The following is a 57,671-nucleotide window of genomic DNA, read 5'->3' on the forward strand; positions in this document are numbered from 1 at the left end:
ACCTCCGCTGACTTCCCCGGAACTCTCTGGGGCGGATTCTCGGAATACATGTATCTGCCGTGGAACGCGGTGCTCCACAAGATCCCGGAAACCATCACCGCGGAAGAGGCCGGCTTGGTCATGCCGCTATCCAACGGCATCGAATGGGCGCTCCTGACCGCCGGCGTCGGCTATAACGACACCGTACTGATCCAGGGGCCCGGCCAGCAGGGCCTTGCCCAGCTTGTTGCCGCGAGAACCGCCGGCGCTGCCCAGGTGATCGTCTCCGGCACCACGCGTGACAAAGCCCGTTTCGAGCTGGCCAAGGAACTCGGCGCCGATGAGGTAATCGACGTTCTCACCGAGGACCCGCGCGAGAAGATCATGGATCTGACCAACGGCCGGGGCCTGGACTTTGTGCTCGACTGCACCTCCCGCGCCGGTACTGCTCCGGTGCTGCTCGGCGTCGACGTCCTCAAACGCCGCGAGGGCACCCTGCTCATCCAGGGCGAGCTGGCGGCGTTCCCGGATTTCCCGGTCAAGCAGGTCACCGAGAAGGCAATCACCATCAAATCGGCCCGTGGCCACTCCTTCAAGGCCTGCGAACTTGCGGTGGCTCAGCTTGCCTCCCACCGCTACCCGTTGGAGAAGCTCGCCACGCACCGCTACGGCATCGACCAGGTGGACCACGCCATCCGCGTGCTCGCCGGCGAAACCGATGAGGATGCCATCCACGTCTCGATGATGCCCGAACTGATCGGTCAGCCCGGCGGAGCGGTGCACTGATGGCCGGCCTTGTTGTGACTAACCCGCCTCGCGCCGAACGGGACATTGTGGACGCCTTCGCCAGCTACGGCGTCGCCACTGTTCATGAGGCCCAGGGTCGCGAGGGCCTGCTCGGCTCGCACATCAACCCTGTGCAGGCGGGAGCCCGGATCGCCGGCAGCGCCGTCACCGTCACGGTCGCCCCGGGCGATAACACCACCATCGGCGTGGCGGTGGAGCAGTGCGCCGACGGCGATGTGCTGGTTGTTGCGCCCACCGCGCCATGCGATATGGGCTACTTCGGCGACCTCCTTGCCACCTCGCTCAAAGCACGCGGCGTGCGCGGACTCGTCATCGAAGCAGGGGTACGGGATGTGGCTGATCTTCAGGAAATGGGCTTCCCGGTATGGTCCAAAGCCGTCTCGGCCGAAGGCACCGGCAAGGGAACCCTTGGCGATATCAACGTCCCCATCTCGATCGCCGGTCGACTTGTTAACCCCGGTGACGTGGTGATCGCCGACGACGACGGCGTCGTCGTCGTGCCTCGCCACAAGGCAGCCGACGTACTCGCCGCCTCGAAGGCGCGCGACGAGAAGGAAGCAAAGGCACGTGCGCGGTACCAGACTGGCGAGATCGCCTTGGACGTCAACAACATGCGTCCGTTGATTGAAAAGGCTGGCATCCGTTACGTCTCTTACGAGGACTGGACTCAGGAGGCTCAGAAGTGATCATCGACATCCACGGCCACTACACAACGGAGCCTGCGCAGCTGTTCGCCTTCCGTAAGGCCCAGCTCGCCGGGGAGAACGTCATGCTTGCGGCGATCAGCGACGACGAGCTTCGCGAAAGTGTGGAGCCGAACCAGCTGCGTGTGCTGCGGGAGCGCGGTGGGGACCTCATGGCCTTCTCCCCGCGGGCTTCGGGCATGGAACATCACGTCCCGGAAGCCGGGATCGCGAACGGCTGGGCGCAGGCCTCCAATGACCTGGTGCATCGTGTGAGCGAGTTGTACCCGGAGCACTTCGCGCCGGTGGCTCAGCTGCCACAGACGCCGGAGGGCAACCATACTGGGGTCATTGCCGAGCTGCGACGCACTGTTACCGAGCTTGGCTTCGTGGGCGCGAACCTCAACCCCGATCCTTCAGGGACCTGGGCGGGAAAGCCACTGACGGACGAGTCCTGGTTTGACCTTTACGAGGTCATCCAGGAACTCGACATCCCCGTCATGATCCACGTTTCAACGGCGTGCAATCCGAACTTCCATACGCTCGGGGCGCACTATCTGAACGCGGACACAAGCGTCTTCATGCAGCTGCTGCAGTCGGACCTCTTCCAGCGCTTCCCGGGACTGCGTTTCGTGATCCCGCACGGCGGCGGCGCGATCCCGTACCACTGGGGCCGTTACCGGGGCCTGTCCATGCGCAACGGCTGGCAGGACCCCTCCGAGCTCCTGAAGAACGTCTTCTTCGACACCGCTGTATACCACCAGCCCGGCATCGACCTGCTGACCCGCGTTGTCCCGTCCCGCAACATCCTCTTCGCTTCCGAGATGCTCGGTGCCGTGCGTGGCGCGGACCCGGAGACCGGCGTTGAGTGGGACAACACCCTGGTCTACATCAAGAGTGCCGGTCTGTCTGACGAAAATGAACGCCGGATCCTTTTAGAGAACGCCATTGAGGTCTATCCGGGATTGGCCACGCGCGTTCCCGCAGCTTCCTGAGCCGAGAATCCCGGCAATAACGACGGGCCCTTCACCTCCGCGGAGGTAAAGGGCCCGTCGTTTGCTGACTGCCGCACAGACTGCCGGGTGGATCAGACTGCCGGGGCCGCCACGAGGTCCTTGAGCGGTATGTTCGTGTCTCCGGCGAGCTCAGCGGGAATGGTGCCGCCGGTGCCGAGGAGTTTACGCACCGCCATGTAGTCACGGGGGGCGTTGATGGAGTCGATCGCGATCAGACGTCCGACAGCGTAGTAGAGAACCGAGAACTGCTCCGTGTCCGGCTCGCCACGAACCACCACTTCGTCGTATCCGGTGGAGAGGCCGGCAATCTGGAGCTTGAGGTCCGCCTGGTCTGACCAGAACCACGGCACGGCGGCCGGGCCCTGCGGGCGTCCAACGACCGTTGCTGCGGCGATCTGCGCCTGAGCAATCGCATTCTGGACCGACTCAATGCGGTGGCGGCCCTCACCGGTCAGCGGGTGGGGGAGCGTGGCGCAGTCGCCAGCGGCCACGATGTTCGGGTTGCTCGTGCGTGCGAGCGTGTCCACGACGATTCCGCGATCAATCTCGAGGCCGAGCTTCGCGGCGAGATCGGTGTGTGCCACAAGCCCGATGCCCACGAGGACGATGTCGGCTGGCAGCACCGTGCCGTCGGCGAGGCGTATGCCGGTCACGGTGTTCTGCTCGTTACCCTCGATCGCGTCGACACCGGTGGACAGGAGCACCTTGGTGCCGCGGCGCTGGTGCGCTGCCAGATAGAACGCCGAGACCTCCGGGGCCACGGCTCGGCCCAGAAGCCGATCGGCGACGTCGACGACGGTCACGTCCTTCCCAGCGGCCGTCGCGGCCGCCGCTGCCTCCAGCCCGATGAACCCGCCTCCTATGACGACGACATTGGACGCCGCCTCCAGGCGGCTGCGCAGATCATCAGCGTGCGCAATATCGCGCAGCACGCAGACGCCGTCGAGATCGGCGCCGCGAATAGGGAGCCGGCGCGGCGTGCCACCGACGGCGAGTGCGAGTCGTGCGAAGGGGAGCTTCTCTCCGGTGCTGGTGACGGCGGCACCGCTGCCCGAGCCGGGGGCGTCAAGCTCGATGTTCTCGATGTGGGTGGAGAGGCGTAATTCGATCTGGTTCTCGGCGTACCAGTCCGATGAGCGGAAGCCGAGGGACTGGACCGTTGTCTTGCCAGCCAAGTAGGCCTTGGAGAGTGGCGGGCGTTGGTACGGGGCGATGTCTTCGTTGCCGACCAGGATGATGGGATCGGTGTCACCGAATTCGCGCAGCGACGTTGCAATCTGCAAGCCGGCCTGGCTGGCGCCGATGATGAGGGTTCCGGGAGCGGAGATGGTCATGTGGTCCTCCTTGGTTAGTCCATTATACCTTATCGTCGCAGGGTCCCCTCTGGCGAGAGTCGAGTGCATCAATGTGCAGACTTTAGGAACGTTAGGGGCCCGGGGCCAGTGATTGAATTCAAGGCTGCGGCGAGGCGTTTGTCTGAGAATGCAGGGTTGAGAAGTTCTGTGTGTTCGCACTCGCGCGAGCCCTTGCTTGCGGCGAGTTCCGGGAATTTAATCCAGACGTGACAGGCTACAACGGCACTTACGATCTTCAGAAAAAGAACGCCCGCCTGGTGGTCTTCTCAAGAGCAGGGGGCAGGGCCTTCTACCAATACGACTTCGGCGACACCTGCCTACACGGATTTGACCTGGTTAGCCGGCGCCGTTGGCCGGCCGATCCTCCAATACTGTTCCACAATGGGCGCCCGACGCTGCCCGCTGGAAGATATGGGGGGATGCGTAGACGTGCCGGCCGAGGCCACCGGCACTGACATGGACCCCGTCTGGAGGTGATCTTCCCGGCCCCGCCTCACGGCACCCACCAGCAGCGCGTATCGCGCCTGGGCCCCTGGTAATACCCGGTGCGGTGACTTTCCCGGCTCACCGTTAAGTTTCCAGGGAAGATTCTTTGTCCGACGCCGTCTTAGGGGGTGGGTGTGCGAACGCGCTCGGCAGTCCGGCTGAGGTGCTCAGTCATGACCGTCCGTGCGGCTTCCACGTCGCGAGCTTCGATGGCCTCGGCAAGCCTGCGGTGCTCTGCAACGCCCTGCTCGCCCATGGGCGCGGAAATGTGCGATTCCTCGAGCGACATTCGCATGGGACCGTTGAAGCTCTGCATCAGCATCTCGATCGCTGGGTTATGGGTGCACTGTGCGATCCGGGTGTGGAACGCAGCCGAGTGCTCCACATTGTACTGACCCGCCTTAACAGCCTGCTCGGCCTCCTCGACCATCGCAAAAAGAGCCGCGATGTCCTCATTCGTGGCTCGCTCAACCGCCAGGGGCAGGGTGCCAAGCTCGACTATGAAGCGCGCTTCGGTGACGTTGTGTGCCGTGACAGGCGCGAGCGAAATGAGGTCGGCCAGACCCACGCCGAGTCGCTCGGCTGTAGGGCTGGTGAGGAAGGCGCCGCCATGAGAGCCGACGCGGATGGTGAGCAGCCCGTTAGTCTCAAGCACCCGAAATGCCTCGCGGACAGTCACACGACTGACGTTAAAACGCTGGCACAACTCGCGTTCACTGGGCAGTCGATCGCCCGGCTGCAACTTACCCCCACGAATGAGAACTTTGATCTGGTCGACTATGACCTGGGAAGCCCGGTCAACGCTGACGGGGAGGAACATGTCCGAGGTGTTGGTGGCCATGGTCCCCCTGTCGGACCGTCAATCAGACGGTTTGGCGTTTGGCGATGCGATCAGAACAAAAATGTCAGCCTCCCGCGATTACGGCGAGATAAAAAGCTTTAGTGCAATGATACAACATTGGCATAATGGACAGACTCTTCCCTCGCCAGCCGGGCAGCAGTTTTCCACCGCGCGCCGAAACTTATCAATCGGACGACATCGGGCGCCCGATCCGCTTCCTTCCTTACCGCTGGCCGGTGCGGTTGCCGTGCCCAGCTTCGAGGAGGTGGCCTCGGCAACTTAACTCGGGTCCGAGGCCGCTCCCAGGTTTCGCAAAACCGTTACCGCACTCTGGTGGAGCTGGGGATCTCACAATATCCCTATGTCCTCCCGGGACTCGCTCTGGCAGAGGCCTCAGCTACCGAAAACATGCTGGTAGCCAACGCAGTCGTGATCGCCGGGATTTTAGTGATCCCGTCACTGTGGTGCTCTACACAACCTTTCAATGTAACCAATTCGCCAAGCACTACTAAGCAGCGCACAAAATTTTCCGCCACCCGTCTCATATCCCTCATGTTTAACCACAGGACCGATGCGCGCATCTAAGAGCTGCTGGCTGCTTGCCGTCACTGGTACAGTTCGATCGCGGTGCAATGGCGATCCGACCACATGGCTGGCCGCTTCTCTGTTCAGGTTCCGGTTGGACTACATCCCAACCTGACGTCGGCGAGCCTAGTGTCTTGACGTTTTTCTGGAAATGCCTGGAACTCTATCTGACGGGTCGATGGTGGGAGGCGCTGGCGGTTGGACAGTGGATCGGGTACGTACGGTTCAGCACAGTTGACCCCCAAGCCGGCGAGATCAGTTTGGGGGCAACTTAGATGTGCCGGATACCCACGTAGACGGGATAGCACCGTAGTTGTCCGGTTTCTCATTGAACCGGCAGACTGCAGGATTATTCTCGGCTCATCTGAATCGGGGACTCCCGCGGTCCGTGAGGGTCGATGGTGGGACCGCCCGCCGTCGTCCGCTGTTCTTGTGTTACTTCGTCAGTGCCCCCTCCAGCCAGGACCTCAGCGCGGGGGCGGGAGCTGCACCGGCCTGCCTCGCGACGATATTGCCGTCGACGATGACCATCAACGTGGGCACTGCCTGAATGGCGAATCTGGCGGAGAGCTGCGGTGAGTGGTCGACGTCGACCTTTACGAGTTTGATCTGTCCCGCGCGTTCGTGTGCCAACTCGTCCAGCACGGGGCTGACCATCCGGCAGGGTCCGCACCACACAGCCCAAAAGTCCACCAGTACCGGAACGCCGGACCGTTCGGCGATCTCGCCGAAGTCGTCGTCGCCCGCTTCAACCACCCAGGGCAGCTGCCGGTGGCAACTGCCGCAGCGGGGCCGGCCGTCGGCGACGGCCGGAACGCGGTTGGATTTGCCGCAATGGGGACATTTGATGATGGCCTTATTCATGCGGTTCCGGCCCGTTCCAGTTCCATCGTGCTGTAGTCAACCACTAGTTCCCCTCCGGATGCGGTCACCGTGACCACTCCCCCCTCCGCGATGCTGCCGCGCAGCAGGGCCCGGCCCACCTGGGTTTCCACCACATGGGAAATATAGCGGCGCAGGGGCCGGGCTCCGTAGACCGGATCGAAGCCGCGTTCGGCTATCAGAAGGCGCGCCTCCTCGGTCAGGTGCAGCTCTATTTGCTGCTCGGCCAGCCGCTGCCGGAGCTGCTGGAACTGCAGATCGACGATGCGTTCGATTTGCGGGAGTCCCAGGGGCGCGAACAGGACCGTATCGTCCACGCGGTTGAGGAACTCGGGGCGGAAGTGTGCCCGGAGCTCACCCATCACCATGCCGCGCGCCTCCTCGGTGATCGCCCCGCCTTCGGCCGAACCCTCCAGAAGGTACTGGGAGCCGATATTGGAGGTCATGATGATGACGGTGTTGCGGAAATCGACGGTGCGGCCCTGGGAGTCCGTAATCCTTCCGTCGTCGAGTACCTGCAGCAAGGTGTTGAAAATGTCCGGATGGGCCTTTTCCACCTCATCGAACAGCACCACCGAGTAGGGCTTCCGGCGTACCGCTTCGGTGAGCTGTCCTCCTTCGTCGTAGCCGATGTAGCCAGGAGGCGCCCCCAGCAGGCGGCTCACGGTGTGGCGCTCCTGGTACTCACTCATGTCCAGCCGGATCATTGCGTTCTCGCTGTCGAAGAGCGCCGCGGCCAGAGCCTTTGCAAGCTCGGTCTTTCCGACGCCGGTCGGGCCGAGGAAGATGAAGGAGCCGATGGGCCGGCGGGGATCCCGGATACCGGAGCGGGCGCGGATGATGGCGTCCGTCACCGCGCTAATCGCTTCTTCCTGCCCCACGACGCGGGCGCGGAGGATTTCATCCAGGTGCAGGACTTTTTCGCGTTCGCCCTGCTTCAGCCGTGCGACGGGTATGCCGGTCCAGGCGGCGACGATGTCGGCGATCTCGTCATCCGTCACCACCTCGCGGAGCAGGCGTTTTTCACCTTGTTTCGCGGTCAGCCGTTCCTCCTCGGCGGCCAGCCGCCGTTCGAGGTCGGCAAGTCTGCCGTAGCGTAGCTCCGCGGCCCGGTTGAGGTCGTAGTTCCGCTCGGCTTCCTCAGCGTCTTGCCGCACCCGCTCCAGTTCGCTGCGGATTTCCTGCAGCTTGTGGATCGCCTGGCGCTCGGCTTCCCATTGGGCCCTCTTCGCGTCGGCCTCGGCGCGCAGGTCCGCCAATTCGCGCCTCAGCTCCTCGAGCCGGGTCTTGCTGGCCGGATCGGTCTCCTTGGAGAGTGCTGCCTCTTCTATTTCGAGCCGCGTGACCTTCCGGGTGAGCTCATCCAGTTCCGCCGGCATCGAATCAATTTCCGTCCGCAGCCGGGCGCACGCCTCATCCACGAGGTCAATGGCCTTGTCCGGGAGGAACCGGTCGGTGATGTACCGGTGGGAAAGGGTGGCCGCAGCCACCAGAGCACTGTCTTGGATCCGCACACCGTGGAACACCTCCAGCCGCTCCCGCAGCCCGCGAAGAATGGAAATGGCGTCCTCGACGTCAGGTTCCTCAACGAGGACCGGCTGAAAGCGGCGTTCCAATGCCGCGTCCGACTCGATGTGTTTACGGTATTCGTTGAGTGTGGTGGCCCCGATCATGTGAAGCTCCCCGCGGGCCAGCATTGGCTTGAGCATGTTCCCGGCGTCCATTGATCCCTCGGCCGCGCCGGCCCCCACGACGGTGTGCAGCTCGTCGACGAAGAGCAGAATCCTTCCCTCCGCAGCAAGCACTTCGGCGAGCACTGCCTTTAGCCGCTCCTCAAACTCGCCGCGGTACTTGGCACCGGCCACGAGGGCGCTCATGTCGAGCGAGAAGATGGTCTTGCTCTTCAGCCCTTCCGGCACGTCCTGCCGGACGATCCGCTGGGCGAGTCCCTCTACGATGGCGGTCTTGCCGACTCCAGGCTCACCGATGAGCACCGGGTTGTTTTTGGTCTTGCGGGAAAGTATCTGGACGACCCGCCGGATTTCCGCGTCCCGGCCGATGACCGGATCCAGCTTTCCGGTGCGGGCGTCCGCCACGAGATCGCGGCCGTATTTCTCCAGCGCCTCGTAAGTCTGTTCCGGTGTTGCCGAGGTGACTCGCTGATTTCCCCGTACTTGGGTCAGGACCGAGAGGAATGCCTCGCGGGTGATCCGGTGATCAGCCAGCACCCTTCCGGCCGCAGCGGACCTTCCTTCCTCCGCCAAGGCAACCAGCAGGTGCTCCACCGAGACATACTCGTCTTTGAGTCGCTTGGCTTCACGTTCGGCTGTGTCCAAGAGTGCGCCCAGCCTGCGGCTCACATACACCTGGCCCGGTGCCGCTCCCGGGCCCGTGACCTTTGGCTTGCGCCTCAGCTCGGCCTCGACGGCAGCCCTCAGCTCATCCACATCCACCTGCATGCCCACGAGCAGGCGAGGGACAAGACCATTTTCCTGCTCCAGCAGGGCCAGCAGCAGGTGTTCGCCGTCAGTCTCAGTGTGCCCATTGCGTTGGGCTATCCGTTGAGCCTCGGCCAGGGCCTCCTGCGACTTTTGTGTCAAACTCTCCATGTTCATCGCGAAGTAGTCCTTTCCACGTGCGTGATTTCAACCAAACGTCGTTCCAGCGTGTCCACCCGCGCCAGCAAGTCGAGTACCAGCGGGATTGCCGCGTAGTTCAGCGACAGCTCCGAATGGAGTCTCATGACGCGAGCTATGAGTTCCGGGGCCCGAGGGCTGAACCAGGGTCCGCCCGAGGCGTCGCCCAGCGGCCGGATCAGATCCAGATCTACGAACCGCATGACGACGTCGGGGTGGACGCCGCTGCTGCGTGCCACCGCCTCGAGATTCAGGCGCCACGGATAGGCGAGCGGATATTCTCGGCTCATACAAGCCCCTCCCTCGGGTGAAAGTCGGACACGGCGGCAAGCTGCTCGTATAGCTTGCGCACCTCACCGCTCAGCCGCGGGGGCACCATGACGCGGATCTCCGCGTAGAGATTCCCCGGCTGGCCCTTCGGGTCGGGCACGCCCTGGCCGCGAAGCCGAAGTCTGCGCCCGCTGGAAGACCCTTCGGGAACGGTGATGGTGACCGGTCCCGCAGGCGCGTTGACCTTGATCTTGGCCCCGAGAGCGGCTTCCGACGGCGTGACGGGAAGGTCGAAATGGATGTCCCTGCCCTTGAGCCGGTATCTGGCGTCCGGCTGGATGCGTACGGTCAGGAACAGATCCCCCGGCGGACCCCCGTCGCGGCCCCCGGCACCCTCCCCCGCGAGGCGGATGCGCTGGCCGTCCAGCACACCCGCGGGCACGTCGACGTCATAGTTCCGGGTTTCGCCACCCGGCTGGGCCAGACGGACCGTGCGCCGTCCGCCACGGATCGCTTCTTCGAGGGTCAGCCGAAGCTCGGCTTCGTGGTCCGCCCCCTGGTCCGGGCCTGCACCCTGCTGACGGAACCAGCCACCGAGCAGATCCTCCCAATCGAGGTCGCCACCCATATTGACGTCAACGTTGCCGTACCCGCCGCGTCCCGGCCGCGGACCTGGCCGAGGGCCGCCAGCCCCCCGTCGCGGAGTGCCTCCAGCCGGACCCGCTCCGCTGCCGGCGTACTGCCGGTAATCGGCGCCGAAACGGTCATAGCGGGCCTTCGTTTCGGCATCCGAAAGAGTGCTGTAGGCCTCGCCGATCTCCTTGAACTTGTCACCGGCGTCCGGATCGCGATTAACGTCCGGATGATACTTTCGCGCCAGCTTGCGGTAGGCGCGCTGGATCTCGTCGGCGTCCGCCGTCCGGGAGACGCCGAGAACGGAATATGGGTCCTTAGCCACGGTCAGCGTTCACCGCCCGGCTCACAACGACGGCGGCTGGCCTGAGGACGGTGTCCGTGCCGCCGTAGCCCGGGCGCAGTACGGTCAGGACAGTCCCGGGGGGAGTCCCGTCCGTTTCCGACACACTGACCACCTCGTGAATCCGCGGGTCGAAGGGGACGTTCTCGGCGTCGATCCGAGGGTAGCCCAGGCGGGCCAGGGTATCGATGGCCTGGGATCGTATAGCGGCTATGCCATCGACGAGCGGGTCCCCGGCAGACGGGGCGTGAGCCAGGGCCAGTTCCAGATTGTCCAGCACGGGCAGCCACGCCAAAGAGACCGCTGCGCGCTCCTGTGCCCTTAGCTGTGCGCCATCCCGGGCGGCGCGCTTTCGAACGTTATCTGCGTCAGCCAGCGCACGGCGCCACAGATCCTCCATTTTGGCCAGCGCTTCCGCCTGTGCCGCCGCGTCGGTTTCCCTTTCATCGGGTGCGGCGGCCTCTGCCTCGTCGCTCCCTGGATGGGCCTGTCCAGCCGGCCCTGCCTGGTCGCTCATGGCCGTTCCTAGCCACGATCGAATTCTGCATCGACGATGTCATCGTCATCTGCATCGTTGGACGCTCCGGGCTGAGATGCGGATCCCCGGCCCGCGCCTGCAGTGGCCGCGGAGGCAGCCGAGGCACTCAGCGCCGACTGCAGCTGCTGAAGCTCGGAAATCAGTTCCCTCGCGGCGCCAACGTCCGCCTGGTTGCTGACGGCGTCCCGCGCCTGGCCAACCAGCAGTTCCGCTCGGGCCTTGTCGTGCATTTGCACTGCGCTGCCAAGCTCATTAACGGCCCGCTCAACGCGGTAGGCCACCGCATCGAGTTCGTTGAGAGTGTCGATCCGCTCCCGGTTCTGCAGGTCTTCGCTTCTGTGAGACTCAGCCTCGGCGATCATGCGCTCGACTTCCTTGGCGTCGAGGTTGGAGCCTTCGCTGATGGTGATGCCCTGTTCCTTGCCCGTGTCCTTGTCGCGGGCGGTGACATTCAGAATGCCGTTGGCGTCGACGTCGAACGTGACCTCGATCTGCGGTTCTCCGCGGGGCGCTGGCCGGATATCGGTCAGCTGGAACCGGCCCAGCACCCGATTATCCGTCGCGAGTTCCCGCTCCCCCTGCAAGACCACCACGTCCACGGCGGGCTGGTTATCGTCGGCGGTGGAGAACACCTCGCTGCGTCTGGCGGGGATGGTCGTGTTGCGCTCGATGATCTTTGTCATGACACCGCCGCGGGTCTCGACACCTAGGGAAAGCGGCACAACGTCCAGTAGCAGGACGTCCGAGACCTCTCCTTTAAGCACGCCGGCCTGGATCGCCGCACCGATAGCGACGACTTCGTCCGGATTGACGCTCATGTTGGGATCTTTGCCGCCGGTCAGACGCCGGACGAGGTTCTGTACCGCGGGAATACGGGTAGAACCGCCAACCAAAATCACTTCATCGATGTCGTTGGCTGTAACCTTGGCGTCCGTCATCGCCTGCTTGACCGGATCCATGGTGCGTTCCACCAGGTCATGGGTGATGTCTTCAAAAACGGAGCGCCGAACGGTGGTCGTCAGATGCTTGGGGCCCGTGGCGTCGGCAGTGATGAAGGGAAGGTTGACCTGGGTCTGGGTCACAGAACTCAGCTCGACCTTCGCCTTCTCGGCCGCCTCAAACAGGCGTTGCAACGCCTGGGCGTCCGACCGGAGGTCGATGCCCTCCTGCTTCTGGAAGTCGTCGGCCAGGTAATCGACAAGGCGGCGGTCAAAATCGTCTCCGCCGAGGTGCGTGTCACCCGCCGTGGAGCGGACCTCCACGACGCCATCCCCTACGTCCAGCAGGCTCACGTCAAAGGTTCCGCCGCCAAGGTCGAAAACCAAAACCGTCTCATGCTGACGTTTGTCGATGCCGTAGGCCAGGGCCGCTGCAGTCGGTTCGTTGATGATACGCAGGACTTCCAGCCCCGCAATCCTGCCCGCGTCCTTGGTCGCGGTGCGCTGCGCGTCGTTAAAGTACGCGGGAACCGTAATGACGGCCTCCGTCACCTTTTCGCCCAGCTGCTTCGCGGCGTCGTCCACTAGCTTACGGAGAACAAGCGCGCTCACCTCTTCGGGTGCTACTTTTTTGCCCTGAACCTGAAAACGCGCCACGCCGTTGTCGTCCGCTACGACGTCGAAACTCACGGCCTTGGCTTCATCCGTGATCTCGTCATAGTGTCGGCCGATAAACCGCTTGGCCGACGTGATGGTTCCCTTGGGGTTCAGAATCGCCTGCCGCCGGGCCAGCTGCCCCACAAGCCGTTCGCCGCTGTCCGTGTATGCCACCACCGACGGTGTGGTCCGGGCGCCTTCTGCGTTGGGGATAACGCGGGCTTCCCCGCCTTCCCAGACGGCGATCACCGAGTTTGTTGTTCCAAGATCAATTCCTACTGCTTTGGCCATGACTCGCTCCGGTCCTAGAGGGCGCGACCCTGTCCTGTGGCGGCGTCCGCCCCGAGATTGCACCGCATGATTCCACGCCCCGTCCTGCTGGGCCGCGAGGCTCAAAGGGCTTTGTCATGGGGCCTTATAGGGTTGAGTCTGCCCGTGGAGGGGAACGACGGCATGACCCTCCAAGGTCCAAATATGCTCCAGGGAATTGACCTATCAGGATAGGGTCCACAGGCGTATTCTCGAAGACGCTGGGATTATTCGGGGATCCGCCGGCACACATCTCGCCCACGAACGAGTCCCTCAACTGTGCTCAGAGACCGCAGGTCAACTAAATGTTCGATCGACTAAGGGCCGAAGAGATTCTCGGCAAGGCCGTACACTCTGTTTCTGTACTGGAATTCTGCCATGTAGCGGCCTGCTATCTTGTGGTGGACGGTCACCTGCTTCCGAGCCCGAACCGGGCGCCGACGGCCCAGGACCACGATGTCCGCCAGCTCCAAGGCAGGGATGCCGCACTCCCCACCACAGGCCCGGGATGGCGATACGCGCTCTCCACCTTTGGCGACAGCGGAGAGCTGAACGGATGCCTTGTCCTGAATGCCGGCACCGCTCCGAGTCCGGCCCAGATGATCGAGCTACGCGCAATGGCCGGAAAAGCTGTCCCCGGACCCGCTGACGAAACGGCAGGAGCGCACCAGCAGAAGCACATGGCCCTGCTCTCCAATGCCCGTGACGTGGACGATCGCCTGCGTATCCTCTCGGCAACGGTACTGCAGCTCGAAACCCGAACGTCGATTCAGAACTCCCTGGATGGCACTCTCACCGCCCCCTCGGACAAATGACGTCGCGGGAGTCACTTTTGGCGGAAGTGCTGTCAGTGCTGACGGACCGCCCGGTCTGCATTGAGGACGGGTTCGGCAATATCCGCGCCGCGGCCGGTAGCAAATCCGGGCGTCCGTACCCTCGGCCCAGCGCGGCCGACAGGTCGCGGACGGCGCAGCTCTGGCTCGCCTCCGGCTTGCCGGTCCAAGAACCCCGAAGGCTCGTGGCGTTGGTCCTGCCGGACAGGGACGTGCTCGGGGCAATGTGCTTGCTCGAGAACGGCAGGCCCTACACGGCCGACGACGTCTTCGCCTTGGAGTATGGAACGCGGCTCTTGCAGGTCGAGTTGTCGCACCGCCGCAGCATCGCCCAACTGGAACTGAAACTGGGGCGCGACCTGGTGTATGAACTGGTGTCCGGAATGGATGAAGAGACCGCAGCCGTACGTGCCGAGGCATTGGGATATGATATCACGGGTCCGCAGCACGTCATCGTCGCTCAATGGCAACCGCCAAGAACGGACGATACGGTCGTAGTCGCCCTGCGCAGGACGCTGCGGGAACTCCAGACCCCTGCGCTCGTCTCCCGCCGTCCGGACATAACACTTGCCGTGGCTACGGGAGACCCGCTCGATACAGAGCTCTTTACTGTTGCGGCAAGGACTCTGCGCAGCGCCACCGGAGCCGTGGGCATCGGCGGCCCAAGCCGCGATGTCACCCAGCTCCCACGCTCTTACGCGCAGGCCCTGCGTGCGCTGCACATCCGGGTGCAGTCCATCGACCCCTACGGGCTCACGCGCTACGACCAACTGGGGATCTACCGCATCCTGGACATGCCCGGCAGCGAAACTGACCTCTCCGGCTACGTCGAGGAGTGGCTAGGTGCACTACAGACTAACGACGCCCGCCGAGGATCCGATCTGGTGCACACCTTGGCGCAGTATCTGGATCATGGCGGCAACTACGACGACACGGCCGACAGCCTCGCCATTCACCGGAGCACGCTCCGATACCGGCTGAAGTCCATCCGGCAGATCACCGGATTTGACCTCGCTGACCCCGAGACCCGCCTTAACCTGCACGTTGCCACGCGGGTCTGGCGCCTCCGATCCGCACGGCCGCGTTGACAGCTCAGATCAAGGTGAAGCGGAAGCGCGCACCAGCTGCCTGCGATTGGACCTGAGAGAGTCAAGTACGGGCGGTTTTTAGGCGTCCCGGGGCCATGCGGGCGCGGTGGCGCCGGAGGAGACTCATCTCAAAGTGATATATGTCGCCGTAGTCAGCCACAGAAGGTTGCGGGAATCCAATGAGTATGAGCAGAACAGCGGCCGCCGCGGGCAAGGCCCCGCTCCCGGCGCCAGGACGCAGGAGGGCGTGGACCGCCATTCTCGGCGCGGGGTTACTCATATTCGGGTCAGCGTGCACAGGGTCGCCTCCGGCTCCGGCATCACAATCCGCAAGTGCTGGGGATTCCAGGTCCACAGGGGACCTTTCAGCCGTTCCTGGGATCGTCAGAGAAGTCGAGCCCTCTGTGGTCACGATCCAGACATCAGGTGGCATCGGCAGCGGAGTGGTCTACCGCAGCGACGGCACCATCGTCACGGACGCCCACGTTGTGGAGGACCAGCAAAAGAAGCCGTTCAAGAGCGTTCGGATCCACTTCGCGGACGGATCTCAGGCGCTGGCCACCGTCGTCGGCGTTGACAACCCAACCGATGTGGCAGTGGTGAAGGCTGACCGGGACAACCTTCCGGCCGCCAAGTTCTCGACGACGCTTCCCGAAGTTGGACAGCTGGCGGTTGTTATTGGCAGTCCGCTGGGGCTGGAGCAGACCGTCACGGCGGGCATCGTTTCCGCACTTCACCGGAACATGCCACCGTCAGAGGGATCGCCGCAGGGGCTTATCGACCTTATCCAAACGGACGCGCCCATCTCCCCGGGCAATTCCGGCGGAGCCGTGGTCAACAGCAGCTCGGAGATCATCGGGCTCTCAGAAGCGTATCTGCCGCCCAGCTCGGGCGCCGTGTCGATCGGGTTCGTAACTCCCGCGGCGACCGTGATCGACGTAGCGGACCAGATACTGAAGAGCGGAGTGGCCGCGCACGCGGTCCTTGGGATTATGCCGACCGACATCTCTCCTGAGGTCGCAAGCCGCTTTGGCCTGCCCATAACGTCAGGCGCGCTGGTCATCGAAGTTGCCCAAGGAGGACCGGCAGCCAAAGCGGGGCTGCAACCAGGAGACATCATCACCCAGTTCGACGGGCAGAAGATCACCAGTGTGACCGACCTCCTGGCCGCAATCCGCAAGAAAGAGCCCGGGCAGCAGTCCGACGTCGAGTTCCAGCGCGGGCAAGACACAAAATCATCGAAAGTCACGCTGGGGAGCACTGCAAAGGAATAGACCCTGTTCGAAGTCCCCGGGCCAGCAAGTTTACGAATGAACCAATTCCAGAAACAGAGGTCTGGCTATGTCTGACACACCGGCACAACAATTGTTTAAGGGATCAGGAACTGCGCTAATTATCCGGGGCGTTGCGGCCGTTCTGTTCGGCATTTTAGTTGTCGTTTGGCCCGGCGTGTCCGTACTCGCACTAGTGATCCTCTTCGGAATCTACGCTGTCTTTGACGGCGTCACCAACATCGTTCACTACGTCACGCGCAAGAGGCGCCGGTCCGTCTGGCAACTGGTAGGCGGCATCATCTCCGTGCTCGCGGGTCTCGTCGCGTTCGTCTGGCCGGGCATCACCGCCCTTTCGCTCGCGCTCGTAATAGGCGTGTGGGCGGTTATTCTCGGTATCTCCCAGATGGCTCTCGCCTTTGAAGTCAAAAGGACCGTCGGGCTTTGGTGGCTCTGGCTGATCACAGGCATCGTCACCACTCTTTTCGGCCTCTTCCTAGTCACCTTTCCCGGCCCAGGCATCCTGAGCCTCCTGGGTCTGCTCTCGTCCTTCGCAATTCTCTTCGGAATACTTCTGATCACCTCCGGAGTCGGACTGCGCAGGCTGGGCGAAAGCCCCGATACAAGGCTCTCGATGGGCTAAGAGCCTGCCAACCGAGGGCAAGGCCTTCGGGTTGCATGAAAGAGCTGATCCGCCATCTGCCTGTGCCCGTTTCCACGGCCGGACCGACATAGGAGCCAACATGATTCCTGGAATTCGTGATCCGCATCTGGCGCGGATTCGTCCGGTTCGGGTGCGCACACGGCAGGGCTGCGAGGAATGCCTGTCGTTGGGCACTGCCTGGGTTCATTTGCGTTTGTGTCTTACCTGCGGCCATGTCGGGTGTTGTGACTCCTCACCCATGCGGCACGCCCGGGCTCACGCCACCGAGTTGCATCCAACGTTCGTTCCCTGGAACCCGGCGAGGATTGGCGCTGGTGCTATCCCCATGAGACATTCGTCTAGGATTCTGGCGGGCGGGACCAACTGATGGAACCTTTCGCACGCTCGACGCTGGCCGAAACGCCGGATGCCTCCGGCGCCTATCCACGGCTCGGCCAGGCCGAGATCGAATTGTTAGGCCGTGCCGGCACCAGACGGGCCACTCTGGCCGGTGAAATCCTCATACACGAGGGAAACTTCGACACTGACTTCTTCGTCATACTCCAAGGCACCGTACTGGTCGTGGAGGGGCTGCACGCCGCCGGTGGCAGACAGCCTGCTGAGCCGGGCCCCGGGACGCGGATTCTCGAAGTTCACGGTCCCGGACGGTTCCTCGGGGAATTGGGCCTGGTCGATGGGCAACCGGCCTTTGTCAGCACTGTGGCCGCCGAGGCGGGTGAAGTGCTCCAGATCAGCGGGGACGACCTGCGCCGTGTGGTTCTGACGGACGCCGCGGTGGGCGAGACCATCCTGCGGGCATATCTGCAGCGCCGAATCCTGCTGATCAGCGCGGGCGCGGGCATCCGCATCATTGGATCCCGCTTCAGCCGTGACACGCTTCGCCTCTTGGAATTTGCAGCCGCCAACCGCCTGCCTCACCGGCTGGTCGATCTGGAGGACGACGAGCAGACACAGGCTATCCTGAACCGCGCCGGGATCCCCGCAAGTGACCTGCCCGCAGTGGCGCTAAACGCCTCACAGGTCCTCAGAAACCCCTCCAACACAGATCTGGCCCTCGCCATGGGCCTGCGGGTGGTGAAAGAGCATTCTGCCTCGTACGATCTCATCGTGATCGGGGCCGGCCCGGCCGGCTTGGCGGCCGCCGTCTACGCGGCGTCGGACGGGTTGTCGGTCGTCCTCAAAGAAGCCCTCGCGATAGGTGGGCAGGCCGCCACCTCCCCGCGGATCGAGAACTTCCTGGGCTTTCCCGCCGGAATCTCCGGTGGGGAACTCACTGAAAGAGCGATCATTCAAGCCCGAAAGTTCAGAGTCCAGATCAACGTCGCCTGCCGGGCAAACACCATCGCGTTGAGGGACGGCGAATTCCGCGCCGAGTTCAACGAGAGCGGTCCCGCCGTGTCACGGGCAGCGCTGCTCGCCACCGGGGTCCGGTACCGCCGCCTGCCCGTACCCCGGCTGGAGGAATTCGAGGGGACCAGCGTCTTCTACGCTGCCACTGTCCATGAGGCCAGGCTCTGCGGTCTGCAACCGGTGGCCGTCGTCGGAGGTGGAAACTCCGCGGCACAGGCCGCGCTTTTCCTGGCCGGAACGGGAGCACCGGTGCGGCTGGTGGTGCGGGGGGCAGACCTTCGCGCGGACATGTCGGGGTACCTCGCGGAACGGATCGAAGAGCACCCCGGCATACAGGTGCTGCTGGCGGCCAAAATCGTGGGCGTAGACGGTTCAGGTGCCCTTGAACGGATCGTCATCGATCTGGCAGCCACGGGTGAACAACGCACCTTCGATTCCCGGTACCTCTTCATTTTCATAGGGGCCAAGCCGCACACAGAATGGCTGCAGGGTACGCTCGCCCTGGATGACCACGGCTTCGTTCTCACCGGGGCTGATCTCGAGGAGCTTCCTCCTGAGTTCAGCCATCTGGACCGCAGCCGGCTGCCCCTGGAAACCAGCATCCCCGGCATGTTCGCGGCCGGTGATGTCCGGCATGGATCAGTGAAACGCGTAACGGCTGCCGCCGGTGAAGGCTCAACGGCAGTGGCAATGATCCACGAGCACCTGCGCTTCCTTCGGCATGGACCGGCCAGTGGGCGTTAAGGGCGGGCTGATGGTGCCAACCGGCTACTCCTTGGACCTCGACGGCACAGCACTCTACTTGTCCATTTCACTGTTGATCCTCGCCCAGGCATACGAACGCCCCCCTGACCTGGGTCAGCAGTTGGCAGCCTTGGGCGGGCAGGGCCGGCGTTCCCGGCTCCGACAGGTTGGAGCACACCCGAATCTGACAAATTGGGGCCCGCATAGTCTTCTTCTGCGCGCTGAACCCTTGACGCGTCTGTGAGAAAGCTAGTTCTGCATTTTAGGCTGGGTGCGAGGGCCTGAGGAGCCGGGCGGGCACGCTCGCGTCCATCGCACTATTGAACTCCAGGTTTTCGTTTTCGACGATCAGCCTCATGCCATTCGTTCCTGTTGTGCACGAGATGTTCCATCTACCGCCCAGGTCTGCACGAAATGGCCTCTTGGCCGTCTTCTCCGAACGTGGTCGGCCGTAGGATTTCCTGCGAGGCTGATTTTCCGAGCCTCGGAGAGAGAGAAACGGGAGTCACTGCGCGTAGCCCGGTCATTTGGAGTGCGGCCTAATGGGTGTTCTGAATTCACGTTCCACTTATAACAACTGCTGGTCCATGTCGGCCCTTTGCGGGTGGCGGTCCCGGTTGCGGAGAGCCAGCGAAGGCTACGCAGAGCTGTTGAAACCTCACTTCGGCGTCCGGATCCAATTGAAAGAGCCGTATGTCCAGGACCCAAGGCCCACAGAGAGAAGGAACGGCACAGTGATTACGACCACCGAGACCGGCCGTATTTATCGCGTCACGGGAGACACGCCGCGGTTGGTCACCGGTGACCTGAACGCGGCGGTCGAATTAGCCCAACAACACGCCATGGGTGAGGGCAAGCACGGTGTCCTCGTCACGCGGCATGGGCCCTCGTCCTTCACCGTGGCCGTGAGCGGCGATGTTCCCTATGGAATCACTGAGGAACGCGACCACTCCTGACACATCTCTCGACAGCACTGACCCCCTGATCGCGGAGGAAAACGATGGTGCGGAAAGCCGACGAGGTCCGATTGGCCGTCTGGATCGCGGTACCCCCTCTCTGGCTGACTCAGCCCGCTCGTGGGCATGTGCTCGCAGGGAAGTCGAGAGTGTGAACCCATGATTGCTGAATCTGAACCGATCCCGGAGGGAAGCAGCGTTCGCCTGCCCAGTGATGGCCGAGACATGGGTGCGGCGTTTCCCCCATGGTGGGCACCTAAGCTAAGTTCCGTACAACGCACAATGACACTTTCTGTTGCAGAGATGCGCCACATTGAATCTCGGTTTTCATACAGCCGGAAGGTCCCAAATCCATGCAAGACCCGCCGCACGCCAGCGTGGATGCTGGCCCTCAGGGTGCGTCACTTGACCGGATCAGACGCTACAGTGTTCCCGCCGGGCTGAACCCCGAGGAAAAATTCGAACACTGGCGCACCTGGTACGGCAGCGCCATCGCCACTCCCGTCCGGTTGGAAAAAACCGAAAGGCTAATACGACCGGGTTTCAATCCAACCGCCTTAAGCCTGGACGGTCCCGGGTTCAGCCTGGTTGATGTCACCAACGAACCGGCCGCGTGCTACTGGAAGGGGGATACGTCCTCCGGGCACTGGCTGGTGCATTTCAGAAGCTCGTGCGCTAAATTCAGCTTCTCGGGACGCTCCGAAGAAGTTTCTCCTGGCACAGTCAGGTTTCTTGATCTTTCTTCCCCCGGCAACTTCCATGCGCCAACCGGCCTAAGCGCTGTGCGGATCCAACTCGATCGGTCCCTGCTGGGTTTAGACGACAAGTCCGTGAAACGGCTGGAGGGATTGGGCGACATCAGCGAGCATTCTCTGGTGCGCGGGTTGATCCTTCCTGTCTTGTCCGGCTGGCAGCGGACGGGCATGGACCAGGAGATGCCCCGTCTCCAGCCGGTCATCCGGTCCATGATGACGGCCCTGGCCAGCTCGCTGCTCGAAGCGCCCGCCGAGGACGGCGACCTGCAACCGGCCCGGATCGCGGCGGTCAAGAAGTTCATACGCAAGAACTTCCGGAACCAGGCCCTTGATGTGGACGAGGTGGTGGCCTACTCGTTCCTTTCACGCCGTGCCCTTTACTACCTCTTCGAAAAAGAAGTGTTTCAAGTCAGCGGATACATCCGCGCGCTGAGAACCCTGGAGGCCCTCGAGCTCCTCACCGACTCAGGCCACTGGAAACGATCCCCGGCGGACATAGCGGACGCCAGCGGGTTCACAAGCCTGCGAGCCATGCGGCGTGCTGTCAGGGACGCAACCGGCTCCTCCCTGAGGGACGTGCAGGAGAACCCGGAAGTGCTGCGGATTCGAGCCGCTGAACTAAGAAAACGGATGGGGATCTAGAACGGAGGCGTAGCATCCGGCACGGCAAAATGTTCACCGCCCGTGTGCTCTGCTAAGCGCTTCTCCGTCCCTTTGTGTCCCGCGTCTGGCACGAATGCCCGACCGCCACTCGCCAGAGGGGCCTCCACCCTGTCCGGTTCTCCGAAGCGCCAGGGCGCTGCCGGCGGAGCGTCCTTCTGAGTGGTTCACTGCGTCTTCCGGGGGGATTGCTCGATCGACCTGGTCGCGTGCCTTGGATCGCGCGTTGCATTTGACCGGGCGGGGCCCATCCACGCCTCTCTTCAAAATTGGGCGACGGAGGAACCTGCCTGGGCCGAGCGTTGGCTGAACGGTCGTCTCTGTGCACGAAATGGCTCACATGTCGTCAAAAACTGCACGAAAGGACAACCATCACCGGAAGGACACCCTTAGGATTTTCTATGAAACAAATCTTTAGAGTCACGAAGCTAGAGACCGAAGAGTTGCAGTTACTTCCAGGCTTCATCGGGGATCCGGACGATGCGTCGGAATTTACGGGCTTTGCCTAAAGCCACTGCCTGTTCCCCTCGAACCAATCTGCGGGGAGCACGGCCTCGGATACGGAGATGCATGAATGACCTCGCAGAGACTACTGGATTCCGCCAGCTGGTGACCGGTCCCCCTATGGGTCTTGGCAACACCTCGCGTTAATTCAGGAGAGACGAAATGAGAGCACTGAACCCCGGGCAGGCTCGGCAGGACTCTGTTCGAAGTCTCCACTCCCCCATCTTTGACTATAAAGTGGTCGTCCTCGGCGTGATGTACCCGAACGTCTTCTCACGTCAGCCCTCCAATCCCGCCATCGAGGAAGCAACTTACCTCCTTCATGACCTAACCTTCGTTAGGCAGCACACAGCCGTCATCTTTTATGACCCGTTCTCCCCGGACGGAAGCGACGAGCTAAAACAATATCGCCCGTCAGGAGGAAATGGGAGGGACGAAGAGGAACATAGGTGCCGAAAGGCACCAAAGGGTGGGCAAGGGATTCGTAGGGAAGCCATCCAAGCTGTCGTGAGCGATCTGGCCCGTCTTTCGGCAAGAACCCAGGATCACGAAAACGGATGACGCGAGTGGTCGAGGAGCCCTATCACCTCACCGTGATTGCCTCTTCCGCTGCCCGCTACGGCGAGAATGTCTACTGTCTCCACTTTGGGCGCCAAGTTGGACTACACCCCAGCCTGACAAACGGGCCCCGCATCTCTTGACTTTCTTTCTGGAGGGGCCTAGAACTCAACCTGACAGGACGAGGGCGGGAGGCGCCGGTGACTGGACAGCGGATCGGGTAGGTGCGCGTGAGCACGCTGGACCAGAACGAGAAACGCCAACTCGAAGGCCAGGTCCTGGACCGGGTCTTCACGGACAGGGCCTCCGGCAGGGACACCACCCGGCCAGAACTGACGGAACTGCTAGGGTTCGCCCGCGACGGAGACACCGTGGTTGTGCACAGCATGGACCGGCTCGCCCGCAACCTCGATGACTTACGTGCCCTCGTCCAGGGTCTTACCCGCAAAGGCGTGCGGGTGGATTTTGTCAAAGAGGGCCTGGTCTTCACCGGCGAGGACTCCCCCATGGCCAACCTCATGCTCTCCGTCATGGGCGCCTTCGCGGAATTCGAACGCTCCCTCATCAGGGAACGCCAGAGGGAAGGCATCGCACTGGCCAAGCAGCGCGGCATCTACAAAGGGCGGAAAAAGACCCTCACGCCAGACCGGGCGGCCGAACTTGTCCAGCGCGCCGGCATGGTGTTCCGAAGGCACTCCTTGCCCGTGACTACGGCATCAGCAGGGAGACCGTCTACCAGTACCTGCGCCAAGCTAGGGTGAACGACTCCCCTACCGGCGCCGCCGTTAAGCCCCGGCCGAAGCGTCGATAGCTTGACGGAAGGTCCATTATCGTCACTCAAAATTGTTGAAAAAGCAGCGGCTTCGGGCTTCCGTGACCAGTGCACGTGGGCCGATACGGAGGAGTCGTTGGAGGTTACGAACCAGTCGTTGAGGTAGTCGGAGTTCCGCCCCCCGTGGTCCGGCGCATGTCGGGGGCCTGCGGTGTTTTCGGGGAGCGCAGCATACTTTCAGGCTGAGCTGGCACGATAGCTCCATGAATTCCGGAAAGCCCCTGCCTCGACGCTCCCTGTTGCTGGGTACGGCTGCCACCACGGTCGGCGGCGCGCTGGGGCTGTGCGCCTGCTCCGTTTCACCCTCGGGTGGCACCGCCGTCCCGCTGGCTCCCGGCGCTTCAGCGCCACCCGGTCGTCCTTTCCGGATCGGGAAGCTCAGCGAGATCAACGTAGGTGACACCGCCACCGGGAAAGCCAATGGAAGGACCGTCGTTGTCTTCAGACCTGAAGACCGCAAGGTCGTGGCCTATGACGCAACGTGCACGCACGCCGGCTGCCCCGTGGCGCCTGCCGGTACGAACTTCGAATGTCCCTGTCACGGCTCCACTTTCCGCGGTTCAGACGGCAGCGTCATCACCGGGCCGGCGCGCCGCCCTCTCATGCCTCTAACCGCCGCCATCGACGAAGACTGGATCACCGTCGTCGCCTGACAATTTGGATGAAATGGCACGTGGCGCCTCGCTTGGACTGTCGGTCTGCTCTTTGAGACACCAAGCCCAGATGCACCTGAGAGCGCCGGCGGGCTCGGTCGGGCCTGCCGCACGGCCTACAGGACGGTCTGGCCTGGGAGGTCCCCGCATTGCGCCGTGGCATGAGCAAACAAGCTGTCCACGGCAATACCGAAGCGACAATCCACCGTCCACGCTTCGGAACTCAGCCTTCTGGCTGAGGCCCAAACTTCCATGGCCAATCCACTCCCCCGCCCCGGTTGACGGAATCTCCCCTATCGGCGTTGAAACTACATAAGTAGAAGTAGCTGCGAGAACCTCCGCGTTAAGGAACCTGGCTCATGTCTCCGTGGGCGGGCGGGCGTGCTGCAGTGACTGCCTTTGCGGCCGGAACTTAGACGTCTTCCAAGCGTCGAACTTGAATCTGCCGATGGTTCGGCGATTGATTGACCTAAAATGCGGGTGTAAGTCTGCGAGTTGTGGAACGATGAGTAAATGAGTACAAGTCCCGAGACGTCTTCCGCGCTTCGAAATCAGTCCCGAGCCGTCGAGGCGAAGCTGGCGGAACGCGTCGAGAATGAGGTGCCCGCGGAAGAAATGCAGCGGGTGAACTTTGAGGTTTCCAGGAGCAAACGCGTCAAGCTCAAGATCCTTGCCGCCAAGCGGGGGCAGAGCGTTAAGGAGTTTCTGACGGAGTACATCGACTCCTTCCCGGACGAATAAAACTCATGGCGGATTGAGCACCAATGGAACGTAGCGAAGGAGCAACTATGGCAACAAACCCGACGATTTTCGTCAATGTGGATGAAGAGTATCCAGTCTTTAGGATGGTCGAGAAACAGGAATCTTACCCGGCCGCAATAGCAATCGAAGCGGACCAGGCAACGGTGGAGCGGTGGCAGACAGTCATCGACGCCTACGAGGACGTGCGAGCCGAGATTGCTGCGAAGATCACAGCCGCCACCGGCACGACTTATCCAGAGCTCCTCTAACTAAGGAGCCTTTGGGGTCGTTGATCGCTCTCAGGTTGACGAAAGATCGGTTATCGGCGTTATTGAGCACGGCTGTCGCTGGCCACAAGATCTTCCGTCAAGTAATCCCCGCTCCCCCTGCGTGATGCCGGCTTTAGGCAAAACGTAAACCTGTGAATCATTGATTCAGAATTTGGAACGGGTTGGAGGTGGAATGGCCTCCTTGGACCCGCCTAATAGTTTCCGGCGTCAGCGTTTGCGATACAGGCAGGTCTGCCAGTGACTCCTGCTGCATTCCGAGGTCCGCGTAGACAGCATGAAGGCCCGCTACCACGGCCCCCACAGCGCCGGAAAAGTCACCAAGGGCTGCGGGCAGCAGCCTCGGGGACATCCGCAGGTTGTGTTCAAGGGCGCTCTCATATCGGCCAAGGCTCGACGTCAGTGATTTGGCGATGCCTCCCCCGAGCACAATGATGTTCGGCTCGCAAGAGACCGTTATGGCCGTCAATGCAATCAGGAGAGCATGATCGAAGTGTGCACGCAGGGTTTCAATCCCGCCCTTGTCCTTCTCAACGAAAAGTTCCGCGGGACTCAGCAGCGCAACACCTGCTTCAGCAGCCCTCCGCAGTATTCCCGGCCCCGTAAGCATGTGTTCGAGTTTTGTACCCAGCGGACCCACTGGGAGTTGGCCAAATTCTCCTACAAGGCCCCTATCTCCCTGGAGAACCTTCCCATCGATGGCGATCCCTGCACCGAGCCCTGTTCCGAGGGTCAGCATCGCAGCGGTCGGCGATGTCCGTGCGGCCCCGAATCTTTGCTCGCCGAGGAGGGCCAGGTTTGCGTCATTGTCTATCATGACGACCTTCTGGACCGCTGCCTCAAACCTTTGCAGAAAGCGGCGGTCTTCCACCTGCGTCAGGTGGTGGGCGTTGGAGACAGATCTGTCGATGCGGCTGACCGCTCCTGGGAGACCCAGGCAGACGGCGCCTACGAGCCGCCAGTTACTGCCAGCAGCCGAGCGCACCTCCGCCGCCAACCATTCTGCGAGATCCGGGGCGTTCAGGGCCGAGGGGGTGGGCACGTCAAGCGCCAGGATCGGGTTGGCCAGAAGATCGGCAACAATGATGCGGGTGTTCGAGGCACCTAGGTCTATGCCGAGGACGTACGACCGGCCCGCGACGACGTCCAGAAGCACGGCTCGGCGGCCCCTGTTTTCGGACACGATTTCCGAGCCTTCGACCAGAAGTCCTTCTTCAATCAGGGAGTCGACGGCCCGCGTGACAGTTGCCGTGGAAATGCCGGTGGCTTCAGCGATCTGTTTTCTGCTCGCTGGGGCCAGCCGGAAGACCTCGGCCAGCACGGTGCCACGATTCATCATTCTCGTGCTTTGAACCATCGAGATCCTCGTAGTTTTGGAATCAGCATGAAGTAAAAGATACCCGAGATCACTCCGTTTCCACCACTCCAAGCACAACTTCCAAACATTTTTCCGCCACAGCTCTTGACTTTGATTGCACTCTGAAATCAAAATGGATGAACACGTCAAGGGCGACTCCGTCCAGAGGTCCGGACTCCAGCGACTGGGTGCCATGGCATCGTCCCCTGACAAGCAGCTCAAGGAAGGTCAAGGACCCGATGGAAACACTCACACTCACAGGACGGCGCCAGATGCGGTGGCTCGTCGCCGGCGCAATGGCGCTGGCACTCTCACTAACCGGCTGCTCCGGCCCCGGGGCAGCACCCGGGGCCGGAGCTCCGGCCACACAGGCAACTGAGCCCAGCCTCGCATTCGTTGGCCCCAACGGCGAAAAGCCAGGCAAGCTCGCTGACCTCGTGCTGACCGCAGACGAAAAGGCCAAAGTCAACAGCGGCAATTACACGGCCGCGTTCGTTTGGCACACGTCCTCGGAGTTTGTTTCCGCAGTTGAAAAGGGCGCCCGTGAGCAGTTCAAGGACCTGGGGATCAAAGTCGTTGCGAGCACGCAGGCCGGCTTCGACGCTGCCACCCAGGCCAACAACCTTCAGACAGTGCTGGCATTGAACCCTGACATCATCGTCACCATCGCAGTGGACCCGGTTTCGGCGGAAGCGACATTCAAGCCGGCAGTCGAGAAGGGGATCAAGCTCGTCATCATGACCACGCCCCCCGCGCACTACAAGGCAGGGCAGCAGTTCGTGTCCATCGTGACGGAATCGCTTACTGAAGCCGGCAAGCTGAACGCCACAATCCTCGGAGACGCACTCGGCGGCCAAGGCGACATCGGCTACATGTACCACGATGCCGACTTCTGGTTCACCAACCAGCGCGACAAGGCTTTCAAGGCTTGGACGTCCTACCTCTACCCCAACGAGAAGATCGTCGCCGAGGAGGGCTTCACTGACGAATCAAAGACCCAGGAGATCGCCGCGGCGATGATAGCGCGCCACCCGGACCTGAAGGGCATCTACGTCCCGTGGGCAACTGCCGCCCAAGGTGTGCTCGCCGCCCTTCGCGACGCCGGCCGATCCGATGTCAAGGTAGTGACCAACGACCTCGACGCCACCCTTGCAGCCGACATGGCGCGCGACGGCAACGCGGCCGGCCTCGTGGGCAACAGCTCCATCTCTATTGGCAAGGGACTGGCCACCGCCTCCGCCTACGGCGTGCTGAATAAGCAGGCGCCCGCGCTCGTGGCTGCGACTCCGACGGGGATCACCAAGGACAACCTGGCCCAGGGCTGGAAGGACGATTACGGCACCGAACCGCCGTCGAGCGTCACGGGGAAGTGACCCGGCACTGATCCCGGGCCCGGCGGAAAAGCGCTGGGCCGGAATCAGAAAAGTTGTAGACCCCGTTGGCCAATGACGCGCCACATGCCCTCATCACTAAGGCCCAACCTACGGGCACCTCTATAAAGGAACCTCCCATGGCACAATTTGTGCAGACCGTACTCGGTCCGGTCGACCCGGCCAGACTTGGAAAAATCCTCCACCACGAACACCTCACATCCCTGGTTCCCGGACCATGGCTGTCAGGTGGACGTCCGGAGACGCTCGCTGATCCGCACCGGCTGGTGGTTTCGCCAACCGACCCCGCCTATGCAGACGACCAGGTGCGCCAAGCCGTCGGCGCCCTTAGCGGGCTCAAGGACTTGGGCTTCGACACGGTTGTGGACCTCAGCCCCTACAGCGTCGTCGGCCGCTCGGCGCTGGGCGAAAACCTGAACATCCTGCAGCGCGTCTCGGAGCAGTCCAGGGTGCACATCGTGGCGGGAAGCTCCGTCTACCTGGAGCCTTACAGCCCGGCCTGGACCGCCGAGGCGTCCCTCGAGCAGATGACGGAGCGGTTCACCCTGGACGTCTCCACGGGGATCGGTTCCACGTCGATCAAAGCCGGCATCCTGGGTGAACAGGCCACGGGCCTGAACGAAATCACAGCCCACGAAGAGAAGTGTCTTCGTGCTGCCGCGCGTGCGCACCAAGCCACAGGAGTGTCCCTGGTGACGCACACTACACACGGGACAATGGCCCTTGAGCAGATCCAGATACTGAACGAGGAGGGGGCCGACCTCAGCCGTGTAGTCATCGGGCACATGGACATCCAGCCCGATCTCGAGTACCTGCTCAAGGTCCTGGACACCGGAGTCAACATTGCCTTCGACACCATCGGCAAGGAATTCTGGGACTTCGTCCTGGAGCCCGGCCCCGCCCAGCCGGCCGAAGGCGAGTACTCCAAAAGGGCCTACTACCGCTCCGACGCGAGCAGGGCAGCACACCTGGCCGACCTGGCCCACCGGGGCTACGCAGGGCAAATTCTGCTCTCCCAGGATCTCACCGGCGCCGAGGTCTACCTCAACCCCAGAACCCACGGAGAGTGGGGTTACAACTACCTTGGCGCGGCCTTCATCCCGATGGCAGCCGAACTGGGCCTGTCACAGGCCCATGCCGATCTGATGCTGCGGGACAATCCACTCCGGCTCCTGACGCAGGAGGCACCATGAGGACCGGCTCAAATCATGCCGTCAAAGATGCGACCTACGTGGTGGGCGTTGATCTCGGAGGAACAAAGATCCGGGCCGGAATTGCCAGCGAAACCGGGACCATCCTGGCTGACCGGAAGGTGCCCACCAACGCCGGAGGAGTCAACATTATTGAACAGATTGTCGGCCTCGTCAGTGAGTTGTGCGCAGTCGTCGGCGCAGGCACCGATCAGGTCGCGGCGACCGGCATCGGTGGTGCTGGAGTTCCAGACAGCTCCGGGGAGAACTTCGACCAGGCTCCCAACCTCTCGGGACTGCGGGACGTGCCTTTTGCGCAGGACCTCATGCAGAGGCTCGGGCATCCCGTGATCATCGAAAATGACGTCAATGTCGCCGCTCTCGGAGAATTGCACTACGGCCTCGGACTCGGCCACTCTGACTTCGTCTTCGTCTCCGTCGGCACCGGGATCGGCATGGGCATCGTGGCGGACGGCCGGCTCATACGCGGTGCCAGTGGGGCGGCAGGGGAAATCGGCTACCTTCCCTTCGGAACGGACCCACTGACCGCGGAAAACCAGGTGCGTGGCCCGTTGGAGGAAGCGGTAGCAGGCGACGCACTGGCACGCCGGTACGAGATGGCTACAGGGTACAGGATCTCCACCCGGGAGATCTTTGCGAAGGCACAGGACGGTGACACACACGCGCTGGCCGCCATCGACGATGAGGCACGATGGCTCGCCGCGGCCCTCGTCGCAGTCAACGCGGTCCTCAACCCGGAAGTTTTCGTGATCGGCGGCGGCATCGGCAGCAGGAAGGAGCTCTTGCCCCACCTCCACACCTGGCTGACCCGCCACGGAGTGTCTTCACTCGATATCCGCATCAGCGAACTCGGCCACCGTGCACCAGTAGCCGGCGCGGTCCGGCTCGCACTCGCGGCCGCCAAAACCGGACTGCCCAGCCCTACCGAGACCGTCTCCGCACTGACCGGCCCTGCTCAGAAAGGACACACACTGTGAGCACCACAACTCTAGCGAAACCAAATTTCCTCACCCACGTCAAGGAGATGAACTGGAGCAACTACGTCGTCTACATCGGATTCGCGCTCGTGTTCCTGTTCTTTGCAGTGACACAGACGGCGTACTTCCTCAACGCGACTAACCTGCTCAACATCGTGATCCAGGCAGCACCGATCACGATCATGGCGGTCGGCATGGTCTTCGTGCTGAGTACAGGCGAAATCGACCTCTCCATCGGCTCGACCGTAGCACTGTCTGCGTTGACAACCGGCGTCGTCCTTCAAGGAACCGGGCAGTTTTGGATCGGCGCTCTGGCCGGGCTGGGGGTGGGCATCATTGTCGGGCTCGTCAACGGCTTCTTCATCACGATGGTCCGTCTTCCCTCTTTCCTGGTGACTCTGGCCACGATGGGCCTGATCGCCGGCCTCGCCCGACAGCTAACAGACCTCCAATCGGTACCGGTGACCGACCGCGCCTTCGTCTGGCTCTTCGGCGGCGGTGATCTTCTCGGGTTGCCGATCATGCTGTGGTGGACGGTCTTGGCGGTCCTCGTCGGCTGGCACCTGCTACGGCAGCGCCGGTATGGCGCCCACGTTCTGGCCGTGGGTAACAGCGCGTCGGCAGCCCGGGTGAGCGGCATCAAGGTCAACCGTATCCGGCTGATGGTCTTCGTCGGTAGCGCCATGGCCGCGGCCCTCGCCGGTCTCCTGTACGCCGGCCGCCTGCACGGCGCCCGCTACACCCTGGGTGAAACCGACCTGATGACAGTCATCGCGGCTGCCATCGTCGGCGGCACCAGCCTGTTTGGCGGCAAGGGGACGGTCATCGGTGCCCTGATCGGCAGCCTCCTGATGAGCATGATCAACAACGGACTCATCCTCGCCGGGCTCAACGTCTCCCAGCAGATGATCGTCCGCGGCCTGATCATCCTCGTTGCGGTCTCCTTCTCCCTCCGCGGCAAGAAAAGCTAGAGAAAGGATCCTCATGTTCCTCGACCTGCTTCGACGACGAAACCCCCGTTTCCTCTCGGCAATTTCCCAGCTGCACACAGCCGGCGACCTGCCCGTCAACTGCTACGCAATTGACCTTGACGCCGTCGAACGCAATGCTGTCGCATTCGCCGCGGAAGCGGCGCGTCTCGGACTGACGCCGTTCGCCATGACCAAGCAGATAGGCCGCAACCCCGACGTCTCCAAGACACTCGTGCGCTCAGGCATCACCCACGCCGTCGGCGTCGACCTGCAGTGCGCGGTGGCAGCGGCTTCGGGAGGCCTCCGCGTGGGGCACCTTGGCCATCTCGTTCAGATACCCCGGCACGAGGCCGATCTGGCCGCGTCGCTGGAACCGTTGTACTGGACGGTCTTCAGCGAGACCAAGGCCCGGGAGGCAGGTGCCGCCGCACTAAGGCGCGGCCGCGTCCAGGATGTCCTCCTCCGCGTGGTCGCCCCCGATGACCGCTTCTACACCGGGCACGAGGGCGGCTTCCCCTTGGAAGGAATCGTGCAGGCGGCCGACACCGTCGACGCCATCCCCGGCGTGCGCTTCGCCGGCATCACCACGTTCCCCGCCACCCTGTTCAACCCGGCAACAGGGACGGCAGAGGCTACCCCGAACAGACGCACCCTCGCCCGTGCAGCGGCGCTCCTCGAAGCCAGCGGACGGACCGGATTCGCGGTGAACGCGCCCGGAACCACGTCAATTTCGGTGCTGGAGGGGCTGGCCCGCGACGGAGCCACCCAGGTGGAGCCAGGCCACGGGCTAACGGGAACCACCCCCCTGCACGCCGTAGCGGATCTGGCCGAAGAGCCTGCCATCGCGTACGTCACCGAAGTCTCGCACCTGTGGAATGACAGGGCCTACGTCTTCGGCGGAGGATTCTACGTCGACCCGGTCCTTGGTGAAGGCACCACGCGCGCGATCGTCGTTCCCGGCGCCTCGGACGTCTCGGCCGCGCCTGCGCTTCCGGTGGAAATGCCTGCGCCACACGCGATCGACTACTACGCCACCATCCCGTTGGACCACGCAAGTCCCGTCGCAGAAGGCGACACGGTGATCTTCGGGTTCCGTCCGCAGGTGTTTGTCACCCGGGCACTGACCGCGGCCATCTCCGGCATCTCCACAGGCACCCCCCGGGTCGAGGGCATCTGGGCATCCGACGGCTCCGCACCGCTCGCCCTGGCCCAATCCTGACACCGAAGACAGATAGGACACATCATGACACTCTCACCTTCGGCAGCCGAGGCTGCCACCCCTGAATCCGCGTCCGCTCCGCCCCTCCGGCTCAAGGGCATCCACAAAAACTTCGGCGGCGTCGTAGCCATCAAGCACTTTGACCTGGAAGTAAAGGCCGGCGAGATCGTGGCCCTTGTCGGCGACAACGGCGCCGGCAAATCAACCCTGGTCAAGATCATCTCCGGGCTCTACCAGCCCAGCGACGGTGAAATCTGGCTGAACGGCGAACAGGTCAGCTTCCGGGACGCCTCCGACGCACGGACCAAAGGCGTCGAGGTCGTCTACCAGGACCTCGCCCTCGTCGAGGACCAGCCCGTCTACATGAACATGTTCCTCGGCCGGGAACTGACCAAGGGGCCGTTGGGCATCCTGGACAGGAAGGCCATGGCCACGCAGACGCAGGAGCTCGTGGACACCCTGGACGTGCGGATCCCCTCCGCCAAGGCCACCCTGAGCGATCTGTCCGGCGGGCAGCGCCAGGGCGTCGCGATCTGCCGCGCCACGCACTGGGCCAGCAGCCTCGTGCTCATGGACGAACCCACCGCGGCGCTTGGCGTCGCCGAGACGGCCAAGGTTGAGGAAGTCATCCTCAAACTCCGCTCCAGGGGCGCCGCCGTGCTCATCGTCAGCCACAACATGGACCAGGTGTTCCGCATCGCGGACCGCGTCTCGGTACTCCGCCGAGGGACCCAGGTTGGCACCAAGAGGCTGGCCGAAACATCCCACAACGAGGTCGTGGCCATGATTACTGGACTGAGCTCATGACCGCTGAAGGGCACCCCTTGCCAGGGGACCACATGCGGGCCGAGATCGCCGAACAGCCAGCACGCTGGCAGGATCTCATCAGCCAACAACAGCCCCGCCTCCTGGAAGCTGCGGAACTGTTCCGCACCATCAACCCGGAGCTATTAGTCTTCGCGGCCCGCGGGTCCAGCGATCATGCCGCCATGTACGGCCAGTATCTGGCCCACAACCTCCTCGGCATACCCGCCTCGCTATCGACGCCGAGCACGGTCACGGCGTTCGGCACGGAACTGCGGTATCCGAGGTCGATCATGCTGGCCGTGTCGCAGTCCGGCGAGTCACCGGACCTCCTCGACACCGTTAGCGCCGCAAAGCGGGCCGGAGTCCCCGTTATTGCCGTAACCAACAACGAATCGAGCACGCTTGCAGCTTTGGGTGATGTGCATGTCAACCTCACGGCAGGACCTGAGCTTTCAGTGGCAGCCACCAAGACCTACACGGCCGAACTGCTCGCCCTGTATGTCGTACTGACACTCGCCGCAGGCGGTTCCTGGAGCGAGATCAAAACACGGGCGAACGCAGCCATCGAAGCCGCGAACCGGGTAATCGACCGGGCCGCGTCGTGGGGGAAACGGCTTGCAGAGACCCTCCAGGACGCTGACAGGGTCCTGGTGGTCGGCCGTGGCTACTCAATGTCGACGGCAAAGGAAGGAGCGCTGAAGCTGATGGAGACCAACTCCATGGCAGCCTCGGGCTGGAGCGCCGCCGACGCGACCCACGGGCCCCTCGGACAAGTGGAGCCGGGCACACCCGTCATTGCTCTCACAGCCAGCCCCGGAGGGCGCGAATCCGTTCACGCATTTGCACAGGCGGCCCGCGCCCTTGGCGGCCGAACCATCATCATCGGGCCACACGGAAGTGATGATGAGGACGGCCTTGAAATTCCGGCTGCCGGTGCCTCCGGCCTCGATCCCGCGCTCCTGCCCCTGATGGAAATCATCCCCCTGCAGCAACTGGCGCTGTGCCTGGCCCTGCGCCGAGGACTGGACCCAGACCGCCCCCCGGGACTCAAGAAGGTGACAAAAACTATTTGACGACTCCCGGGGAACGGCCGCCGCGCCGCCGTCAGTAGACGTAGCGGTGGAGATGGCCACTTACAGCGCGGCGGCCACACCGGCCGTGGTTACCAACCCCTTACGCCCGTCCGGATTCTTGAACGTCAAGGGGCCGGCCGGAGCTTGAACTCCCCAAACGACCTCCATGAGCTCGCTGCCGGACGACCAGGACCGGTACCTGGTGCATAGTGTCCTTCGCTGATGGGTTGGTCGTGGCGGAGGGGTGGTTCTTGGTTTCATGCGTTTTCCTCTTCGGAGCGAGATGTGGGCGAAGGGGACAATGCAGGAGCCGCCCCTAGGATCAGAGTCCTTCGCGCAGACTTTTCTCGCCGTTATTGACGTGAAGTAATTCAAATTAAGGAGAACGAATGGCGCCGCATGTCCGCATGCCACTTCCGATCCCTGTGCTAGCGGTGCTGACTTGGTTCGATGACGAATGTCAGCTTCTAGTTCATTGTCAGGGAGACATCCCGTGTTCCGGGTCCTTCATCGTGGGGCTTGAGGTGAAAGGCGATGGCGGGGGGATCCGACACTGCTGCATCGAGTATTCAGACGCTTCGCCGGCCGGAATCTTCACTTTCGACCTTACAGAGAACCTTCAGTTTGCCCATGACGTTGCCACCGTGAACTCGAACGGATCCGTTCTCGAAGGACGGTTTCCGGCCTGGGCGGTCGGCACTCCGGGTGCCGAATGGTCTTTTTCGGCGTTTTGCATCCAAAACGGAGTGACCACCGCCCGCGGCATCGAAGTCGAGCAGTCTCGGGGCCGGGCAGGGCCGGAAGCAGTGAGTGACCTCCACCCACCTGCTACCCAGTCGAGTCGCCGGGCGACCACCGATATTGTGTCAGACCGTTTCCACTTCGAGCCCAACTGACGGCAGAGCTTCGAGTATCTCAGGCTCTATGCCCAGCAGTTCTGTGGCAGCTGTCCGGGCGGATTCCTCGCCACGAGCGAGCTTGGTTTGGCCTTGAGAAATGAGGTGCGCGGCGGCCTTCGGTGAGTAATTTCAGACCGTTTCCACTTCCACGCCAGCTGACCGTAACGACTCGAGCATCTGTGGCTCTATGCCATCATCCGTTAGGACAAGGTCGATGTCGGCCAACCCTGCGTGTTTCCAATTGCTGACCCGTCCAAATTTACTGTGGTCTGCCAAGAGGATCCGGCGGCGGGCGCTGGCACACATCAGCCGCTTCACTGCGGCTTCGGCGGCGTCGGGCGTGGTGAGTCCTCGGTCGAGTGAAACGGCGCTGGCTCCCAGGAAGGCGACGTCCACGTTGATGTCGGACAGGGCGCGGGCGGCCCAGTCATCCACTTCCGCTGAAGTAACCGGGCGGACCCGGCCCCCGAGCGTGTATACCGTGAGGAGAGGCGAGTCCATCAGCGTCATGGCGATCGAGAGCGTGTTGGTGTAGACGCTCATCGGCCTGTCCCGGGGAAACAAGTCAGCGAACCGTGCGGTAGTTGACCCTGCATCGATGAGCACCGACCCGTCGGCAGGGAGGTGACGGAGTGCTGCGGCGGCTATTCGGGTCTTTTCCTCTGTGAAGGCAGTCCTGGAGGCAACGGGGGGCTCGTAGGTGAGCCGTCCGACGGGTACTGCTCCGCCGTGGACCCGCTTGATGAGCCCGAGCTGCTCAAGGGCCACCAGATCCTTGCGGACGGTTTCGTTCGTGACTCCCAGCTCCAGGGCAATAGCTGTGGCATCGGCACGCCCTTCCGTCCGGAGCGTCGTCAGGATGAGTTCCCGCCTTTGGTCGGGAAAAGGGACACGGGTCTCGAGACGTGTGGTGGCCGGGTCTGCGGCTGGGGTCATGCGGCCTCCTTCAAGTGTGGCGTCAGTAATGTACCCAACCGTGTCACGAAAAGTGCCCTAATGAGAAGCCAGGTTAAGACAACCTTGGCTGGTTCACCGCCGGACGTGACACTTTAGGTCCGCAAAGGGTGCCGTGGCCATGTTTCGGCAGGAACGCCGCGCCATGATCCCCACCCGCGCGGCCCTCCTATGGGTATGCAGTTGGCCCCTGTTCAGTTGTCACCCGCCGTTAGATGGCGAAAATGGTCCAGCTTGCGATGTGCCTCGCCCCGGGCAGGAGGTGAACGACGTCTTCGCCGGAGTTGAACGCATCGGGCGGGCAGCTCATCGGTTCGACGGCAAGTCCGAGCCGGTGGCGCTCAGCGACCACGTGGTCGGCGGTGTGGACCTGGACCCAGTCGCAAGACCGATCCCAGCGGATTCCGACGCCGGATCCACCGGGATCCGTGAGCCGAACCGTTGCATTCCCCTGCGGATCCCGGACGAGGTCGGTGAATGGATGATCGATTTCGACGCCGCCCAATGTCCGTGCCTCGCGGAAGTCAAAAGGCCCGTCAGCAGCCCGGCGCCTGCCCAGCGGCAGAAGCCGGTCGGGGGTGACCTCCAGGAATGTGTCGGCCGGCAGCTCGAGGCTCCAGGAATTGAGTGGTGATTTCCCGGCCACCAGGTAGGGGTGCGGACAGATCCCGTAAGGTGCGGTGTGATCGCCCGTATTGGTAGCTGACACTTTTGTGTGGAAGCCGCCATTGTCCAGCCGATAGGTGACGTCCAGCAACACCGAAAACGGGTAGCCTGCGCTTGGCCTGATTTGGTGCCGCAACCGGACGCCGGATGGCTCCGATGAAACCAGGGTCCACGGCCGTTCACAGACCAGGCCATGTAGGGCGGCGTCACGTTCTGGTTCGTTTACGGGCACCCGAAGCTCCTGCCCTTTATATGTATAGCGTCCATCCGCGATGCGGTTTGGCCAGGGGGCCACCAACGCGCCGCGGTAGTCGGGAACCGGCTCGTCTGCCATGAACCCCGCAATGAGGTCGCGGGCACGGAAGCGGAGCTGTCTGACGGTAGCTAGTTGTTCGGTTACGACGGCGGTGTAGTTGGCCGCCGATATTTCGTACTGCGCCCCGGTGGCGCCGATGCTCACATTTTGGGCTGTCTTCACGATTTCTTCCTGGCTGGTCTTCTCCACTGCAATTCCTAAGCCTTGTCGGCATATTGGCTTTCTAGCCCCACGATTGTTCGGACATATGCCGGAAGGCAACCTCAAGTATCCGCATGTGCCGCGGGCGGGAGAGAGCAAAGAGCACAACCTCGGCGACATCGGCAGGAGTCATCATGTCTTCCAGTTCCGGCATGCCCGGCCGGCGCAGGCCGCGTCCCATCCCGAAATTGCTAGCGACACCTCCGGGACAGATATTCGTGCAGCGGATGCTGCTGCCCCTAAGCTCGTGATCCAGCGATCGCGTGAATCCGACTTGGGCGAACTTGGTGGCAACGTATGCGGCTTCATCGGGCAGCCCCCGGCGGCCAGCTTCGGACGCCACAGTGATGATGTCCCCTGCGCCTCTTTCCTTCAGATAGGGAAGAGTGGCTTCCACGGTGTGGAAGAGGCCCGTCACATTCACCTCGGTCATCTCCTGAATGTCACTGTCGGGGGTGTCGATGAAAGGTCCCCAGGAGCCGACCCCGGCGTTGGCGACGACGATGTCGATACCTCCAAAATGCTCGGCCGCCCGCGTGGCGGCGCCCTTCATCGCCTCCCTATCCCTGACATCGGCCGCAACCGTCAAACTGTTGGGAAGCCGGGAACCCGAGCCGGATCTGGACACGATGCATACAGCCGCTCCGGATTGGGACAGGGCGTCCGCGACGGCGGCACCGATGCCGCCGCTGCCTCCCGTAATGAAAGCGGTTTTGCCCAACAGCGGCCGGTTGACGGTCTCGTTCATGATTGTCCTGTCCTAGGTGAAGAAATAGCTTTCAACGCTTCACGTACGACCCGGGCGGTCCGGGTCCGCGCTGGTGCCAGGTACTTGCGGGGATCCACCAGGTCCTGGGCGCGGAGAGCCTCCCGGACGGCCTCCGTAAAGGCGATGTTCAGCATGGTCCCGATGTTGATCTTGGTCATGCCGGCCTCAATGGCAAACGCTAGTTCTGTGCTCGGAACGCCAGAAGATCCGTGCAATACGAGGGGCACGTCGACGACGGCGCGGATCCGTCCGATCAGGTCATGGTCAAGAAGCGCTGTCTGGGCGGTCATCGCATGTGAGCTCCCCACGGCAACAGCAAGAGAGTCGACGCCGGTGGACTCGATGAAGGCCGCCGCTTCCGCCGGATCGGTTCGGACGCCAGGGGCGTGCGCACCGTCTTTCCCCCCCACCTCGCCAAGCTCGGCTTCAAGATGCCAGCCCTGGGTTCGGGCAAAGGAAACCGCTCTCCGGGTAGCGGCAATGTTTTCCGCGATGGCGAGCTTCGATGCATCAAACATGGCGGAGGAGACCCCCGTCCCCACTGCCTGCTCCAGAAACTGAAACTCTTCGATATGGTCCAGGTGCAAGGAAACGCGGGCATCCGACGCTTCCGCCATGGCGGCTAGACCGGCCAGCAGCGGCCTGACCTGGCCCCGGTGGAACTTGACGCAGTTTTCGCTCACCTGCAGCACGGCAGGAAGCCCGAGTTCTTCGGCGGCTTCAACGATCGCCTCGCCATGTTCAAGATTGATGACGTTGAAGGCAGCCAGCCCGACCCCGCCGGCCATCGCCTCCCGCAACAACTCTCCGGTGTGGACCACAGGCATGCAATTCTCCTCAGTTAATTTCCCGAAACCCGGGACGAAAGCTTTGTAGGCGGCTGCGATCACAGGACTTTCGGATGTGACCTTGACAACACTCCAAGCAAACACAATAATATCCAATAGAACGCAATAAGCAATGGGAGCCAAGGAGGTGACAAAGCGATGGTGCTAACAGTCGGTCTGGATGTCGGAACTACATCAAGCAAGGCAGTAGTTGTCAGTGAAAACGGGAAGGTCCTGGCTCAGGGCCGTGCCCGAACGCCGTGGGACACCTCGCCGTCCGGCGTGCAGGTCGCCGCTTGCGATTTGTTGGAATCAGCAAAGGCGGCTCTGTCACTAGCCCTGAAGGATGCGCCCTCCGGCCGGATTGTCGCGCTCGGCATTACCAGCATGGGCGAGTCGGGTGTCCTCATTGATGCCCAAAGCCGGCCACTCACTCCCATAATCGCGTGGCATGACACCCGGGACGGCCAGGAGCTGGCGGACCTGAGGAACCATGTCACGGAGGACGATTTCGCAAGGCGGACGGGTCTGCCCTTGCGGGCCCAATGGTCGCTGACGAAACACCGGTGGTTGCTGGACCATGTCCCCGCCGCCGGCCGCGCCGTGCGCCGGTTGAATATCGCCGAATGGATAGCTTTTTCACTCGGCGGCGAAGCGGTCACAGAACAATCTTTGGCATCCCGCACGGGCTGGCTTGACTTGGCGACCCGAGACTGGTGGAGCGAAGCCCTGGAGTGGTCGGGCCTCAACGTATCCCTCCTGCCGGAGCTGGTCACGGCCGGCACCAATATCGGCACCGTTGCGGCCAAGGCGGGCTTGAGCCGTCTAACAGGAGCCGCGCTCACGGTCGCAGGTCATGACCATCAGGCCGCGGTTGTCGGCGCAGGTGCCGGCGGAACAAGAGACGTACTGGACTCCTGCGGCACCGCAGAAGCCCTCGTTCGAACGATTGATCCCGGTCTGGAGCCGGGCGCTGTCCTTAAACTGACCCGGGCGGGCATCACCGTTGGCTGGTCGGCTATTGCGGACAAGTGGACGATGCTGGGCGGCACGCAAGCCGGCGTGATCCTGCAGACCACCCTGTCCATGCTCGGGCAGTCCACCCGTGACATCCGCCGTCTGGACGGGGAAGCAGCAGGCACCCGCACTGGCGCCCTTCGACTCAGAGGCAAAGATCCCGCGGCGCTAACTCTCGAAGGGATATCGGGCCACGTGACCCCGGCCCGGGTATGGATGGCCGCCGTGGACGCGGTCACAGCCCAGGCGGACGAAGTCCACTCCTCGATGAACGCCGTGGTCGGTCCGCATGCCTCCATGGTGGTGACTGGTGGATGGTCCCGCAGTACGGCACTCCTCGAGGCCAAGGAGCGCGCCTTCGGTAAGGTGCGGCTCTCCTCGGTCCAGGAGACCGGAGCCCGCGGAGCGGCCCTGTTTGGCGGAATGGCTGCGGGCCTCTTTGGAGACATTCATGACTTTCCGGCGCCGGCCCAAGCTCCCGTTGCGGCTTTCCCGCAGCAGGGCTCCCCCGCCGGGCCGGACAACACCTCAAAAGACAGGGTGCCCTCATGACCGAAATCGAAGACGCTTCCCGTCAAGACCAGCGGCTGCTCTATCCGGAACAACGCCGCGAATTCATCCTAACCATGCTCCGTACAGAGGGACGGGTCGACGCAACAGGAATCGCCGAGGACCTCGCTGTAACCAATGAAACGGTCCGAAAAGATCTGGTGTTCCTGGAACAGTCTGGCCTGTTGCGGCGCGTACATGGGGGTGCGGTGCCGGTCGGTCGCCTGACCTATGAACCCGCGGTTGCCAGACGCACTGGCTTTGCCGAAGAAAAGACCCGGATCGCCAAGGCGGCCCTGGAACACCTTCCCACGGGCGGGTCAGTGCTGATCGACGCAGGTTCGACCACTGCGCGTCTGGCGGATCTATTCCCCCGCGACCGGGAGATGACGGTTTATACGAATACGCTCACCATCGCGGCCTCCCTGCTTGACCGGCCTCTGCTGACCGTCTACACCTTTGGTGGCCGGATAAGGCCGCTGACGGCGGCCCAAGTGGACCACTGGGCCGCCAGATCACTCGGTGAGATCAATGTTGACGTGGCTTTCCTAGGAGCAAACGCAGTGTCCGTGGATCGCGGGTTGACCACTCCGGACCCTGCAGAGGCAGCCGTCAAGAGGATCATGCTTTCCAGCGCGCGCAAGAGAATCCTACTGACTGACCACAGCAAGTTTGGCTGCGTAAGTAACTGCAAGCACGCTGATCTGGCCGATATCGACCTCATGATTACCGACAAAGGCGCGGACAGCCGTGAACTTAAGGCCCTGAGAGCGGCGGGAGTCGAGGTGCAGCTGGCATGATTGTGACCGTTTCACCGAACCCCAGTTTGGACCGGACCATGCGCGTTGAAGCGCTGCCCCGTGGAGAGGTTGTACGCAGCCTGCGGGCCTACAGCGAGCCGAGCGGCAAAGGCGTGAATGTGGCGGTTGCATTGCACGCCCACGAGATCGACGTCCTGGCGGTTCTACCCGCAGGCGGCTTCGCCGGCACACAGATCACTTCGATGCTGGCCGCCATGGGTGTGCCCTTCCTTGCCGTACCGATCGCGGACGAGATCCGCAGCAACGTCAGCCTCGTGGAGCCCGACGCGACCGTGACGAAGATCAATGAGCTCGGCCCCACGCTCGACCGGGCGGAAGCGGCATCTCTGGTCAGCGCGGCACTGAACGGCGTCGGCGAAGGCGACTGGATGGTCGCCTGCGGGACACTGCCCGTCGGCGAAGTCGAGTCCATATACACGGACCTGGTAGTCGGCACACAGGTGCGGAACGCACGCGTCGCTGTCGATACCTCGGGCGAGGCCCTGCGGAAAGTGCTGCAGTACGGGCCGGACCTCATCAAACCCAACGCCAGCGAGCTCGCTGAGCTCACCGGCAGGGCGCTGGAGAATCTCGGTGACGTCGTCGACGCCGCTGCAGAACTCCGGCAACGAGGTGCACGGGCAGTCCTGGCCAGCTTGGGATCCGACGGAGCAATCCTCCTCGACGATTCCGGCTGCTACTACGGTCGTGCTCGAGTTGATAGCGTCGTCAGCGCCGTCGGCGCCGGCGACGCGTTGCTTGCCGGCTTCCTGGCCGGCGGTGGAAGTGGAAGCCAAGCCCTGCGTCAGGGCATGGCGTGGGCGGCTGCCGCCGTTCAGCACGAGGGCACTCTTTATCAGGGCCAGGGCGTCTCGATAAATGTGGAAATCAGCGACGATCTCGACCGTACCCGAGCCCTCAAGGAACCATGCACTGACTGGTATCAGCCGGAAGAATGCCCCCGCTAGTCCCTGCCGGCCAACAATCTCTACGCCACGGCGGTGGTCTTACGTCCGTCATCGGGCTTGCACCCCACCAATTTGTGGCTACACCCTACCCATTTTAGGAGCATCATGCTTACAAAACGCTCTACGCGCTTCGCTCTCATCTCCTCCCTGGCTGCCGCAACAATGATTGTCGCGACGGGATGCAGCGGGTCGGCCCCAGCCGCCACCCCGTCCTCCAACGAAAAAGGCCTGATCGGCATCTCGATGCGCTTCATCGCCGGAAACTCCTGGCTAAGTACCATGTCCGACGGCGCCGTGAAGTCAGGCAAAGCCAAGGGTTACACCATGGAGGCGGTCGATGCGCAAGGAAGCGCGCAGACCCAGATCCAGCAGATGCGCACCTTCATCAACAAGGGAGCCAAGGCGATCATCATCGAACCCGTTGGTGACCGAAACGTAGCCAGCGGCATTGAAGCTGCAAAGGCTGCCGGCATCCCCGTCGTTGTCGTCAACGACAGGGTCTCCGAAGAGCTCGCCAAGCAGGTCGCCTGCAACGTTCACGACGACGGCGAGGCTACCGCAGCGCTCGTGGGCGAGAAGGCAGCCGCCGCAGCCGTGGCGAAGAAGGGCGAAAACTCCACCATCAACCTGTACATCCAGGCGTTGTTCCCTCAGGAACTCGTAACGGAGAGCCGGGAGAAGGGCTTCATGGCCGGCTGGGAGAAGTACATGGCCCAGCACCCGGGTGTGAAGACCAAGCGGATCCCTAACAACTACGGCGAAGCGCTGCCGGACAAGACGCTGGCCGCCATGCGGAACGTCCTCGCCGGCAACCCGGATATCGACGTCGTGTTCAACCAGACGGACGTCGTCATGCCCGCCGTTACCGAAGCACTCAAGGGCTCCGGGCTGATGGACCAGCAAGGCAACACCAAGGTCGTCATCGCCGGATTTGACGGCGGAATGGACGTGATCAAGAGCATGTCCACTAACCCGTCTTCACCTGTCGTGGCCGACGGCTTGAACCAGCCGGCCTTGCAGGCGGGTTACGCCGTGGATGAGGCGATCGCCGCCGTGGCCGGCAAACCGACCGGCAAGTGCAGCGGCTCACCTGCCACGCGTGTGCTCCCCGCTCTCGCTGTCACACCACAGGACGCGTCCAAGTACGTCACCGACAGCCTCGCCTTCGCCGGCGAAGAATAAGCAGGAGAAATCATGACTGCGCCCGCTGAGATTGCCTCACGGTCACTGATCGCAGTGGCCGGGGTGTCCAAGGCCTACCCCGGCACCCAGGCCCTGAGTAATATCGATCTGCACATCATGCCTGGAGAAATCCACGGCATTGCCGGGCAGAACGGTGCCGGGAAGTCCACGCTGGTAAGGATTCTGTCCGGAGTGGAAAAGCCTGACTCCGGAACAGTCCTCCTTGACGGGGTTCCGGTCAGTTTCGACAATCCACATGCGGCCCAGCGGGCGCGGATCATGACGGTGCATCAGGAATTGAGCCTGATGCCACACCTGTCCGTAGCCGAGAACATCTACGTCGGCGAGCTGCCCCGGACGGTGCTTGGAACTGTCGACTGGCGGGCGGTCCGGTCGCAGGCACGCGAACAGTTGCTCCGCCTCGGGTTCGATCTCGACGTCCGGGCCTCCGTCGGTTCCCTGCCGATCGCGCACCGGCAGGCAGTGGAAATCGCCAAGGCTGTCAGCGGCGACGCCCGGGTGCTGATTCTGGATGAACCGACCGCTACATTGCCCCGGCACGACGTCCGCCAGCTGTTTGACCTCCTCAACCAGCTGAAGAAACTTGGCATCGCCATCATCTACATCTCGCATCATTTCGACGAAATGTATGAGATCTGCGACAAAATCTCCGTGTTTCGTGATGGCAGGCGGGTGGCGGTCCATGAGGCCGACGCGAGCCGCCATGACCTGATCCTGCAAGCAATGCTGGGCGGAGTGAGCACGGAACAGTCGGCGAAACTGCAACTGGGTTCCAGCGAGACGCCCCGGCTGGGGGTGGGCCGAGCCACCGGAGAGGTGGCCCTGGCCGTCCGGGGGCTCCGGGATGGCCATGACCTGCATGGCATCGACTTGACGCTCCATCGCGGGGAGGTGCTGGGCGTCGCCGGCCTGTCCGGGAACGGTCAAAGCCAGCTGGCGGCGGCCCTGTTCGGGGCCGAGAAATCGACCCAGCAGAGTTTCGAGATTAACGGCCGGAAGCGGCACACAGCGGATCCCGCAGAATCGATCAGGCTCGGCCTCGGGCTGTTGCCGGAGGAACGCAAGACCCAAGGCCTGGCGCTGACGATGTCCGTGACCGAGAACATCACCATGGCCTCACTTGCGAAGTTTTCGCCCGGGTTCTTCCTAAACCGGGGCAGCGAACACAGGGCCGCCCTCCGCATGCGGGACGCGCTGGCCATAAAAGTGGCGTCCGTAGGGCAACCCGTCGGCAACCTCAGCGGCGGCAATCAGCAAAAGGTTGCCCTCGCCAAGTGGCTGGTCAGCGGCGTCAAGACGCTGATCATCGTGGAACCCACAAGAGGCGTGGACGTGGGTGCAAAGCTCGAAATCTATGAGCTTATCCGTCAGTTCGTGGAAGACGGCGGCAGCGTCATCGTGATCACCTCAGAAATCGATGAAGCGCTCATGTGCGACCGCGTGCTGATCCTCAGCCGTGGCCGGATCTCCGGGTCCGTGGACCGTGCCGAGATCGACGAACACGGCGAAGCCGCCGTCCTCAATCGATTCAACTGATCACCCAAGAACCAGTTCTAACAATGGAGTTGTAACTCGTGGCCCTCAATACCAGTCCAGTCACCCCGCCTCAGCCCCAGACCTCCGGTCTGTCCGCTGCCGTCAATGCCCTCCGGACATTCACCAACTCGCTTGGCTCCAAGGGATATCTCTTCGTGGTCGGAGCCCTTGTGCTGGCGGTGGGGAGCGTTCTTTCTCCCTATTTCATGACGTCCCGGAACCTGATAGCCGTGCTCATTACGGCATCGGTTGTCTCCGTGCTTGCCGTCGGCCAGTATCTGGTCATCGTCACCGGCGGCATTGATCTTTCCGTCGGGGCCGTAGCCGCACTATCCTCCGTCACTGTGGGGCTTGCCCTGCAGGCAGGCGTCTCTTGGCCATTGGCGCTGCTGCTGGCGCTGCTGGTCGCTGGCTTCGTGGGCGTCTTCAACGGTCTGATGATCGTTTATGGAGGAATTACCCCGTTCATCGTGACACTCGCGATGATGAGCATTGCCCGTGGAGTGGCGTACATCCTGCAGACCGGGCGCCAGGTGGCCATCGATGATCAGGGTTTCCTTTCCGCTTTTACCGCAGATTTGGGGCCGCTGCCTGCCCCTGTCGTCATCGCCATGATTGTCATGATCGTCTTGGCCGTGACCATGTCACAGACGCGCTACGGACGTCGCCTTTTCGCGATCGGCGGGAACCCCGACGCTGCACGGCTTTCGGGTCTTCCGATCAAGCGGGACATCGTGGGTGCCTACTTCTGTTCGTCTCTGCTGGCAGGGCTCGGCGGCGTCATGATCGCCGCCCAGTTGACGGAAGGCAGCGCAATTATCGGCGAAGGATACGAGCTGAACGCTATCGCGGCCGTAGTGGTAGGCGGCGCGTCACTGTTCGGTGGCACGGGAGACCCCATCAGCGCGGTGCTCGGCGGCCTGATCATCGCCGTGATTCTCAACATCATGGATCTGCTTGGAATCCAGGCCCAGCCGCAGCTGATCGTCAAAGGTGCAGTCATCCTCCTCGCAGTGCTGTTCACCAGCGGGGTGGGAAACAAGCTCCCTGGTGCGATACGAAAGCTCGTGTTCCAGAAGCGCTATACCGGGAAGGGTTCCGACCTCCCGTCCGAAGGAAAGGAAAAGGAGAAGATCGATGCCGCCAAGTAGCGATACAACCGTGACCCAGTGGCAGTTCCTCACGCAGGCAGAGGCCGAGACAATCGAGGCCGTCTGCGAACGTATCTTCCCGAACGACGACGGCAGGGCGGGTGCCCGCGATGCGCGCGTGATTGTCTTCATCGATCGGACCGCTGCGGACGAGGACGAAGCCTTGCGCCTGTGCTACCGAGAAGGCGTCCAGGCACTCAATGCCTTCAGTAACGACCTGTACGGGTCCCCGTTCGCCGAATTGTCCGGCGACGCCGCGGACAGCCTCCTGGAGCGGATTGAGAATGCTGAGTCCTCTTCCCACCCGGATGTGCCCCACCCGCTGGCGACCTTCTTCGCCCTTGTCTGGGAACACACCATCCAAGGCATGTTCTGTGACCCGAAGTACGGCGGAAACCACGACACACTCGGCTGGCAGCTGGTCGGCTTCCCCGGAGCGCAATGGGGCTACAACGCCGAACAGATGAAGCCCGGGTTCGACTCAACCATCATCCCCATCAAATCCCTGGAAGATCTACGCAACGAATTGAGGGGCGCGAATGCCTGAAAAAGCAGAGGCCATCGTCGTCGGCCTGGGCGCATCGGGCGGCATCATCGCTGAACAGCTGACCAAGGCCGGCGTGCGTGTCCTTGCCCTGGACAAGGGCCCGATGCACAGCAACGAGGAGTTCACCTTCAAGCATGACGAGGTCAAGTACTACTCCCGGGGCTCCCTCGTTCCCCAGCTGTCCACCGATCCGGTGACGTGGCGGCCGAATGAAGCGACCGAGGCCCAACTTCTGCCGTGGGCAGCCGGCGTCCGCGGCAACAGCGAACCGCTGCACCTGCCGCCGTCGATCGGCCCCGGCGGCGGAACGCTTCATTGGGGCGGTGCCTCCTGGCGCCACCGCGACTCCGACTTCCGTATGAAGTCACTCATCGAGGAACGCTTCGGGCCCGCGGCGCTGGACGGCGACTCCACCATGGTGGACTGGCCGGTGAGCTACGGCGATCTGGAGCCCTACTACGACAAGGTCGAATGGGAACTCGGCGTCTCCGGCCAGGCCGGGAACGTCAAGGGAATACACAATCCGGCAGGCAGCCCATTCGAATCTGACCGCCAGCGCGAGTACCCGATGCCGCCCTTGCGCCGGGCACCGGCCGACGACCGTTTCAGGGCCGCCTGTGAAAGACTTGGCTACCGCCCATTCCAGCAGCCCGCGGCCGTGGCCTCCACGGACTACAAGTCGCTGAAGGGCTGCGAATACTGCGGCTTCTGCCATGGGTTCCTGTGTCACGTCAACGCCAAGCAGTCCAGCCGTATCACCTCGGTGGAGATGGCGCTCCAGACCGGCAACCTCGAAATCCGCTCCTCCTCCCGCGTCTTCCGGTTGAACCGCGACGCGACAGGACGCAGAATCACCGGCGTCTCCTACTTCGACGCTGATGGCGTGGTGCACGACGTTGAATCGGACCTGGTGGTTGTCGCCTGCTACGCCCTCGAAAACAGCCGGCTGCTGCTCGCTTCCGGCATCAACGCCAACGGACAGGTGGGTCAGAACTTTATGACCCACAGCTTCGGCTGGTGCACACTGGTGTTGCCGGAGTTCAGCAACCCGTTCATGGCGCCCCTGGTGGCCGCCAGTGTGGTGGATGATCTCAATTGCGACGGTGTGCCGGAGAACGACGAAGGTGTTCTCTGGGGATCCGTCCTCACGAGCATCCCCGGAGACCTGCAGCCCATCGAGGCCGCACACAACCTGCCACCGGGCATGCGCCGCTGGGGCGGGGAATTCAAGGACTGGTTTTCCGAGAATTACCGCAAACTCATGGGCATCCACAACCAAATTCCGAGTTTCCCGACGAAACGGTACTACTGCGACCTGGACCCGGTGGTAAAAGACAAGTTCGGTCAGCCCGCGCTTCGAATCACCCACGACTGGTCCCAGCACGACGTTGCGGCGCTGAACTACTTCGAAAAAGTAAAGTGCAACATCGCCGACGAAATGGGCGCCACCCAGTTCTGGTCCGAACCCAACCCGCCGGCTTATCACCTTTCCACCCATGAAGTCGGCACCCACCGCATGGGAGAGAATCCCGCGGATTCCGTCGTGGACATTTACGGCGAGTCCCATGAATGCAAGGGTCTCTACGTGGTTGGAGGCGGGCAGTTCCCTACGTTGTCCGGCTACAACCCCACCCAGACCTTGCAGGCTCTCGCGTACCTGAGCGCCGACCGAATTCTGGAGAAGGTCTAGCACCTCCGGGTGATGCTTCTCCAGACCAGCAAGACCATCTGTAAACCGAACAGTCGGCCTGAATCCAGGTCGACTGCAGTGAAGAAAAAGAAAGAGAAGAAACCAATGGTTGACCCGTATTCCATCGTGGCCCTGTCCAACGTCGTCCACACGATCAAGAAGCGCGAAGACGCGATCGAAAACACGAAGCGCATCTGCGATTTCATGGACCCGGCCGTCATGGTCGCCGGCACCGACGGCGCACCCGTGAAGCTGGTAGTCCTGCCCGAGATGGCGATCCAGGGCATGCTGCCGGACTTCAAGGCCGGCAACAAGGAGGCCCACGAAGCGTTCGCCATGACGATCCCCGGACCCGAAACCGACATCCTGGGCCAGAAAGCCCGCCAGCTTAACACCTACATCGCCGGTGAGCTGTATCTGGTCAAGGACGAGGACTTCCCGGGCCACCTGTTCAACGTGGCGTTCATCATCGATCCCAACGGTGAAGTCATTTACAAGCGCTACAAGTCCACATCCGACGCCTACGAAGGGGGCGCGCTGGGCACCACGAACCCGCACGACATCTGGGACGAGTTCGTAGAAAAGCGCGGCAACGGCAGCGTGCTGGACGCGTTCTTCCCGGTGGCCAGGACCGAGATCGGCAATATCGGCTACATCATCTGCCACGAAGGCGCCTACCCGGAGACCTCTCGTGGCCTGGCGATGAACGGTGCCGAGATCATCATTCGTGGCACGCTGATCGAACCGCAGGTGGGCGCCGGAATGTGGGACCTGCAGAACCGCGCCCATGCCATGTTCAACCAGGTCGTCGTCGTCGCTCCGAACCTCGGCCCGCAGCGCAACGACGACGGCAGCCTGTTCGATCTGTTCGGCGGCCAGTCAATGATCGTGGACCACAAGGGTAACGTGCTGGTGAAGCAGGCTGGCGTCAGCGGCGGCGACTCGTTCGTGAGCTCCGTCATCGACCTCGAGGCCCTGCGCCGCTCACGCAGCGCCAACGGCGTCACCAACTGGTTCAAGGACCTGCGCACCGAAATGTACGCCGGCATCTACGAGCAGCCGATCTACGAAAAGAACCAGTACCTGACGGCACCCCCCACTGAAGGCTGGCTGGCCCGCGAGGAGAAGCGCCGCGCAGGCAACATCGACAAGCTCATCGAACGCGGCCTGCTGGTCCCGCCGTCGGGCAGCTCCCTCTAGGAGAGCGTCCGTCTGGTCCACTGACGGATAATGCGGGCGCCCCGGTCACCGGGCCCGGGCGCCCGCACACCCTTTACCATCGTCGTCCTCCGAAATCATCCGGAGCACCTGAAAGCGAGCCGCATGTACGCCACCATCCTCCGCACCCCCGGCCCCATCGAAAGCAACCCGCTGGACTACGTCGAAGTCCCCGAACCGACACCTGGCCCCGGCGAAGTATCGGTCGAGGTATTGGCTTGCGGAGTATGCCGTTCCAATCTCCACATGATCGAAGGGGACTGGCTACCAGGAACCCCGACCAGCTTGCCCATCATCCCGGGCCACGAGGTGGTCGGCAGGGTCAAGGAGCTCGGCGCCGGCGTCACCAACCTGACCGTAGGTGACCGGATCGGCGTCCAGCCTATTTGGTCCACGTGCGGTCTCTGCGGACATTGCCTGACAGGGAACGAGCAGCGCTGCCGTGCACGCCAGATCACCGGTGAAACGCGCCACGGCGGCTATGCCGAAGTCATGCTGGCCAACGCGGCCTACGCCTACAAAATACCTGACGGGCTCTCCGACGCCGAAGCGGCCCCGTTGCTGTGCCCTGGCATAACCGCACACGGTTCAGTCAAAAAAGCGCAATTGTCCCCGGGCCAGAAAGTGGGCATCTTCGGCGTCGGCGGCGTCGGTCACATGGTCCTACAAATGGCCGCCCTCACCGGGGCCGACGTTTACGCCGTCTCCAGGAGTGGAGCCCACCGTGACTTGGCTGAAGAGCTGGGTGCGACAGCGTCGTATGTCCCGGCCGGGCATGAAGGCGGCCCGGTGCTGCCGGACGCCTCGCTGGACGCTGCCATTGTCTTCGCGCCATCGGATCATGCCGTTGCCGATGCCATCCGCGTGGTCAGGCCAGGCGGACGCGTGGTTCTCGGGGTGGCCCAGTCGGTAGGGCCCCTGGACATTGGGGACGAAAAGACAGTGGTCGGCTCCGTGCTGGGCAGCCGCTGGGAGATGTCCGAGGTGCTGGGGCTGGCCTCCGACGGAAAACTACGCTCCGTGCACGAGGACTTTCCTCTAAGCGAAGCCAACCTCGCGCTGTCGCGGTTGAAGTCCGGTGACCTTCTGGCTCGGGCCGTTCTGATTCCGGGCGCATGAACACCAACGCCAAAGTGCAACCGCACCGGTTTCTCATCGTCGGACGCGGCTGGCGCGCCGACTTCTACTTCCGCATCGCCCGGCAACTGCCGGAACTTTTCACCTGCGTGGGCGCGGTCACGCGGACCGCCGAGGGCGGAGCGGAGATCGAGCTGCAGTGGCAGTTGCCGACTTTCCGCACCATCGATGAGGCTGTCCAGCTTTTGCGGCCGGACGTAGCAGTGACCTGTGTTCCGCGGGAAGCTAACCTGGACGTACTGCGGACCTTGGTCGCGCTGGGCATCCCCGTCCTGACCGAGACCCCGCCCGCGATTGACGTTTTCTCGATGACTGAGTTGTGGAACGACGTCGGCCACACAGGACTCGTTCAGGTAGCTGAACAGCACCCGTACCTGCCTACAATTGCCGGTGTCCGATGCCTGATCGAAGACGGTGCGTTCGGCGAGGTTAGTTCTGCGTCCGTCTCCTGGACCCATGATTATCATGCCATTGCCATCCTCCGGGCGCTCATGGACACGGGCAGCGATCCCGTACGTGTCCTCGCAAGCGCCCAGGATGTTCCCATCATGGCCGGGCCGGACCGAACCGGATGGCCCGAAAACCAGAATCTTGGGACCGAACACCAGACGCTCGCCATTCTCCGTTTTGGCAGCAAGACGGGCTTCTACGATTTCACCGATACCCAGTGGTTCAATCCACTGCGTAGGCGGCAGATCCAGGTTCGCGGCAGCCACGCCGAACTGGTGAGCGACCAGCTCACGTGGCTAGCGGACGACGGCGCACCTGTCAGCGCCCCGATCGTGCGCCGTCAACTCGGCATCGACGGCAACCTGGAGGGGGCCGACCTGGACACCCTGAGCGTCGGGGGCCGGGTCATCTACCGCAACCCGTTCCCGGGCGCGCGGCTCTCGGACGAGGAGATCGCCATTGCCGTATGCCTGCTGAACACACTTCCAGAAAATCGTTCCGAGGGATACTCCCTTGCTGACGGCTGCCAGGACCACTATCTCTCCCTTCTGATACATGAAGCTGCTGGATCGGAAGGGAGCACCAACTCCAGGCTTCAACCTTGGTCAAACGCGCAGCACTGCGCGGAGACTCTGTCCTGACCGTAAAACTACGACTTTTGATACAACCCATGGTCGTACACAACAGATAAGCAAAGGAAAAAGCATGGAAAACCGAGCTCTTGGCCGTACCGGGCTGTCAGTCTCGCCCGTTTGCGTGGGAACGAGCGCCCTGGGCAGCCATCCCACTCAGTACGGTTACGAAGTCAGCACTGATACCGCCGTGGCGACCATCCGCAAAGTCATGGAAGGTCCATTCAATTTCGTCGACACGTCCAACGAATACGGCCACGGGGGCGACAGCGAACGCCGGATCGGCCAGGCACTCGCGGAAGCGGGCGGCCTGCCGGAGGGCTTCGTCGTGGCCACCAAGGTAGACCCGATCGTCGGGACCAGGGACTTCTCGGGAGACCGTGTCCGCCGGTCCGTGGAGGAAAGCCTTCAACGGCTCGGCCTGGACCGTCTTCAGCTCGTCTACTTCCACGATCCCGAAAAGATCACCTTCGAAGAAGGCACCGCGGCCGGGGGTCCCCTCGAGGCCCTCATTGAACTGAGGGACCAGGGCGTGATCGAACACCTCGGCGTCGCCGGCGGCCCCATCGACCTTGAGCTGAAGTATCTGGCAACCGACGCCTTCGACGTCGTCATCAGCCACAACAGATACACCCTTGTGGACCAAACAGCCGAACCGCTCATTCAGGACGCAGCCTCCCGGGGCGTCGCGTTCGTCAACGCCGCACCGTTTGGTGGCGGAATGCTCGTCAAAGGCCCCGACACCGTTCCCAACTACTGCTACGGACCGGCCAGCCAGGCCATCATCGAGCGGGTGCGAAAGATGCAGAAGCTTTGTGAGACGTACTCGGTGCCTCTGGCCGCCGCCGCCCTTCAGTTCTCCACCCGCGATCTCCGTGTAGCATCCACCATCGTCGGCATGTCCGAACCCGGCCGCGTCGACCAAACAGCACGTCTGGCCGAATGGGACATTCCGGCTGAACTCTGGTCCCGGCTCCTTCCCCTGGCCGCTGCCGGTACGGGAGAACTGGGCTAGCTACAGGTCGTGAGTTCGACGTTTCCGCCATCGATTTGATGTGTTAGGTAGATCCGCATACGCAATTATTTCGGAGTTTCCGAATTAGACAATACGCGTACGGGTTTCAGGACATGTTCCTCCCGAATGGCGCCGGCTGAAACCATCGCAGCCCTGAGATTCAGCAATAGGAATAAACAGGATCAGGACCGGAAGCTAGTCTGCTTTTGGTCCTGATGCTATTAAATTGAGCCCGCGTTTCAAGATCGAAGTCGGGGATCTTGAGTGCGGTTCGGGCTGGACACAAGATAATCTGTTCTCCAGGTGAGTTCCACGGAAAAACAAAACACCTTGAAAGCGTTGACCACCGTCTTCACGGAGCGGTACCACCGGACTCCCCTACTGCCTCCGAATTCAGCCCCCCGTGGCGACAACCCCCGCGGCAGCCGTGCGGAGCTGACGAGACTCCGGGCTTGCTTTCCTCACGGGTCCGGCTGCAAGCCGATAGGCTTGATTATGTCAAGCTGGTTGCCGAGGCAACAGAAGTTGCCGCATATTGACCTGATTTGCGCAGCAGCGTGTTGCGCGATTGGCAGATCATCGCGATGAACGCCCAGTTCAAGAAGATCCGCGGGATGGCGCTAACGCGCCAAAATTCTCGCGCTCACTGCAGAACTCGAGACCGTCTCCCGACACAAAGCCGGTACCTCAGTCAAAATGTCGATGCCGACCGCCCGTTCGTGCACAAGATCCACAATGTTCCTCCTCTTGGCTCGAATCCAGAGCGTCCGCCATGGGAAAGACAGGAATGAATCAGGAATCTATTACTCGTGCTCGAAGCAACATTCCACGGTTCCCGTGGAGGTCCTTCTCATCCCGCTATGGGGCGGGCAAAAGCACCAAGGCGGATCCGGCGTTTACCGTGACGGACGTATCCATCGTTCGCTTCGAACTCGAACTTAGCCACAGCCTACGGTGACATGTGGGGATATTTTCGACGGGCACGGAGCGGCAGCGCCGCTCAGCCGCCGATGGACAGTTTTCATGGCCGCTAACAACAATCCGCCGATGGGGTCGGGTTCTGGCTCCCATCCCAGATCGGCGCGGATTCGGGCTCGAGCAGGTCAGAGTGCAGGCCTTGCTGCCGGTATGTTCCGTTTGGTCCTGTTCGGGGGCCCTGTTGTCGGCCTGGCCGGGCGCGTTTCCAGCCTGCAGCGGGTGCCGCGTGGACGGGGCCGAAAGCTGCTCCCATGGGGCCTGCCAGGGTGCCATCCAAACCTGTCGGTATCAGTGCGCCAATCAGGACGGAGCATTCGTTCGGTAGCTGCTCTCGAGAACGTCGGTGATGAACATGTACCCGGGAGCGTGGCTGATGGCGAACTCTGGCTTGGAAGCCATGACCGCGCTCTGCGGCGTTACGCCGCAGGCCCAAAAGACCGGAACCTCGCCCGGGCGTATCTCCACTGAATCACCGAAGTCCGGGCGGTCGATGTCCAGAATGCCGATCTTATCCGGAGAACCGACATGGATGGGTGCGCCGTGTACTTGCGGCACCTCACCCGTGATGCGCGTTGCCGTCGCAACCAATTCCGGCAGCATCGGGCGCATTGAAACTACCATTGGGCCGTGTATCCGCCCGGCCGGGGTACATTCAATGGTGGTGCGGTACATCGGAACGTTCCGACCCATCTCGACATGACGCAGGGGGATGCCTTCCTTAACCAACGCAGCCTCGAAGGTGAAGCTGCAACCGATGAGGATCCCGACCAGGTCATCGCGCCAGACGGAAGTGACGTCATCGGTCTCCCCAGTCAGCTCGCCGTTCTGCCAGACCCGGTAGGCGGGAATGTCGGTGCGGATGTCGGAGCCAGCAGCCAGTGCGCTAGCAACTTCACCCGGCTGGATGACGTCAATTACCGGACAGGCCTGGGCATTGAGTGCACAGAACTCCAATACTTCTTCGGCGTAGTCAGCGGGGACCGCGATTAAGTTGGCTTGAGTGAAACCGTCGCTCCATCCGGCCGTGGGGGTGACTAGCCCCGTGCGAAATTTTCCGCGGGCTTTTGAGGGCGCCATGCGCGCGGGGAGGTTGGTCATGCTGCGAGTACCTTCGTTCCGTAGAGAGTTATTGTGCCATCTTCTGTGGTTAGCAGTCCTGTATGATCCACCTTCGATACCTGAAACGGCAGGTACTCACCCCAGGAGTCTCGAATAAAACTTTCGTACCCGCGAGACGTGCCTGAGGGCCATCCGTAGCACCACCAAAGGGTGCCCTCAGCGGGGACGATGATCTCACTGGATATCGTTCCGCTGTCCTTGCCGTGAGCATCGACGGTCCGCGCCTCCTGGCTGTTGGCGTCTTCCTGGTCACTATTTTGGGCTAGGGCCGAATGCAGGACTTGACGGACATCCTGTACTTCGAGGAGCGGCGTAAACTGCACGACGGCGGCCTGGCCGAGGCGTTCTTTGGAAAAGCTCTCTCCCACCCAAGCGTCATCGTCGGGCTCCTGTCCCGCGAACCAGGAATTGGTGCAGGCGATGTTTTGCCCGGGTTCAATTGTTCTCCGGGTCGAGCGTTGACCATTGATGGTGACCACAACAACCCCCTTGCCATCGGCTATCAGATAGTTGCCGTCGTTTAGTCGCGAAGCCCGCTGTTGCAGCAATGAAACGAATTCCTCCGCCGAAGCCGCCTGGCCCAGTGCATCGCGGGTTCCCCGCCGGTCTACTAGCTTCCTGTACCCATTGGATTCCGACTTTGATGCGGGCACGAAGGAATAAGTGAAAGCGACTCCACGCGCGTTCAGGCCCCTGGTCATCACCGAATTCCAAGGGACCGCCTCAGCGGCCCTGTAGGTGGTCACTTCCGTGCCGATGAATGGATAGGCACCTTCGGTTGATGCCAAGACCCGGCTGCCAACGAGATACGGATTATCGCTGTTGCTGCCTAGTACCGGTCCGGCCGTGGATTGTGCGGCAAGGAGGGTGCACATTCGAGTTACCTGCTTTCAGCGCACGCGGCCCGGCAGTGCCGGGACGGTGACGGTGGGAAGTTCCCCGATTCGGGTGGGGTCGGGCATCGCATCGAGAAGGGCCTGCGAATACGGATTTCGCGGTTTGCGGTAGAACTCTTCGGCGGGAGTCGCTTCCATCAGCCGTCCCTTGTACATCGTTATTACCGTGTCGGTCATGTCCCTCACCAGCGCGAGGTCGTGGGACACCATGATCAGGGTGAGGTTGTTTTCGCCTACGAGTTCCTGGAACAGACCCATGATGCGTTGCTGGTTGGTGACGTCCAGCGCGCTGACCGGCTCATCCGCGACAAGGATCTCCGGATTCGTCGCCAGCGCCCGCGCGATGGCGACGCGCTGGCGCTGGCCTCCGGAAAGATGGGTGGTGCGGAGTCCGAGAATGGTCCGCGGGAGGTGCACTCGATCGCACAGCTCGAGGACCGCAGACGGCGAAGCCTTCCGGTCTGCGACGCCCAGTGCCTCGAGGAGGAGCTCTTCGGCCGTGTTGCGGGGGTCCAGACTTCGGCTGGCATCCTGAAATACCAGCTGGACTTTACGCCGGAACTCCCGTTCTGACGCCGGATTAAGCCTCGCCATGTCTTGACCTGCTACGGTGACGCGGCCAGCTGTCGGTTTTTCGAGGCCTACCAGCAGACGCGTCAATGTTGACTTGCCTGATCCGGATTCGCCGACAATAGAGGTGGTGCTGCCGCGCGGGATCTCAAAACTGACGTCACTCAGGGCGTGAACAACTGCTCCTCGGCCGAAAATACCCCGAGTGCCGTACCGCTGGCTGGCGCCTTGAACGGAAATGGCAGCGGGTTCATTCGTCCGGGCTACATTGAGGGGAGCGCGCAGAACGTGCGGCGACGAAAGGCGTGGCGAGGCATTGAGCAGCTCGATCGAGTAGGGGTGCTGCGGGTTCTCCAGTACCGGTGCAACGTCGCCCGATTCGACGATGAGCCCATTCTCCATGACGCTGACCTCGTCACAGAGTCCCGCCACGACGCCGAGGTTGTGCGTAACGAAGACAATACCGAGACCATCGTCGGCTAGCTGGCGCAGGAGACGGAGTACTCCTGCCTGAACGGTAGGATCCAGGGCGGTTGTAGGCTCGTCAGCGATCAGGAGACTGGGACGGTTGGCAAGTGCGAGGGCGATCATTGCCCGTTGGCGCATGCCACCGGACAACTGGTGCGGAAACCGGTTTGCCACCTTCTCTGGCTCAGGCAGTCGCGCCTGACCCAGCACCTCGAGCACCCTGGCCCGTGCGGATTCCTTGCGAACGCCATGATCCTGCAAGGAGTGGAAGATCTGCTTGCCTACGGTGAGCATCGGGTGGAAGCCGCTCAGCGGATCCTGCAGCACCATTGATACGACGGAGCCTCGGAGGCGGCGCTGTTCATTCGGGGCGAGATCCAGGATCGGTTGCCCCGCGACAAAGACCTCTCCACCCGTGCGCTCGATGCCCTGCGGCAGCATCCCGAGGCAACTCAGCCCGGTAAGCGTTTTGCCGCTGCCAGACTCACCGACAAGTCCCAGCACTCGACCGGGGGCGACCGAAAGTGAAACTCCCTTGACCAGGTCCCGGGCTCCCTGGGAGGCAGTTAGTCGGAGATCCTCGATTCTCAACACGTACCTGCCCAGGTCCTCCCCCATTGGAGTGTGGAACTTGGTCATGATGTCCTCTCGGTTTGTCCGGTGGAAAGGGTGATTTCTTCGTTGGCAGCCGAACGTAGCCCAGCACCGGCGAGCCATTCCCTGACGGCCTCGCCGGTCAAGGCAAAGGAGACCACTGACAGGCACAGCACCAGACCCGGCATGAGGCTAATCCACCACTGGCCTGTGGCGACATAGTTGGCTCCCATGGAGATCACATAGCCCCATTCGGGTGTAGGGGGACGGACACCGGCCCCTAGGAAGCTCAGTGCGGCGGTGAGGAGTACGGAGACACCCAGGCTGACCGAGATATTCGCCACTGCGCTGTCAACGGAATTGGGGAGGGCATGCCGCGTAAGTGTACGGATCGTTCCGAGGCCCAATATACGGCAGGATGCCACGAGGCCTCCCTGCACTACTGAATGCAGGGAGGAGCGGATCAGCCGGGCGAAAATCGGGGTGGTCACAAAGATAACTGCAGTAATCACGGCACCGGTTCCGCGACCAAAAATCGCCGTTAGTGCCAACGCAAAGACGGTGACTGGAATCGACTGGAAAACATCGAGGGCAGCATCGACGATCCGGGCGAGTACCCTCCAGATCCGGCCGCCAGCGGC

The 57,671-nt window shown here is 62.5% G+C and carries 51 protein-coding genes and 2 pseudogenes (2 of these 53 only partly in view); 36 read left to right on the forward strand and 17 right to left on the reverse strand.

All coding sequences use genetic code 11. From position 1 onward, the window contains the following. The 3 genes in view from AC1DDG_RS08680 to AC1DDG_RS08690 are tightly spaced (each overlapping or abutting the next) and all read left to right on the forward strand, a layout consistent with a single transcriptional unit that may run on beyond the window. Window positions 1-765 carry the 3' portion of a zinc-dependent alcohol dehydrogenase gene (locus AC1DDG_RS08680; protein WP_476875734.1) on the forward strand. 384 nt of this gene lie to the left of the window's left edge, so the window shows 765 of its 1,149 coding nt (coding positions 385-1,149); its start codon lies beyond the left edge, outside the window; its stop codon occupies window positions 763-765. Next, a complete protein-coding gene (locus tag AC1DDG_RS08685) occupies window positions 765-1,472 on the forward strand; it encodes a 4-carboxy-4-hydroxy-2-oxoadipate aldolase/oxaloacetate decarboxylase (protein WP_476875735.1) in 708 nt (235 codons plus the stop codon). Before AC1DDG_RS08680 ends, AC1DDG_RS08685 begins: the two co-directional genes overlap by 1 nt. After that, complete coding sequence (locus AC1DDG_RS08690) at window positions 1,469-2,464, forward strand: amidohydrolase family protein (RefSeq protein ID WP_476875736.1); 996 nt, start codon at window positions 1,469-1,471, stop codon at window positions 2,462-2,464. Before AC1DDG_RS08685 ends, AC1DDG_RS08690 begins: the two co-directional genes overlap by 4 nt. A gap of 92 nt (window positions 2,465-2,556) precedes the next feature. On the opposite strand, the gene AC1DDG_RS08695 is transcribed toward AC1DDG_RS08690, so the two are convergent. The 8 genes from AC1DDG_RS08695 to dnaK form a co-directional block, all read right to left on the reverse strand. Then, on the reverse strand, window positions 2,557-3,819 hold the full coding sequence (locus AC1DDG_RS08695; protein ID WP_476875737.1) for an NAD(P)/FAD-dependent oxidoreductase: 1,263 nt from the start codon (window positions 3,817-3,819) through the stop codon (window positions 2,557-2,559). A 628-nt stretch (window positions 3,820-4,447) separates the two neighbouring features. Continuing rightward, window positions 4,448-5,167 (reverse strand): FadR/GntR family transcriptional regulator, encoded by a 720-nt coding sequence (locus AC1DDG_RS08700; protein ID WP_476875738.1) that lies wholly within the window; start codon window positions 5,165-5,167, stop codon window positions 4,448-4,450. A 1,020-nt stretch (window positions 5,168-6,187) separates the two neighbouring features. Then, window positions 6,188-6,616, reverse strand: coding sequence for a thioredoxin (gene trxA / locus AC1DDG_RS08705; RefSeq protein ID WP_476875739.1), 429 nt, complete (start codon window positions 6,614-6,616; stop codon window positions 6,188-6,190). After that, window positions 6,613-9,249, reverse strand: a complete 2,637-nt coding sequence (gene clpB / locus AC1DDG_RS08710) for an ATP-dependent chaperone ClpB (protein ID WP_476875740.1) — start codon at window positions 9,247-9,249, stop codon at window positions 6,613-6,615. The genes trxA and clpB overlap by 4 nt, the downstream gene beginning before the upstream one ends. Continuing rightward, window positions 9,246-9,560, reverse strand: a complete 315-nt coding sequence (locus AC1DDG_RS08715; RefSeq protein WP_476875741.1) for a chaperone modulator CbpM — start codon at window positions 9,558-9,560, stop codon at window positions 9,246-9,248. Before AC1DDG_RS08715 ends, clpB begins: the two co-directional genes overlap by 4 nt. After that, window positions 9,557-10,498, reverse strand: coding sequence for a DnaJ C-terminal domain-containing protein (locus tag AC1DDG_RS08720; RefSeq protein WP_476875742.1), 942 nt, complete (start codon window positions 10,496-10,498; stop codon window positions 9,557-9,559). Before AC1DDG_RS08720 ends, AC1DDG_RS08715 begins: the two co-directional genes overlap by 4 nt. Beyond that, a complete protein-coding gene (locus tag AC1DDG_RS08725; RefSeq protein WP_476875743.1) occupies window positions 10,491-11,033 on the reverse strand; it encodes a nucleotide exchange factor GrpE in 543 nt (180 codons plus the stop codon). The genes AC1DDG_RS08720 and AC1DDG_RS08725 overlap by 8 nt, the downstream gene beginning before the upstream one ends. Before the next feature lie 8 nt (window positions 11,034-11,041). After that, on the reverse strand, window positions 11,042-12,940 hold the full coding sequence (gene dnaK / locus AC1DDG_RS08730; RefSeq protein WP_476875744.1) for a molecular chaperone DnaK: 1,899 nt from the start codon (window positions 12,938-12,940) through the stop codon (window positions 11,042-11,044). Between the two features lie 323 nt (window positions 12,941-13,263). On the opposite strand from dnaK, the gene AC1DDG_RS08735 reads away from it, so the two are divergent. The 13 genes and pseudogenes from AC1DDG_RS08735 (at window position 13,264) to AC1DDG_RS08795 (ending at window position 24,836) form a co-directional block, all read left to right on the forward strand. Then, window positions 13,264-13,773 carry a hypothetical protein gene (locus AC1DDG_RS08735; RefSeq protein ID WP_476875745.1) on the forward strand — a complete coding sequence of 170 codons (510 nt, stop codon included), beginning with the start codon at window positions 13,264-13,266 and terminating at the stop codon, window positions 13,771-13,773. Further along, a complete protein-coding gene (locus AC1DDG_RS08740; RefSeq protein WP_476875746.1) occupies window positions 13,770-14,879 on the forward strand; it encodes a PucR family transcriptional regulator in 1,110 nt (369 codons plus the stop codon). Before AC1DDG_RS08735 ends, AC1DDG_RS08740 begins: the two co-directional genes overlap by 4 nt. A 404-nt stretch (window positions 14,880-15,283) precedes the next feature. Continuing rightward, window positions 15,284-16,153: a S1C family serine protease gene (locus AC1DDG_RS08745; protein ID WP_476875747.1), complete on the forward strand. Its 870-nt coding sequence runs from the start codon at window positions 15,284-15,286 to the stop codon at window positions 16,151-16,153. A 67-nt stretch (window positions 16,154-16,220) separates the two neighbouring features. Further along, window positions 16,221-16,793, forward strand: a complete 573-nt coding sequence (locus AC1DDG_RS08750) for an HdeD family acid-resistance protein (RefSeq protein ID WP_476875748.1) — start codon at window positions 16,221-16,223, stop codon at window positions 16,791-16,793. Window positions 16,794-16,893: 100 nt separating this feature from the next. Next, a complete protein-coding gene (locus tag AC1DDG_RS08755) occupies window positions 16,894-17,181 on the forward strand; it encodes a UBP-type zinc finger domain-containing protein (protein WP_476875749.1) in 288 nt (95 codons plus the stop codon). After that, window positions 17,181-18,908, forward strand: coding sequence for an FAD-dependent oxidoreductase (locus AC1DDG_RS08760; protein WP_476875750.1), 1,728 nt, complete (start codon window positions 17,181-17,183; stop codon window positions 18,906-18,908). Before AC1DDG_RS08755 ends, AC1DDG_RS08760 begins: the two co-directional genes overlap by 1 nt. 4 nt (window positions 18,909-18,912) lie before the next feature. Continuing rightward, window positions 18,913-19,044, forward strand: a pseudogene (locus tag AC1DDG_RS08765) (glutamate/aspartate:proton symporter GltP); the annotation flags it as partial. A 598-nt stretch (window positions 19,045-19,642) separates the two neighbouring features. Further along, window positions 19,643-19,864, forward strand: a complete 222-nt coding sequence (locus tag AC1DDG_RS08770; RefSeq protein WP_476875751.1) for a hypothetical protein — start codon at window positions 19,643-19,645, stop codon at window positions 19,862-19,864. 830 nt (window positions 19,865-20,694) lie between these two features. Next, window positions 20,695-21,261 carry a helix-turn-helix domain-containing protein gene (locus tag AC1DDG_RS08775; RefSeq protein WP_476875752.1) on the forward strand — a complete coding sequence of 189 codons (567 nt, stop codon included), beginning with the start codon at window positions 20,695-20,697 and terminating at the stop codon, window positions 21,259-21,261. Window positions 21,262-22,565: 1,304 nt separating this feature from the next. Next, window positions 22,566-23,152, forward strand: a pseudogene (locus AC1DDG_RS08780) (recombinase family protein). Between the two features lie 224 nt (window positions 23,153-23,376). Further along, window positions 23,377-23,826, forward strand: coding sequence for a Rieske (2Fe-2S) protein (locus AC1DDG_RS08785; protein WP_476875753.1), 450 nt, complete (start codon window positions 23,377-23,379; stop codon window positions 23,824-23,826). 513 nt (window positions 23,827-24,339) lie between these two features. Further along, complete coding sequence (locus tag AC1DDG_RS08790) at window positions 24,340-24,567, forward strand: hypothetical protein (protein ID WP_476875754.1); 228 nt, start codon at window positions 24,340-24,342, stop codon at window positions 24,565-24,567. Between the two features lie 47 nt (window positions 24,568-24,614). After that, window positions 24,615-24,836 (forward strand): hypothetical protein, encoded by a 222-nt coding sequence (locus AC1DDG_RS08795; RefSeq protein ID WP_476875755.1) that lies wholly within the window; start codon window positions 24,615-24,617, stop codon window positions 24,834-24,836. A 157-nt stretch (window positions 24,837-24,993) separates the two neighbouring features. On the opposite strand, the gene AC1DDG_RS08800 is transcribed toward AC1DDG_RS08795, so the two are convergent. Then, on the reverse strand, window positions 24,994-26,361 hold the full coding sequence (locus tag AC1DDG_RS08800) for an ROK family transcriptional regulator (RefSeq protein WP_476875756.1): 1,368 nt from the start codon (window positions 26,359-26,361) through the stop codon (window positions 24,994-24,996). A gap of 89 nt (window positions 26,362-26,450) precedes the next feature. Here AC1DDG_RS08800 and AC1DDG_RS08805 point away from each other — a divergent pair, with 89 nt between their 5' ends. The 8 genes from AC1DDG_RS08805 (at window position 26,451) to AC1DDG_RS08840 (ending at window position 34,756) form a co-directional block, all read left to right on the forward strand. Further along, on the forward strand, window positions 26,451-27,584 hold the full coding sequence (locus AC1DDG_RS08805; protein WP_476875757.1) for a substrate-binding domain-containing protein: 1,134 nt from the start codon (window positions 26,451-26,453) through the stop codon (window positions 27,582-27,584). A 137-nt stretch (window positions 27,585-27,721) separates the two neighbouring features. Further along, window positions 27,722-28,795 carry a phosphotriesterase family protein gene (locus AC1DDG_RS08810; protein ID WP_476875758.1) on the forward strand — a complete coding sequence of 358 codons (1,074 nt, stop codon included), beginning with the start codon at window positions 27,722-27,724 and terminating at the stop codon, window positions 28,793-28,795. Then, a complete protein-coding gene (locus tag AC1DDG_RS08815) occupies window positions 28,792-29,790 on the forward strand; it encodes an ROK family protein (protein ID WP_476875759.1) in 999 nt (332 codons plus the stop codon). Before AC1DDG_RS08810 ends, AC1DDG_RS08815 begins: the two co-directional genes overlap by 4 nt. Then, a complete protein-coding gene (locus tag AC1DDG_RS08820) occupies window positions 29,787-30,761 on the forward strand; it encodes an ABC transporter permease (protein WP_476875760.1) in 975 nt (324 codons plus the stop codon). Before AC1DDG_RS08815 ends, AC1DDG_RS08820 begins: the two co-directional genes overlap by 4 nt. A 13-nt stretch (window positions 30,762-30,774) precedes the next feature. Further along, entirely contained in the window at window positions 30,775-31,980 is a 1,206-nt protein-coding gene (locus tag AC1DDG_RS08825; RefSeq protein WP_476875761.1) for an alanine racemase, read from the forward strand. Between the two features lie 24 nt (window positions 31,981-32,004). Continuing rightward, window positions 32,005-32,787, forward strand: a complete 783-nt coding sequence (locus AC1DDG_RS08830) for an ATP-binding cassette domain-containing protein (protein WP_476875762.1) — start codon at window positions 32,005-32,007, stop codon at window positions 32,785-32,787. Beyond that, entirely contained in the window at window positions 32,784-33,860 is a 1,077-nt protein-coding gene (locus AC1DDG_RS08835) for an SIS domain-containing protein (protein WP_476875763.1), read from the forward strand. Before AC1DDG_RS08830 ends, AC1DDG_RS08835 begins: the two co-directional genes overlap by 4 nt. Window positions 33,861-34,249: 389 nt before the next feature. Continuing rightward, window positions 34,250-34,756, forward strand: a complete 507-nt coding sequence (locus tag AC1DDG_RS08840) for a hypothetical protein (protein ID WP_476875764.1) — start codon at window positions 34,250-34,252, stop codon at window positions 34,754-34,756. Window positions 34,757-34,888: 132 nt separating this feature from the next. Here the strand turns inward: AC1DDG_RS08840 and AC1DDG_RS08845 are convergent, their stop codons facing one another. From AC1DDG_RS08845 to AC1DDG_RS08860, 4 genes are all read right to left on the reverse strand, one after another. Further along, window positions 34,889-35,695 carry a DeoR/GlpR family DNA-binding transcription regulator gene (locus AC1DDG_RS08845; RefSeq protein WP_476875765.1) on the reverse strand — a complete coding sequence of 269 codons (807 nt, stop codon included), beginning with the start codon at window positions 35,693-35,695 and terminating at the stop codon, window positions 34,889-34,891. Window positions 35,696-35,924: 229 nt separating this feature from the next. Further along, window positions 35,925-36,884 carry an aldose 1-epimerase family protein gene (locus AC1DDG_RS08850; RefSeq protein ID WP_476875766.1) on the reverse strand — a complete coding sequence of 320 codons (960 nt, stop codon included), beginning with the start codon at window positions 36,882-36,884 and terminating at the stop codon, window positions 35,925-35,927. Window positions 36,885-36,918: 34 nt separating this feature from the next. Continuing rightward, window positions 36,919-37,644, reverse strand: coding sequence for an SDR family oxidoreductase (locus tag AC1DDG_RS08855; RefSeq protein ID WP_476875767.1), 726 nt, complete (start codon window positions 37,642-37,644; stop codon window positions 36,919-36,921). Beyond that, on the reverse strand, window positions 37,641-38,636 hold the full coding sequence (locus AC1DDG_RS08860; protein ID WP_476875768.1) for a class II fructose-bisphosphate aldolase: 996 nt from the start codon (window positions 38,634-38,636) through the stop codon (window positions 37,641-37,643). Before AC1DDG_RS08860 ends, AC1DDG_RS08855 begins: the two co-directional genes overlap by 4 nt. 15 nt (window positions 38,637-38,651) lie before the next feature. On the opposite strand from AC1DDG_RS08860, the gene AC1DDG_RS08865 reads away from it, so the two are divergent. The 12 genes from AC1DDG_RS08865 (at window position 38,652) to AC1DDG_RS08920 (ending at window position 52,405) form a co-directional block, all read left to right on the forward strand. Next, window positions 38,652-40,061, forward strand: coding sequence for an FGGY-family carbohydrate kinase (locus AC1DDG_RS08865; protein ID WP_476875769.1), 1,410 nt, complete (start codon window positions 38,652-38,654; stop codon window positions 40,059-40,061). Next, window positions 40,058-40,858 (forward strand): DeoR/GlpR family DNA-binding transcription regulator, encoded by an 801-nt coding sequence (locus tag AC1DDG_RS08870; RefSeq protein WP_476875770.1) that lies wholly within the window; start codon window positions 40,058-40,060, stop codon window positions 40,856-40,858. Before AC1DDG_RS08865 ends, AC1DDG_RS08870 begins: the two co-directional genes overlap by 4 nt. Then, window positions 40,855-41,826: a 1-phosphofructokinase family hexose kinase gene (locus AC1DDG_RS08875; RefSeq protein ID WP_476875771.1), complete on the forward strand. Its 972-nt coding sequence runs from the start codon at window positions 40,855-40,857 to the stop codon at window positions 41,824-41,826. Before AC1DDG_RS08870 ends, AC1DDG_RS08875 begins: the two co-directional genes overlap by 4 nt. Window positions 41,827-41,931: 105 nt before the next feature. Then, entirely contained in the window at window positions 41,932-43,008 is a 1,077-nt protein-coding gene (locus tag AC1DDG_RS08880; protein WP_476875772.1) for a sugar ABC transporter substrate-binding protein, read from the forward strand. A gap of 12 nt (window positions 43,009-43,020) precedes the next feature. Beyond that, complete coding sequence (locus AC1DDG_RS08885; protein WP_476875773.1) at window positions 43,021-44,565, forward strand: sugar ABC transporter ATP-binding protein; 1,545 nt, start codon at window positions 43,021-43,023, stop codon at window positions 44,563-44,565. Between the two features lie 38 nt (window positions 44,566-44,603). Next, entirely contained in the window at window positions 44,604-45,716 is a 1,113-nt protein-coding gene (locus AC1DDG_RS08890; RefSeq protein ID WP_476875774.1) for an ABC transporter permease, read from the forward strand. Window positions 45,717-45,726: 10 nt separating this feature from the next. Then, window positions 45,727-46,263, forward strand: coding sequence for a gluconate 2-dehydrogenase subunit 3 family protein (locus AC1DDG_RS08895; protein WP_476875775.1), 537 nt, complete (start codon window positions 45,727-45,729; stop codon window positions 46,261-46,263). Continuing rightward, window positions 46,256-47,953, forward strand: coding sequence for a GMC family oxidoreductase (locus AC1DDG_RS08900; RefSeq protein ID WP_476875776.1), 1,698 nt, complete (start codon window positions 46,256-46,258; stop codon window positions 47,951-47,953). Before AC1DDG_RS08895 ends, AC1DDG_RS08900 begins: the two co-directional genes overlap by 8 nt. Before the next feature lie 105 nt (window positions 47,954-48,058). Beyond that, window positions 48,059-49,153 carry a nitrilase-related carbon-nitrogen hydrolase gene (locus AC1DDG_RS08905; RefSeq protein WP_476875777.1) on the forward strand — a complete coding sequence of 365 codons (1,095 nt, stop codon included), beginning with the start codon at window positions 48,059-48,061 and terminating at the stop codon, window positions 49,151-49,153. Between the two features lie 123 nt (window positions 49,154-49,276). Beyond that, complete coding sequence (locus AC1DDG_RS08910; protein ID WP_476875778.1) at window positions 49,277-50,290, forward strand: alcohol dehydrogenase catalytic domain-containing protein; 1,014 nt, start codon at window positions 49,277-49,279, stop codon at window positions 50,288-50,290. Beyond that, window positions 50,287-51,399, forward strand: coding sequence for a Gfo/Idh/MocA family protein (locus AC1DDG_RS08915; RefSeq protein ID WP_476875779.1), 1,113 nt, complete (start codon window positions 50,287-50,289; stop codon window positions 51,397-51,399). Before AC1DDG_RS08910 ends, AC1DDG_RS08915 begins: the two co-directional genes overlap by 4 nt. 64 nt (window positions 51,400-51,463) lie before the next feature. Continuing rightward, window positions 51,464-52,405: an aldo/keto reductase gene (locus AC1DDG_RS08920; protein WP_476875780.1), complete on the forward strand. Its 942-nt coding sequence runs from the start codon at window positions 51,464-51,466 to the stop codon at window positions 52,403-52,405. A gap of 1,278 nt (window positions 52,406-53,683) precedes the next feature. Here the strand turns inward: AC1DDG_RS08920 and AC1DDG_RS08925 are convergent. The 4 genes in view from AC1DDG_RS08925 to AC1DDG_RS08940 are tightly spaced (at most 15 nt apart) and all read right to left on the reverse strand, a layout consistent with a single transcriptional unit that may run on beyond the window. Further along, window positions 53,684-54,481, reverse strand: coding sequence for a putative hydro-lyase (locus AC1DDG_RS08925; protein WP_476875781.1), 798 nt, complete (start codon window positions 54,479-54,481; stop codon window positions 53,684-53,686). After that, window positions 54,478-55,377 carry a carcinine hydrolase/isopenicillin-N N-acyltransferase family protein gene (locus AC1DDG_RS08930; RefSeq protein ID WP_476875782.1) on the reverse strand — a complete coding sequence of 300 codons (900 nt, stop codon included), beginning with the start codon at window positions 55,375-55,377 and terminating at the stop codon, window positions 54,478-54,480. The genes AC1DDG_RS08925 and AC1DDG_RS08930 overlap by 4 nt, the downstream gene beginning before the upstream one ends. 15 nt (window positions 55,378-55,392) lie before the next feature. Beyond that, entirely contained in the window at window positions 55,393-57,075 is a 1,683-nt protein-coding gene (locus AC1DDG_RS08935; RefSeq protein WP_476875783.1) for an ATP-binding cassette domain-containing protein, read from the reverse strand. Next, a protein-coding gene (locus tag AC1DDG_RS08940; RefSeq protein WP_476875784.1) for an ABC transporter permease crosses the window boundary here: on the reverse strand, window positions 57,072-57,671 show its 3' portion. It continues 294 nt past the right edge of the window; only the last 600 of its 894 coding nucleotides appear in the window; the start codon falls outside the window, past its right edge; it ends in the stop codon at window positions 57,072-57,074. The genes AC1DDG_RS08935 and AC1DDG_RS08940 overlap by 4 nt, the downstream gene beginning before the upstream one ends.

The sequence above is a fragment of the Arthrobacter sp. 10L430 genome (assembly GCF_056395245.1).

Coding starts and splice junctions, on each gene's coding strand:
- AC1DDG_RS08830 (WP_476875762.1), top strand. CDS start 32,005: ATGACACTCTCACCTTCGGCAGCCGAGGCTGCCACCCCTGAATCCGCG.
- AC1DDG_RS08885 (WP_476875773.1), top strand. CDS start 43,021: ATGACTGCGCCCGCTGAGATTGCCTCACGGTCACTGATCGCAGTGGCC.
- AC1DDG_RS08880 (WP_476875772.1), top strand. CDS start 41,932: ATGCTTACAAAACGCTCTACGCGCTTCGCTCTCATCTCCTCCCTGGCT.
- AC1DDG_RS08905 (WP_476875777.1), top strand. CDS start 48,059: ATGGTTGACCCGTATTCCATCGTGGCCCTGTCCAACGTCGTCCACACG.
- AC1DDG_RS08735 (WP_476875745.1), top strand. CDS start 13,264: ATGTTCGATCGACTAAGGGCCGAAGAGATTCTCGGCAAGGCCGTACAC.
- AC1DDG_RS08845 (WP_476875765.1), bottom strand. CDS start 35,695: ATGACCCCAGCCGCAGACCCGGCCACCACACGTCTCGAGACCCGTGTC.
- AC1DDG_RS08935 (WP_476875783.1), bottom strand. CDS start 57,075: ATGACCAAGTTCCACACTCCAATGGGGGAGGACCTGGGCAGGTACGTG.
- AC1DDG_RS08750 (WP_476875748.1), top strand. CDS start 16,221: ATGTCTGACACACCGGCACAACAATTGTTTAAGGGATCAGGAACTGCG.
- AC1DDG_RS08925 (WP_476875781.1), bottom strand. CDS start 54,481: ATGACCAACCTCCCCGCGCGCATGGCGCCCTCAAAAGCCCGCGGAAAA.
- AC1DDG_RS08725 (WP_476875743.1), bottom strand. CDS start 11,033: ATGAGCGACCAGGCAGGGCCGGCTGGACAGGCCCATCCAGGGAGCGAC.
- AC1DDG_RS08790 (WP_476875754.1), top strand. CDS start 24,340: ATGAGTACAAGTCCCGAGACGTCTTCCGCGCTTCGAAATCAGTCCCGA.
- AC1DDG_RS08930 (WP_476875782.1), bottom strand. CDS start 55,377: ATGTGCACCCTCCTTGCCGCACAATCCACGGCCGGACCGGTACTAGGC.
- AC1DDG_RS08805 (WP_476875757.1), top strand. CDS start 26,451: ATGGAAACACTCACACTCACAGGACGGCGCCAGATGCGGTGGCTCGTC.
- AC1DDG_RS08910 (WP_476875778.1), top strand. CDS start 49,277: ATGTACGCCACCATCCTCCGCACCCCCGGCCCCATCGAAAGCAACCCG.
- AC1DDG_RS08760 (WP_476875750.1), top strand. CDS start 17,181: ATGGAACCTTTCGCACGCTCGACGCTGGCCGAAACGCCGGATGCCTCC.
- AC1DDG_RS08835 (WP_476875763.1), top strand. CDS start 32,784: ATGACCGCTGAAGGGCACCCCTTGCCAGGGGACCACATGCGGGCCGAG.
- AC1DDG_RS08840 (WP_476875764.1), top strand. CDS start 34,250: ATGGCGCCGCATGTCCGCATGCCACTTCCGATCCCTGTGCTAGCGGTG.
- AC1DDG_RS08795 (WP_476875755.1), top strand. CDS start 24,615: ATGGCAACAAACCCGACGATTTTCGTCAATGTGGATGAAGAGTATCCA.
- dnaK (WP_476875744.1), bottom strand. CDS start 12,940: ATGGCCAAAGCAGTAGGAATTGATCTTGGAACAACAAACTCGGTGATC.
- AC1DDG_RS08685 (WP_476875735.1), top strand. CDS start 765: ATGGCCGGCCTTGTTGTGACTAACCCGCCTCGCGCCGAACGGGACATT.
- AC1DDG_RS08715 (WP_476875741.1), bottom strand. CDS start 9,560: ATGAGCCGAGAATATCCGCTCGCCTATCCGTGGCGCCTGAATCTCGAG.
- clpB (WP_476875740.1), bottom strand. CDS start 9,249: ATGAACATGGAGAGTTTGACACAAAAGTCGCAGGAGGCCCTGGCCGAG.
- AC1DDG_RS08815 (WP_476875759.1), top strand. CDS start 28,792: ATGAGGACCGGCTCAAATCATGCCGTCAAAGATGCGACCTACGTGGTG.
- trxA (WP_476875739.1), bottom strand. CDS start 6,616: ATGAATAAGGCCATCATCAAATGTCCCCATTGCGGCAAATCCAACCGC.
- AC1DDG_RS08865 (WP_476875769.1), top strand. CDS start 38,652: ATGGTGCTAACAGTCGGTCTGGATGTCGGAACTACATCAAGCAAGGCA.
- AC1DDG_RS08870 (WP_476875770.1), top strand. CDS start 40,058: ATGACCGAAATCGAAGACGCTTCCCGTCAAGACCAGCGGCTGCTCTAT.
- AC1DDG_RS08740 (WP_476875746.1), top strand. CDS start 13,770: ATGACGTCGCGGGAGTCACTTTTGGCGGAAGTGCTGTCAGTGCTGACG.
- AC1DDG_RS08810 (WP_476875758.1), top strand. CDS start 27,722: ATGGCACAATTTGTGCAGACCGTACTCGGTCCGGTCGACCCGGCCAGA.
- AC1DDG_RS08900 (WP_476875776.1), top strand. CDS start 46,256: ATGCCTGAAAAAGCAGAGGCCATCGTCGTCGGCCTGGGCGCATCGGGC.
- AC1DDG_RS08855 (WP_476875767.1), bottom strand. CDS start 37,644: ATGAACGAGACCGTCAACCGGCCGCTGTTGGGCAAAACCGCTTTCATT.
- AC1DDG_RS08785 (WP_476875753.1), top strand. CDS start 23,377: ATGAATTCCGGAAAGCCCCTGCCTCGACGCTCCCTGTTGCTGGGTACG.
- AC1DDG_RS08700 (WP_476875738.1), bottom strand. CDS start 5,167: ATGGCCACCAACACCTCGGACATGTTCCTCCCCGTCAGCGTTGACCGG.
- AC1DDG_RS08915 (WP_476875779.1), top strand. CDS start 50,287: ATGAACACCAACGCCAAAGTGCAACCGCACCGGTTTCTCATCGTCGGA.
- AC1DDG_RS08695 (WP_476875737.1), bottom strand. CDS start 3,819: ATGACCATCTCCGCTCCCGGAACCCTCATCATCGGCGCCAGCCAGGCC.
- AC1DDG_RS08825 (WP_476875761.1), top strand. CDS start 30,775: ATGTTCCTCGACCTGCTTCGACGACGAAACCCCCGTTTCCTCTCGGCA.
- AC1DDG_RS08755 (WP_476875749.1), top strand. CDS start 16,894: ATGATTCCTGGAATTCGTGATCCGCATCTGGCGCGGATTCGTCCGGTT.
- AC1DDG_RS08875 (WP_476875771.1), top strand. CDS start 40,855: ATGATTGTGACCGTTTCACCGAACCCCAGTTTGGACCGGACCATGCGC.
- AC1DDG_RS08920 (WP_476875780.1), top strand. CDS start 51,464: ATGGAAAACCGAGCTCTTGGCCGTACCGGGCTGTCAGTCTCGCCCGTT.